Source organism: Embleya sp. NPDC059213 (genome assembly GCF_042754445.1).
Lineage (GTDB): Bacteria > Actinomycetota > Actinomycetes > Streptomycetales > Streptomycetaceae > Embleya.
The window spans coordinates 1-56,965 of the sequence record NZ_JBHZAV010000025.1 but is presented as its reverse complement, the minus strand read 5'-3'; the positions used below and the strand labels follow the sequence as shown (position 1 = coordinate 56,965).

General features: G+C 70.9%; 53 protein-coding genes (1 of these 53 cut by a window edge). 38 read left to right on the top strand and 15 right to left on the bottom strand.

The annotated features are described in order from the left end of the window. Positions 1-800, bottom strand: partial view of a M23 family metallopeptidase gene (locus ACFXMF_RS12850; protein WP_379988780.1) — the 5' portion only. The gene continues 13 nt to the left of window position 1, outside the view; only the first 800 of its 813 coding nucleotides appear in the window; the start codon lies at positions 798-800; its stop codon lies beyond the left edge, outside the window. A 288-nt stretch (positions 801-1,088) separates the two neighbouring features. Here ACFXMF_RS12850 and ACFXMF_RS12845 point away from each other — a divergent pair, with 288 nt between their 5' ends. The 4 genes from ACFXMF_RS12845 to ACFXMF_RS12830 all read left to right on the top strand — a co-directional run bounded on the left by ACFXMF_RS12845 (position 1,089) and on the right by ACFXMF_RS12830 (position 3,815). Beyond that, positions 1,089-1,445, top strand: coding sequence for a BlaI/MecI/CopY family transcriptional regulator (locus tag ACFXMF_RS12845; protein WP_379988779.1), 357 nt, complete (start codon positions 1,089-1,091; stop codon positions 1,443-1,445). Between the two features lie 110 nt (positions 1,446-1,555). Then, on the top strand, positions 1,556-2,479 hold the full coding sequence (locus ACFXMF_RS12840; RefSeq protein WP_379988777.1) for a DUF11 domain-containing protein: 924 nt from the start codon (positions 1,556-1,558) through the stop codon (positions 2,477-2,479). A gap of 254 nt (positions 2,480-2,733) precedes the next feature. Next, positions 2,734-3,243, top strand: coding sequence for an amino-acid N-acetyltransferase (locus ACFXMF_RS12835; protein ID WP_360313086.1), 510 nt, complete (start codon positions 2,734-2,736; stop codon positions 3,241-3,243). Positions 3,244-3,473: 230 nt separating this feature from the next. Further along, a complete protein-coding gene (locus ACFXMF_RS12830; protein WP_355542767.1) occupies positions 3,474-3,815 on the top strand; it encodes an Lsr2 family protein in 342 nt (113 codons plus the stop codon). 112 nt (positions 3,816-3,927) lie between these two features. Here ACFXMF_RS12830 and ACFXMF_RS12825 read toward each other — a convergent pair whose 3' ends face one another. Next, positions 3,928-4,641 carry an SCO3374 family protein gene (locus tag ACFXMF_RS12825; protein WP_360313088.1) on the bottom strand — a complete coding sequence of 238 codons (714 nt, stop codon included), beginning with the start codon at positions 4,639-4,641 and terminating at the stop codon, positions 3,928-3,930. A gap of 460 nt (positions 4,642-5,101) precedes the next feature. Here ACFXMF_RS12825 and ACFXMF_RS12820 point away from each other — a divergent pair, with 460 nt between their 5' ends. Further along, positions 5,102-7,624, top strand: a complete 2,523-nt coding sequence (locus ACFXMF_RS12820) for an ATP-dependent Clp protease ATP-binding subunit (RefSeq protein WP_355542773.1) — start codon at positions 5,102-5,104, stop codon at positions 7,622-7,624. A 108-nt stretch (positions 7,625-7,732) separates the two neighbouring features. On the opposite strand, the gene ACFXMF_RS12815 is transcribed toward ACFXMF_RS12820, so the two are convergent. Beyond that, positions 7,733-9,910 carry an MMPL family transporter gene (locus ACFXMF_RS12815; protein ID WP_379988204.1) on the bottom strand — a complete coding sequence of 726 codons (2,178 nt, stop codon included), beginning with the start codon at positions 9,908-9,910 and terminating at the stop codon, positions 7,733-7,735. Between the two features lie 143 nt (positions 9,911-10,053). On the opposite strand from ACFXMF_RS12815, the gene ACFXMF_RS12810 reads away from it, so the two are divergent. The 4 genes from ACFXMF_RS12810 (at position 10,054) to ACFXMF_RS12795 (ending at position 13,194) form a co-directional block, all read left to right on the top strand. Beyond that, positions 10,054-10,743 carry a TetR/AcrR family transcriptional regulator gene (locus ACFXMF_RS12810; RefSeq protein WP_360313092.1) on the top strand — a complete coding sequence of 230 codons (690 nt, stop codon included), beginning with the start codon at positions 10,054-10,056 and terminating at the stop codon, positions 10,741-10,743. 74 nt (positions 10,744-10,817) lie between these two features. After that, positions 10,818-11,570: an SDR family NAD(P)-dependent oxidoreductase gene (locus tag ACFXMF_RS12805; RefSeq protein WP_379988203.1), complete on the top strand. Its 753-nt coding sequence runs from the start codon at positions 10,818-10,820 to the stop codon at positions 11,568-11,570. A gap of 141 nt (positions 11,571-11,711) precedes the next feature. Next, on the top strand, positions 11,712-12,752 hold the full coding sequence (locus tag ACFXMF_RS12800) for an NAD(P)-dependent alcohol dehydrogenase (RefSeq protein WP_379988202.1): 1,041 nt from the start codon (positions 11,712-11,714) through the stop codon (positions 12,750-12,752). A 91-nt stretch (positions 12,753-12,843) separates the two neighbouring features. Next, positions 12,844-13,194 (top strand): tetratricopeptide repeat protein, encoded by a 351-nt coding sequence (locus tag ACFXMF_RS12795; RefSeq protein WP_360313098.1) that lies wholly within the window; start codon positions 12,844-12,846, stop codon positions 13,192-13,194. Between the two features lie 8 nt (positions 13,195-13,202). Here ACFXMF_RS12795 and ACFXMF_RS12790 read toward each other — a convergent pair whose 3' ends face one another. The 3 genes from ACFXMF_RS12790 to ACFXMF_RS12780 all read right to left on the bottom strand — a co-directional run bounded on the left by ACFXMF_RS12790 (position 13,203) and on the right by ACFXMF_RS12780 (position 16,043). Beyond that, positions 13,203-13,877 (bottom strand): lysoplasmalogenase, encoded by a 675-nt coding sequence (locus ACFXMF_RS12790; RefSeq protein ID WP_379988201.1) that lies wholly within the window; start codon positions 13,875-13,877, stop codon positions 13,203-13,205. After that, positions 13,874-14,734 (bottom strand): sterol desaturase family protein, encoded by an 861-nt coding sequence (locus ACFXMF_RS12785; RefSeq protein WP_360313102.1) that lies wholly within the window; start codon positions 14,732-14,734, stop codon positions 13,874-13,876. The genes ACFXMF_RS12790 and ACFXMF_RS12785 overlap by 4 nt, the downstream gene beginning before the upstream one ends. Positions 14,735-14,912: 178 nt before the next feature. Continuing rightward, positions 14,913-16,043, bottom strand: a complete 1,131-nt coding sequence (locus tag ACFXMF_RS12780; protein ID WP_379988200.1) for a DUF2382 domain-containing protein — start codon at positions 16,041-16,043, stop codon at positions 14,913-14,915. A gap of 341 nt (positions 16,044-16,384) precedes the next feature. On the opposite strand from ACFXMF_RS12780, the gene ACFXMF_RS12775 reads away from it, so the two are divergent. Beyond that, a complete protein-coding gene (locus tag ACFXMF_RS12775) occupies positions 16,385-16,846 on the top strand; it encodes a GNAT family N-acetyltransferase (RefSeq protein WP_360313106.1) in 462 nt (153 codons plus the stop codon). Between the two features lie 4 nt (positions 16,847-16,850). On the opposite strand, the gene ACFXMF_RS12770 is transcribed toward ACFXMF_RS12775, so the two are convergent. Beyond that, positions 16,851-17,087 carry a hypothetical protein gene (locus ACFXMF_RS12770; RefSeq protein ID WP_360313108.1) on the bottom strand — a complete coding sequence of 79 codons (237 nt, stop codon included), beginning with the start codon at positions 17,085-17,087 and terminating at the stop codon, positions 16,851-16,853. Between the two features lie 473 nt (positions 17,088-17,560). Between ACFXMF_RS12770 and ACFXMF_RS12765 the strand changes: the two genes are divergently transcribed. Continuing rightward, positions 17,561-19,333 carry a hypothetical protein gene (locus ACFXMF_RS12765; protein ID WP_360313109.1) on the top strand — a complete coding sequence of 591 codons (1,773 nt, stop codon included), beginning with the start codon at positions 17,561-17,563 and terminating at the stop codon, positions 19,331-19,333. Here ACFXMF_RS12765 and ACFXMF_RS12760 read toward each other — a convergent pair. Then, positions 19,257-20,210, bottom strand: coding sequence for an A/G-specific adenine glycosylase (locus ACFXMF_RS12760; protein WP_360313111.1), 954 nt, complete (start codon positions 20,208-20,210; stop codon positions 19,257-19,259). The two genes, ACFXMF_RS12765 and ACFXMF_RS12760, sit on opposite strands and share 77 nt — an antisense overlap. Positions 20,211-20,391: 181 nt before the next feature. Here ACFXMF_RS12760 and ACFXMF_RS12755 point away from each other — a divergent pair, with 181 nt between their 5' ends. Further along, positions 20,392-21,234 carry a hypothetical protein gene (locus tag ACFXMF_RS12755; RefSeq protein ID WP_360313113.1) on the top strand — a complete coding sequence of 281 codons (843 nt, stop codon included), beginning with the start codon at positions 20,392-20,394 and terminating at the stop codon, positions 21,232-21,234. A gap of 75 nt (positions 21,235-21,309) precedes the next feature. On the opposite strand, the gene disA is transcribed toward ACFXMF_RS12755, so the two are convergent. Together disA and radA are read right to left on the bottom strand one after the other, a co-directional pair. Beyond that, positions 21,310-22,419, bottom strand: coding sequence for a DNA integrity scanning diadenylate cyclase DisA (disA, locus tag ACFXMF_RS12750; RefSeq protein WP_360313115.1), 1,110 nt, complete (start codon positions 22,417-22,419; stop codon positions 21,310-21,312). A gap of 346 nt (positions 22,420-22,765) precedes the next feature. Further along, a complete protein-coding gene (radA, locus tag ACFXMF_RS12745) occupies positions 22,766-24,157 on the bottom strand; it encodes a DNA repair protein RadA (protein ID WP_360313117.1) in 1,392 nt (463 codons plus the stop codon). 133 nt (positions 24,158-24,290) lie between these two features. Here radA and ACFXMF_RS12740 point away from each other — a divergent pair, with 133 nt between their 5' ends. Both ACFXMF_RS12740 and ACFXMF_RS12735 read left to right on the top strand, forming a co-directional pair. Continuing rightward, positions 24,291-25,778, top strand: coding sequence for a hypothetical protein (locus tag ACFXMF_RS12740; protein WP_379988198.1), 1,488 nt, complete (start codon positions 24,291-24,293; stop codon positions 25,776-25,778). Positions 25,779-25,895: 117 nt separating this feature from the next. Continuing rightward, the gene (locus tag ACFXMF_RS12735) at positions 25,896-27,530 is read left to right on the top strand and encodes a hypothetical protein (protein WP_379988197.1); all 1,635 of its coding nucleotides are present in this window, start codon (positions 25,896-25,898) and stop codon (positions 27,528-27,530) included. A gap of 39 nt (positions 27,531-27,569) precedes the next feature. Here ACFXMF_RS12735 and ACFXMF_RS12730 read toward each other — a convergent pair whose 3' ends face one another. Further along, positions 27,570-28,310 (bottom strand): hypothetical protein, encoded by a 741-nt coding sequence (locus tag ACFXMF_RS12730; RefSeq protein WP_379988196.1) that lies wholly within the window; start codon positions 28,308-28,310, stop codon positions 27,570-27,572. Positions 28,311-28,416: 106 nt separating this feature from the next. Between ACFXMF_RS12730 and ACFXMF_RS12725 the strand changes: the two genes are divergently transcribed. From ACFXMF_RS12725 to ACFXMF_RS12655, 15 genes are all read left to right on the top strand, one after another. After that, complete coding sequence (locus tag ACFXMF_RS12725; RefSeq protein ID WP_360313125.1) at positions 28,417-29,343, top strand: Ppx/GppA phosphatase family protein; 927 nt, start codon at positions 28,417-28,419, stop codon at positions 29,341-29,343. A 191-nt stretch (positions 29,344-29,534) separates the two neighbouring features. Continuing rightward, positions 29,535-30,365, top strand: a complete 831-nt coding sequence (locus ACFXMF_RS12720; protein WP_360313216.1) for a sugar phosphate isomerase/epimerase — start codon at positions 29,535-29,537, stop codon at positions 30,363-30,365. After that, the gene (locus ACFXMF_RS12715; protein ID WP_360313127.1) at positions 30,358-30,972 is read left to right on the top strand and encodes a TetR family transcriptional regulator; all 615 of its coding nucleotides are present in this window, start codon (positions 30,358-30,360) and stop codon (positions 30,970-30,972) included. Before ACFXMF_RS12720 ends, ACFXMF_RS12715 begins: the two co-directional genes overlap by 8 nt. A 147-nt stretch (positions 30,973-31,119) precedes the next feature. Continuing rightward, the gene (gene ilvD, locus ACFXMF_RS12710) at positions 31,120-32,973 is read left to right on the top strand and encodes a dihydroxy-acid dehydratase (protein ID WP_360313129.1); all 1,854 of its coding nucleotides are present in this window, start codon (positions 31,120-31,122) and stop codon (positions 32,971-32,973) included. Between the two features lie 268 nt (positions 32,974-33,241). After that, positions 33,242-34,000, top strand: coding sequence for an ABC transporter ATP-binding protein (locus ACFXMF_RS12705; RefSeq protein WP_379988195.1), 759 nt, complete (start codon positions 33,242-33,244; stop codon positions 33,998-34,000). Beyond that, a complete protein-coding gene (locus ACFXMF_RS12700) occupies positions 33,997-34,734 on the top strand; it encodes an ABC transporter permease (protein WP_360313133.1) in 738 nt (245 codons plus the stop codon). The genes ACFXMF_RS12705 and ACFXMF_RS12700 overlap by 4 nt, the downstream gene beginning before the upstream one ends. Positions 34,735-34,818: 84 nt before the next feature. Then, the gene (gene proC / locus ACFXMF_RS12695) at positions 34,819-35,628 is read left to right on the top strand and encodes a pyrroline-5-carboxylate reductase (RefSeq protein ID WP_360313135.1); all 810 of its coding nucleotides are present in this window, start codon (positions 34,819-34,821) and stop codon (positions 35,626-35,628) included. Further along, on the top strand, positions 35,625-36,308 hold the full coding sequence (locus ACFXMF_RS12690; protein ID WP_379988194.1) for an HAD family hydrolase: 684 nt from the start codon (positions 35,625-35,627) through the stop codon (positions 36,306-36,308). The genes proC and ACFXMF_RS12690 overlap by 4 nt, the downstream gene beginning before the upstream one ends. Positions 36,309-36,373: 65 nt before the next feature. Further along, positions 36,374-37,573 carry an MFS transporter gene (locus ACFXMF_RS12685; protein WP_360313139.1) on the top strand — a complete coding sequence of 400 codons (1,200 nt, stop codon included), beginning with the start codon at positions 36,374-36,376 and terminating at the stop codon, positions 37,571-37,573. A 32-nt stretch (positions 37,574-37,605) separates the two neighbouring features. Beyond that, complete coding sequence (locus ACFXMF_RS12680; protein WP_360313141.1) at positions 37,606-38,808, top strand: acetoin utilization protein AcuC; 1,203 nt, start codon at positions 37,606-37,608, stop codon at positions 38,806-38,808. A 54-nt stretch (positions 38,809-38,862) separates the two neighbouring features. After that, the gene (locus ACFXMF_RS12675; protein ID WP_360313143.1) at positions 38,863-39,681 is read left to right on the top strand and encodes a phosphatase; all 819 of its coding nucleotides are present in this window, start codon (positions 38,863-38,865) and stop codon (positions 39,679-39,681) included. A gap of 146 nt (positions 39,682-39,827) precedes the next feature. Then, positions 39,828-40,031, top strand: a complete 204-nt coding sequence (locus ACFXMF_RS12670; protein ID WP_020549639.1) for a helix-turn-helix domain-containing protein — start codon at positions 39,828-39,830, stop codon at positions 40,029-40,031. Between the two features lie 119 nt (positions 40,032-40,150). Further along, positions 40,151-40,249: a 30S ribosomal protein bS22 gene (locus ACFXMF_RS12665; RefSeq protein ID WP_012854759.1), complete on the top strand. Its 99-nt coding sequence runs from the start codon at positions 40,151-40,153 to the stop codon at positions 40,247-40,249. A 287-nt stretch (positions 40,250-40,536) separates the two neighbouring features. Then, positions 40,537-41,571, top strand: a complete 1,035-nt coding sequence (locus ACFXMF_RS12660) for an NAD-dependent epimerase/dehydratase family protein (RefSeq protein WP_360313146.1) — start codon at positions 40,537-40,539, stop codon at positions 41,569-41,571. Then, positions 41,564-42,754, top strand: coding sequence for a lysophospholipid acyltransferase family protein (locus ACFXMF_RS12655; protein WP_379988193.1), 1,191 nt, complete (start codon positions 41,564-41,566; stop codon positions 42,752-42,754). The genes ACFXMF_RS12660 and ACFXMF_RS12655 overlap by 8 nt, the downstream gene beginning before the upstream one ends. 105 nt (positions 42,755-42,859) lie before the next feature. Here ACFXMF_RS12655 and ACFXMF_RS12650 read toward each other — a convergent pair whose 3' ends face one another. The 3 genes from ACFXMF_RS12650 to ACFXMF_RS12640 form a co-directional block, all read right to left on the bottom strand. Beyond that, entirely contained in the window at positions 42,860-44,089 is a 1,230-nt protein-coding gene (locus tag ACFXMF_RS12650; RefSeq protein ID WP_360313150.1) for a DUF5667 domain-containing protein, read from the bottom strand. Between the two features lie 145 nt (positions 44,090-44,234). Then, positions 44,235-44,876 (bottom strand): ECF subfamily RNA polymerase sigma factor, BldN family, encoded by a 642-nt coding sequence (locus ACFXMF_RS12645; protein WP_379988192.1) that lies wholly within the window; start codon positions 44,874-44,876, stop codon positions 44,235-44,237. A gap of 455 nt (positions 44,877-45,331) precedes the next feature. Then, positions 45,332-46,237, bottom strand: coding sequence for an HAD-IB family hydrolase (locus ACFXMF_RS12640; protein ID WP_360313154.1), 906 nt, complete (start codon positions 46,235-46,237; stop codon positions 45,332-45,334). A gap of 163 nt (positions 46,238-46,400) precedes the next feature. Here ACFXMF_RS12640 and ACFXMF_RS12635 point away from each other — a divergent pair, with 163 nt between their 5' ends. The 6 genes from ACFXMF_RS12635 to hemB all read left to right on the top strand — a co-directional run bounded on the left by ACFXMF_RS12635 (position 46,401) and on the right by hemB (position 52,700). Continuing rightward, positions 46,401-46,670: a glutaredoxin family protein gene (locus tag ACFXMF_RS12635; protein WP_360313156.1), complete on the top strand. Its 270-nt coding sequence runs from the start codon at positions 46,401-46,403 to the stop codon at positions 46,668-46,670. A 292-nt stretch (positions 46,671-46,962) separates the two neighbouring features. Continuing rightward, a complete protein-coding gene (locus ACFXMF_RS12630) occupies positions 46,963-47,706 on the top strand; it encodes a redox-sensing transcriptional repressor Rex (RefSeq protein ID WP_355534206.1) in 744 nt (247 codons plus the stop codon). 58 nt (positions 47,707-47,764) lie between these two features. Further along, positions 47,765-49,093: a glutamyl-tRNA reductase gene (locus tag ACFXMF_RS12625; protein ID WP_360313158.1), complete on the top strand. Its 1,329-nt coding sequence runs from the start codon at positions 47,765-47,767 to the stop codon at positions 49,091-49,093. Further along, positions 49,090-50,022: a hydroxymethylbilane synthase gene (hemC, locus tag ACFXMF_RS12620; protein WP_360313160.1), complete on the top strand. Its 933-nt coding sequence runs from the start codon at positions 49,090-49,092 to the stop codon at positions 50,020-50,022. The genes ACFXMF_RS12625 and hemC overlap by 4 nt, the downstream gene beginning before the upstream one ends. Then, a complete protein-coding gene (locus ACFXMF_RS12615) occupies positions 50,019-51,626 on the top strand; it encodes a bifunctional uroporphyrinogen-III C-methyltransferase/uroporphyrinogen-III synthase (RefSeq protein WP_360313162.1) in 1,608 nt (535 codons plus the stop codon). The genes hemC and ACFXMF_RS12615 overlap by 4 nt, the downstream gene beginning before the upstream one ends. A 75-nt stretch (positions 51,627-51,701) precedes the next feature. Further along, on the top strand, positions 51,702-52,700 hold the full coding sequence (gene hemB, locus ACFXMF_RS12610) for a porphobilinogen synthase (RefSeq protein WP_360313164.1): 999 nt from the start codon (positions 51,702-51,704) through the stop codon (positions 52,698-52,700). A gap of 250 nt (positions 52,701-52,950) precedes the next feature. Here hemB and ACFXMF_RS12605 read toward each other — a convergent pair whose 3' ends face one another. Further along, positions 52,951-53,442 carry a helix-turn-helix domain-containing protein gene (locus ACFXMF_RS12605; RefSeq protein WP_360313166.1) on the bottom strand — a complete coding sequence of 164 codons (492 nt, stop codon included), beginning with the start codon at positions 53,440-53,442 and terminating at the stop codon, positions 52,951-52,953. A 145-nt stretch (positions 53,443-53,587) separates the two neighbouring features. Between ACFXMF_RS12605 and ACFXMF_RS12600 the strand changes: the two genes are divergently transcribed. The 3 genes from ACFXMF_RS12600 (at position 53,588) to ACFXMF_RS12590 (ending at position 55,823) form a co-directional block, all read left to right on the top strand. Then, positions 53,588-54,427: an alpha/beta hydrolase gene (locus tag ACFXMF_RS12600; protein ID WP_360313168.1), complete on the top strand. Its 840-nt coding sequence runs from the start codon at positions 53,588-53,590 to the stop codon at positions 54,425-54,427. A 396-nt stretch (positions 54,428-54,823) separates the two neighbouring features. Continuing rightward, a complete protein-coding gene (locus ACFXMF_RS12595) occupies positions 54,824-55,261 on the top strand; it encodes a DUF4260 family protein (protein ID WP_360313170.1) in 438 nt (145 codons plus the stop codon). Further along, on the top strand, positions 55,254-55,823 hold the full coding sequence (locus ACFXMF_RS12590) for a TetR/AcrR family transcriptional regulator (RefSeq protein WP_360313172.1): 570 nt from the start codon (positions 55,254-55,256) through the stop codon (positions 55,821-55,823). Before ACFXMF_RS12595 ends, ACFXMF_RS12590 begins: the two co-directional genes overlap by 8 nt. The last annotated feature ends 1,142 nt before the right edge of the window (positions 55,824-56,965 follow it).

The window sequence follows — 56,965 nt, the reverse complement described above, 5'->3', positions numbered from 1 at the left end:
CCCTTGCCGGACAGCCAGGTCTTCGGGTCCACGGCCGCGCCGCCCTTGGGGTGCACCTCGAAGTGCAGGTGCGGTCCGGTGGAGTTGCCGGTGGTACCGACGTAGCCGATCACCTCGCCGGCGGCCACCGAACCGGAGGTCTTCGCGAACCGGGACTGGTGGCAGTACCAGGTCTGGGTGCCGTCGGGGTGGGTGATCACGATCCGGTTGCCGAACGCGCCCGCGCTGCCCGCGGAGGAGATCTTCCCGGCGGCGGCGGCCTTGATCGGCGTACCGGAGCGGGCCGCGAAGTCCAGGCCGGTGTGCGTGTGCGCCCAGCGCGAGCCGCTGTTGCCGAAGCGACCGGTCAACGTGTAGCCGGATGTCGGCGCCACCCATCCCGAGGCCGCCCGCTCGGCCGCGACCCGGTCGGCCTCGGCCTGACGCTCGGCCTCCGCCGCCCGGTCGGCCTCCGCCTGGCGCTCCGCCTCCGCGACCCGCTCGGCCTCCGCCTGGCGCTCCGCCTCCGCTCGCGCGGCCGTCTCCGCGGCGGCCTGTCGCTCGGCCTCCCGCGCGGCGTCCAACGACGGACGCTCCTGCGAGCGTGCCGCGACGTCCGCGCCGCGATCGGCGAGCCACTGCGCGTTCTCCGGATCGGCGCCGGTCGAGCCGGCCGCGCGCGCATCGCCGGGGTCCGTCCCCGACACCTGCACCCCGGTGGTGACCGCGACGGCCAACAGCGCGAGACCGGCGACCACGATGACCGGACGGCGCGGACGCAACGCCTTCGGCCGCGCGGGGCGGTCGGCGGGCGTGGACATGGACGTGGGCGTGGACGGAGCTTCGGGGGAGTGCGGCACGAACACCTCGGTGAATCGACGACAGGGCCGCGATCAGTGGTAACAATTCACCGCACATCGACCAAGTCGTGACGGAGTGGACACTACGCGGCCACGTAGTAGTGCGTTCCGCGTTCCCGCATCCGCTCGCGCCGGGAAGGGCCGGGTGCGACAAATCCGGACGAAGTCGCGTCTACGATGCTGCGTAGGGGATCGCTCGCCACGCGTGACGCAGCTCACGGTGTGACAAGGTTTCGGGAGGGTCCGACCATGAAGCGACTCGGCGAACTCGAGACCCGGGTGATGCTTCGCATCTGGCGGCTCAATCGCCCGTCCTCGGTGCGTGAAGTGCAGGAGGCGCTGCTGCCGGAGCGCGAGCCCGCCTATACGACGGTGATGACCGTGCTCGACAAACTCTTTCGCAAGGGCCTGTTGCGCCGCAGACTGCACGGCCGGGCCTATCGATACGAGGCCGTGTACTCCCGGGACGCCTATACCGCCGAGTTGATGCGCGCCGACTGGGCGGCCGGCGACAGCCGCGCCGGCGCTCTCGTGTACTTCGTCGAGGGCATGACGCCGGAACAGATCCAGGCGTTGCGCGACGCGTTGCGGGTGGCGCTGCCCTGAGTCGAATCGGCCGTTCGGTGGGGTCCGGCGCCTGGGCCGTACCGGGGGTCTTGTCAATTCGTTCGGCGCAGCCCGCAACGCTCCCGGCGCAACTCTGCGTAATCGTATTAATGATCTACGTAAGAAATGCGACTTCGGTACGGCGGAACGGAAAGTGGGCCGACACGATGCGAGTTAAAACCCGAGTGGGGCATGTCCTCGCGATGGCCGGCGTCCCGGTGGGCGCAACGCCGGCCGCGATCCCGGGCATGGTCGGCCGGGCGGGCGCGGCCCCCCGAGCGGCAGCCGGAACCCGTCGCCACGTCGTACGGGTGGACCACAACGCACGAGTGGAGCGGGTGGTCGTCCTCGCGGGTGTCCGGCACCCCCACGCCCGCCGATGTGTCGGCCGACCCGCGCCGTCGACTCGACCGAATGCGGGCGGAGTTCGGGCGGCGGCTGCAGAGCGCGCTCGCGGACCTGATGAGTGCGCTCGGCACGTCGTCGCCGGGTATCGCATTGCCGGCCTGCCCGGCCCGGCCGACTTCGGGGTGGGCACCGCCGCGGCGAAGCCGCCGAACCGGCCGCCGTTCCCGCCCGCGCCCACCTCGACCGGGCCGCCCGGTCGGCAGGTGGACCCGGCCCCGACGGCCAGGCTGGAATTGCGCCGCACGGCCGACCACGCGCAGGCCGAGCCGGGTGACGCGGTCACCCACACGGTGACGGTGCGAAACTCGGGCAACGGCGAGGCGAAGTCCGCGGTCGTGCGCAACACGTTGCCGGCAGGCGTGAAACCGATGGAATCCAAGCCGTCCCAGGGTGAATTCGACCCGGCCACCGCACTGTGGAAGACCGGCCCGATCAGGGCCGGCTCCGAGGTCGTCCTGATTCTCGTACTCCGGGTCCCGCATGGTGCGGCCGGAACCGAGATGACCGCTCGATCGAGTTTCATCAGCACGCCGGGTGCCGAGCCGGTCATCCGCGACGCGTGCGGCGACGACGCCGAGGCGGCCTGTGCGAGCACGCGCGTGGCCGATTCCGCGACCCGGAAATGACCGGGGGAATCCGGCCATATCCGACCTGATCGCTCGATCCGATCACTGCACCCGATGACTCCGCGGCCGTGCTGCGGGCCTCGGGTATCCGGTGCCGGATGTATCCGGATGTATGAAGAACGCGAGGTCCGGACGGTGCGAAACGCCGTCCGGCCCGCCGTCGTCGGTTGGGGTGTTTCCGCTACCAGCGGGGCAGATCGGTGGTAAACAGGGCGGAGCGGCGACGACTATCGTGATCGCGATAGCGTCACCCCATGGAAGTGACGATCCGACGTGCCAGAACGTCCGATGTGCGGGCCATTCGACGCCTTGTGGATGGGTACGTGGGGCTGCGTATCCTTCTGGACAAACCCACGGTCACCCTCTACGAGGATGTGCAGGAGTTTTGGGTTGCGGAGCGGGACACCGACAGCGAGGTGGTCGCCTGCGGAGCTCTGCACGTGATGTGGGAAGACCTCGCCGAGGTGCGCACTCTCGCGGTGGATCCGGTGTGCCGCGGCCACGGAGTGGGCCACCTCTTGCTCAGCAAACTCCTGGAGACCGCGCGTTGGCTCGGTGTTCGGCGGATATTCTGCTTGACCTTCGAGGTCGACTTCTTCGTGAAGCACGGCTTCGTCGAGATCGAGGAGACGCCGATCGACCGCGATGTCTACAGTGAACTGATGCGTTCGTACGACGAGGGCGTCGCCGAGTTTTTGGATCTGGAACGCGTCAAACCCAACACCCTTGGCAACACGCGGATGCTGCTCCATCTCTGGCAGTGATCTCGATCCGCGTAGACCGCGCGAGTGTGGTGGAGATCGCGTGACCCATGCCGGCGAACCCCTTGACGCTTCTTGCCGATGACGGTGTGGTGTGCGGTGAAGTGGCAACCACAAACCCGGTAACGTATTGCCGGCCGGACGGGTTCCGCGCGGGTGGGTTTGTATTTTCCCGCAGAAAGCGGTTTCCTTTTCTTGAGTTGGTTGAACCCTCCCGATGAAAGGGAATCCTGGTGGCACAGAAGGTCCAGATTCTTCTCGTTGACGACCTCGACGGCGGCAAGGCCGATGAGACGGTGACGTTCGCGCTCGACGGTGTCTCCTACGAGATCGACCTGAGCGCCACGCACGCAGAGCAGCTCCGCGCGGCCCTGACGACCTACGTCGAGGCCGGCCGCAAGACCGGTGGCCGGGTCGCCGCGCGCCGCGGCGTCCGCCAGGTGGTCAAGGGTGGTGCCGCCTCCGGCGACACCGCCAAGATCCGCGCCTGGGCCAAGGAGAACGGCTACGACGTGAGCGAGCGCGGTCGCGTGCCGGGCAACATTCGCGACGCCTACGAGAAGGCCCACGCCTGATCGTCGACGCCATCATCGAGCGGTGCCCTCCCCCGAACGAACCGGGGGAGGGCACCGCTCATGTCGTTTTTCCGGGGCCGGGGCGGGCCCGGAGCGCCGGCCCGGCCGTGCTTCAGGCCGGTACCGGGCGGTGGTGGGTCAGCGGCCTCGGCTCGGTGGCCCGCGGCCGGGGGAACAGCCGCACATGCTGGCACGCGTGCGCCAACGTGCTCAGCAGCCGGGTGACGTCCGGAAAGCGCACATCCACGTGCAGCACGGCGCCGAGGGCGGCGAGGTGCTCGACGGGGCGCACTCGGCCCGCGTCGACCGGCGGGCGCAACCAGCGCGCGTGCTCCCACGACCGGGGCCACGGCGCCCGCCACGTGGCCGGCCACGGCGACGGCGCGGCCACCGTGTCGCCCTCGCCGTACGCGCGCAGGTCCAGGTCCAGGTCGGCCCAGTCCAGCCAGTCCAGCAGGGCGGGCAGATCGTCCGCGACCCCGGGGGCCACGAAGAACTGGATCCGGCCGGTCCCGGTCGCGGCCACCGGCCCGACCGGGACGCCCAGCCGCTCGGCCCGGTCCAGGGCCCGGACGCCCGCCGCCCCGGGAACGTCCAGGACGTCGAACCGCACCCCGGCGGCCAGCCGGACCGACGCCGACGGGTCGGCCGCCCAGTGTCGCGAGAGCACCTGCGGATCGGTGGTCGCCACCGCGAGCCCGCCCTTCGCGTCGGCCGATCCCGGACCCGCCGGCCAGCCCAGGGCACGCGCGTACCAGAGGGCCTCGTCCAACGGGCCCGGCACGACGGGCGCCGAACGGGACGCGAAAACAAGCGTGGCTGCCATAACGTGTTCAACTCCGGGACGACAGCGAGGTTACGAAAGGTGATATGCCAACCGCGATGAGTGACATGTCGGGCGGGCCGGTCGCGCCGGGCCTGCCCGAGTGCCCGTGTGGATGCCCGCACAGCGGTCGTGACCTGCCGGTATACAGCGGGTGTCGTCCTGGGTATGACCCGACCATGGAGGGGACTCGGGGAGGTGTGATCGGTGCCGTCGCCGGGTCGCGACGGGATCGGAAAATACCGCGTTCGCTTCTGGCGTACTCGGAATCGGCCTCAGGACGTGGCCGGCGGGAACACCGACACGCACCATCGGGTTTGACTAGTTGTCCAAAGCGGTCCGCAACACGTGGGTCGCACGTCTTCACGGACGAATCGAGCGGTCCTGCGTGCAGGACTAGCATGCGGAAGGACAGGGAGGGGACCGTCCCCGATCTGCACGACCGCTCTGAGGAGCGATAACGATGTTCGAGAGGTTCACCGACCGCGCGCGGCGGGTTGTCGTCCTGGCTCAGGAGGAGGCCCGGATGCTCAACCACAACTACATCGGTACTGAGCACATCCTCCTCGGCCTCATCCACGAGGGTGAGGGCGTCGCTGCGAAGGCCCTGGAGAGCCTCGGCATCTCGCTTGAGGCAGTGCGTCAGCAGGTTGAGGAGATCATCGGTCAGGGTCAGCAGGCCCCGTCCGGTCACATCCCCTTCACGCCCCGTGCGAAGAAGGTCCTCGAGCTGTCGCTTCGCGAGGCGCTCCAGCTCGGCCACAACTACATCGGCACCGAGCACATCCTGCTCGGCCTGATCCGCGAGGGCGAGGGCGTCGCCGCCCAGGTCCTCGTGAAGCTGGGCGCCGACCTCAACCGGGTCCGCCAGCAGGTCATCCAGTTGCTCTCCGGCTACTCCACCGGCAAGGAATCCGCCGCGCCGGGCGGCAGCGGCCAGGAGGGGACGCCTTCCACGTCCCTCGTGCTCGACCAGTTCGGGCGCAACCTGACCCAGGCGGCGCGCGAAGGCAAGCTCGACCCGGTCATCGGGCGCGAGAAGGAAATCGAGCGGGTCATGCAGGTGCTGTCCCGCCGCACCAAGAACAACCCCGTCCTGATCGGCGAGCCCGGCGTCGGCAAGACCGCCGTCGTCGAGGGCCTGGCCCAGGCGATCGTCAAGGGCGAGGTGCCCGAGACGCTCAAGGACAAGCAGCTCTACACGCTGGACCTCGGCGCGCTGGTGGCGGGTTCCCGCTACCGCGGTGACTTCGAGGAGCGGCTGAAGAAGGTGCTCAAGGAGATCCGCACCCGAGGCGACATCATCCTGTTCATCGACGAGCTGCACACGCTCGTCGGTGCGGGTGCCGCCGAAGGCGCGATCGACGCGGCGAGCATCCTCAAGCCGATGCTGGCGCGAGGCGAGCTGCAGACGATCGGTGCGACCACGCTCGACGAATACCGCAAGCACCTGGAGAAGGACGCGGCGCTCGAGCGCCGGTTCCAGCCGATCCAGGTCGCGGAACCGTCACTGCCGCACACGATCGAGATCCTCAAGGGTCTGCGCGACCGCTACGAGGCGCACCACCGCGTGTCGATCACCGACCAGGCCCTGGTGGCCGCGGCGACGCTCGCGGACCGGTACATCTCCGACCGGTTCCTGCCGGACAAGGCGATCGACCTCATCGACGAGGCCGGCTCGCGGATGCGCATCCGGCGCATGACCGCGCCGCCGGACCTGCGCGAGTTCGACGAGAAGATCGCCAACGTGCGTCGGGACAAGGAGTCCGCGATCGACGCGCAGGACTTCGAGAAGGCCGCGTCCCTGCGCGACAGCGAGAAGAAGCTGCTCGCCGACAAGGCGAAGCGGGAGAAGGAGTGGAAGGCCGGCGACATGGACGTCGTGGCCGAGGTCGACGAGGAACTGATCGCAGAGGTTCTCTCGACCGCCACCGGCATCCCGGTCTTCAAGCTGACCGAGGAGGAGTCGGCCCGTCTGCTCCGCATGGAGGACGAGCTGCACAAGCGGGTCATCGGCCAGAAGGACGCCATCAAGGCGCTCTCCCAGGCCATTCGGCGCACCCGCGCCGGACTCAAGGACCCGAAGCGTCCCGGTGGTTCGTTCATCTTCGCCGGCCCGTCCGGCGTCGGTAAGACCGAGCTGTCCAAGACGCTCGCCGAGTTCCTCTTCGGCGACGAGGACGCGCTCATCCAGCTGGACATGAGCGAGTTCTCCGAGAAGCACACGGTCTCCCGGCTGTTCGGTTCGCCGCCCGGATATGTGGGTTACGAAGAGGGTGGCCAGCTCACCGAGAAGGTCCGTCGCAAGCCTTTCTCGGTGGTTCTGTTCGACGAGGTCGAGAAGGCCCACCCGGACATCTTCAACTCGCTGCTGCAGATTCTGGAGGACGGTCGACTGACCGATTCCCAGGGTCGGGTGGTGGACTTCAAGAACACCGTCATCATCATGACGACCAACCTCGGCACGCGGGACATCTCGAAGGGCTTCGGCCTCGGTTTCTCCGGATCGTCCGACGTCAAGACCGGTTACGACCGGATGAAGGCGAAGGTCAACGAAGAGCTGAAGCAGCACTTCCGTCCCGAGTTCCTCAACCGTGTCGACGACACGATCGTCTTCCACCAGCTTTCCGAGGAAGACATCATCCAGATCGTCGACCTGATGATCGCCAAGGTGGACGAGCGGCTGCGCGACCGGGACATGGGCATCGAGCTGCGTCCCGCCGCCAAGGCACTGCTCGCCAAGCGGGGCTACGACCCGCTGCTGGGTGCCCGTCCGCTCCGGCGGACGATCCAGCGCCAGATCGAGGACAACCTCTCCGAGAAGATCCTCTACGGCGAGCTGCGCTCCGGGTCGATCATCGTGGTCGACACCGAGGGTGAGGGCAAGGACGAGCAGTTCACCTTCGAGGGCATGGAGAAGGCCCCGCTGCCGGACGCACCGCCCATCGAGGCGACCGGCTCGGGCCCGAACCTGACCAAGGAGTAGTCGGGTTCGCGGGAGACCGCGCACGACGACGAAGGGGCCGCCCCCGGGAATCACTTCCCGGGGGCGGCCCCTTCGTCGTGGCGGTTCGGCGCCGGGTGGGGCGCCGGATCAGTGCACGCCGTCGGTGATCTGCTCGTCGGCTCGGCCTGCCGCTTCGGATCGCGCCGGCGGCACCGACTCGGCCGACTCGCGCAGGCCCACCCGGGCGTGCACCCGGCGCAGGAACCGCGGCGCGTACCAGGCGTGCCGGCCCAGCACGCGCATCGCGGCCGGCACCAGGATGCCCCGGACCAGGGTCGCGTCCAGCAGGATCGCCAGGGCCGCACCGAAGCCGAAGAGCTGCAGGAAGCTCACGCTGCTGGTCAGGAACGCCACGAAGGTCACCGCGAGCAGCGCCGCGGCGGTGGTGACAATCCGTCCGGTGCGTCCCAGCCCCTGCCGGACCGCGTCCTCGTCGGACGCCCCGGCGTCGTGCAGTTCCTTGATCCGGCTGGTCACGAACACCTCGTAGTCCATCGACAGCGCGAACGCGATGCAGAACAGCAGCACCGTCATCGAGGTGTCCATGGGCAGCGGGGTGAAGCCGAGCAGGTCGGCGAGATGCCCGTCCTGGAAGACCCACACGGTGATGCCGACCGCGGCCATGATGCTGATCCCGTTCAGGAGCAACGCGCGCAGCGGTTGCAGGATGCTTCCGGTGAACAGGAACAGCAGCACGAACGTACTGAGCACGATCAGCCCGAAGGCGAGCGGCAGCCGGTCGCCGATCGAGGTCTTGGTGTCGACCAGGCGCGCGTCCGTACCGCCGACCAGGGCCTCGGTGCGGTCCGGTGCGGGGACCGCCCGGACGTCGCGGACCAGGTCCTGGGCGGCGTCCGACTTGGCGGGCAGCGTGGTGATCACCGAGAGCAGGCGCGCGTCGGGTCGGATCCGGTCCGGCCCGGCGGTGTCCACCCGGGTCACGCCCGGCAGCGCGGCGAGCCGGCCCGCGTAGGCGTCCACCGGGGCCTGGGCGCCGGTGCCGAGCAGCACCACGTCCAGCGAGCGGGTGTCGTCGAGGCTGTAGTCCGCGCGCAGCGTGTCGCCGACCTGACGGGCCTCGGTGCTCGTCGGCAGGACCCGTTCGTCGGGCGTGCCGAACTTGACCCCGAGCAGCGGCGAGGCGGCCACCAGCAGCACCGCCAGCACCGGCAGCGCGGTGAGCGCGGGCCGCCTGGTGACGAAGCCGGCCAGCCGCGACCACACCGGCGCCTCGCCGCCCTGGACGCCTCGCACGCCCTTGATCCGCATCGACTCCACGCGCGGTCCGAGCACGGTCAGCAGGGCCGGTGCGATGATCAGCGCGGCGAGCGCGGAGATGATCACCACGCCGATCCCCGCGTACGCGAACGAGCGCAGGAAGTACTGCGGGAAGACCAGCAGTACGGCGAGCGCGGCGGCCACCGTCGCGGCGGAGAACAGGATGGTCCGCCCGGCGGTACGCAGTGTGCCCACCACCGCGTCGTGCAGATCGTGCCCCGCGTGCAGCAACTCGCGATGTCGGGCCACGATCAGCAGCGCGTAGTCGATCGCCAGGCCCAGGCCCAGGGCCGTGGTCAGGTTGATCGAGAAGATCGATACGTCGGTCAGGCTGCCGAGAACGAACAACTCGGCGAAGGTGCCCATGATCGCGATGAACCCGATCACGAGCGGGACCAGGGCCGCGATCAGACTGCCGAAGGCGAGCACGAGCAGCAGCATGGTCAGCGGTATCGCGATCGACTCGGCGATCGCCAGGCTCTTGCCGACCTGTCCGTTGACCGCCGGTCCGATCGAGGCTTCACCGCCGATCCGGACCTTGAGCGGGCTGTCCGGGGGCAGTTGCGCGGCCTTGGGCAACTCGCTGACGTCGTCCTCGACCGAATGGGCGACGAGCAGTGCGCCGCGGCCCCCGTCGGCCTTGAGTCCGGGCGCGTTGGTGGTCCAGTAGGAGACCACCTGGTCGAAGCCGGGGGCGGCCGCGAGGGATGCGGTGAGGCGCCGGCCGGCCTCCGCGACGGCCGGTGCGTCGACGTTCGAGCCGTCCTTGGCGCGGACCTCGACCACCAGGTTGGGTCGGCCGCCGAAGGTGTGCTTGATCTCGTCCTGGGCCCGGGTGGAGGCCGAATCCGGTGCGTCGAACCCGCCCGACTGGAGCTTGCCGAAGGCACCGAAGCCGACCCCGGCCGAGACGAGCAACAACAACGTGCCGACCACGAGCACGGCGCGTGCTCGGCGGAATACGAGATCCCCTAGTCGTTCGAGCATGATCATCGACCTTCCATGTGGTCCGTGGGGAGACGGGTGCCGGAGCCGGAGACATCATGTTGACGGCGATAACAATGTTTGCATTGATAACTTGGCATTGAATGTGCGCAGTGTCAACATGGGGCTGGATCGAACGGAGAACCATGGCAAGCGAGCAAGCCGCCGGCACCTCGGGTCGTCGCGGATACCACCACGGCGACCTGCGCAACGCGCTGACCGAGGCCGCGGTGGAACGGGCCCGGGCCGGCGGCCCGCAGGCGATCGTGTTGCGCGAGGCGGCGCGCGCGACGGGGGTGTCCTCCACCGCCGCCTACCGGCACTTCGCCAACCATCACGAGTTGGTCGTGGCGGTCAAGGATCGCGGTCTGGCGATGCTCGCGGCGACGATGCGGGCCGAATTGGCCGCGGGCGAGCCGTGTGCGGATCCGGGCGACGAGGCGCTGCGTCGGCTGCGGGCGGCGGGGCTGGGCTACGTGCGCTTCGCGTTCGCCGAGCCCGGCCTGTTCCGGACCATCTTCCACGGTGCCGCCGAGGGCGAGCCGCTGATCGGCCGTCGGCAGGCGGCCCGCGCGGCGGGCGAGGACGACGGGCATCTGCCCGGCACGCCGGACGAATCGGAGGAGTCCTACTCGCTGATGTCCCAGGCGCTGGACGAACTGGTCGTGCTCGGTCGTCTCCCGGCCGAACGGCGCGAGTACTCCGACGTGGTGATGTGGTCCGCCGTGCACGGGTTGAGCGTGTTGTTGCTGGACACCGAATTGGCCCATCTCCCGGACGAGACCAAGGCGGACATCGTCCGGCGCGGCATCGACGTGGCCCTGAACGGCCTGTGAGACCGGTCGCGGCCGTCCCCCATTAGGTCCCGTCCGACGGGCGCCGGCGCTCGCCCGCTCGCAGGATCGAAGGCATGAGCGCCGACTTCGCGACCAGGACCGCCATCGTCACCGGAGCCGCCTCGGGCATCGGCGCCGCGATCGCCCGCCGACTCGCCGCCGACGGCGCGAACGTCGTGGTCGCCGACCTCGACGACGACGGCGCGGCCCGGGTCGCCGCCGAGATCACCGAGGCCGGCGGCACCGCCCGGGGGATGCGGGTGGACGTGGCCGAACCGCAGTCCTGCGCGGCGCTCGTGCGCGCGGCGGTGGAGGCGTTCGGCGGGCTGCACCTGGCGGTGAACAACGCGGGCATCACCGGCCCGCACGCGCACACCGGCGAGTACCCGACGGACGGGTGGCGCAAGGTGATCGAGATCAACCTGAGCGGTGTCTTCTACGGGATGCGCCACCAGATTCCGGCGATGCTGGAGTCCGGTGGCGGCGCGATCGTCAACATGGCCTCGATCCTGTCCTCGGTCGGCTTCCCGAACGCGGTCGGCTACGTGGCCGCCAAACACGGCGTGCTGGGCCTGACCAAGACCGCCGCGATCGAGTACGCGCAGCAGGGGATCCGGGTCAACGCGGTCGGCCCGGGCTTCATCGAGACCCCGCTGCTGAAGGAATCCGACGCCGAGGCGCACGCCGCGCTGGCCAGGCTGCACCCGATGGGCCGACTCGGCACGGTCGAGGAGGTGACCGAGCCGGTCGCCTTCCTGCTCTCCGATCGGGCCGCCTTCGTGACCGGCAGTTACCACCTGGTGGACGGCGGCTACACCGCGCCGTAGCGCGGGTCCGCGGATACCCCGCCCGGGTAATCCATTCGGTTGGTGAGTAATAGCCTCACCATTGACGTCGCCGGCCCACCGTGCCACCCGGGCATCACTCGTGTATCACACGGGGCCGGTACGCCGGAAAGGGAGAAACCCATGAAGGCCGTCCAATACGTCGAGTTCGGCAAGCCGGTCGAGGTGCGGGAGATCCCCGCGCCCGAACCGGGCCCCGGGCAGGTGCTGCTGAAGGTCACCGCCGGCGGTGTCTGTCACTCCGACATCTTCGTGATGAGTCAACCGACCGGAACCTTCGGTCCCGACGCCCCGCTCACCCTCGGCCACGAGGGCGCCGGCATCGTGGCCGCGCTCGGCGACGGGGTCACCGGCTTCGCGCTCGGCGACGCGGTCGTCGTCTACGGGCCGTGGGGCTGCGGTGCCTGTCACGCTTGTGCGCAGGGCAAGGAGAACTACTGCACGCGCGCCGGCGAGCTGGGCATCCGACCGCCCGGCCTGGGCGCCCCGGGCGCGCTCGCCGACTACGTGCTGATCGACGACGCCCGGCACCTGGTCCCGATCGGTGACCTGGATCCGGTGCAGACCGTGCCGCTCACCGACGCCGGGCTGACGCCGTACCACGCGATCAAGCGCTCGCTGGACAAGCTCTACGCGGGAAGCACCACCGTGGTCCTGGGCGTCGGCGGCCTGGGCCACATCGGCGTGCAGCTCCTGCGCGTGTTGTCCGCGACCCGGGTGATCGCCCTGGACGTGAGCGAGGACAAGCTGGAGCTGGCCCGCGCCTCGGGTGCGCATCTGGCGATCAGGTCCGACGACAAGGCCGCCGGGATCGTCCGCGAGGCCACCGACGGCCTCGGCGCGCAGCTCGTGCTCGACTTCGCCGGTGTGCAGCCCACCGTCGACCTGGCCGCGAAGTGCGCCGCCACGGAGGGCGACCTGACCATCGTCGGCATCGGCGGCGGCACCCTCCCGGTCGGCTTCGGCCTGCTCCCGTACGAGTGCTCGGTCAGCACGCCCTACTGGGGCACCCGCACCGAACTGATCGAGCTGATCGAGCTGGCCCGGCACGGCGGGGTGAGCGCGCACGTGGAGCAGTTCCCGCTCGACCAGGCCGCCGACGTCTACGACCGGCTGCACCACGGCCGGATCAACGGCCGCGCGGTGCTGGTCCCCGGGACCTGACCGGCGCGCGACCGGCTGCGGAATACCTCGACGGGGTATGCGGTTCTGCGAGGTGTCCGACACCGTCACGAGCATCGCGAAGGGAGCCACCGTGACGCTGACCCTGGAGAACTACCGAGTAGCCGAGGAACTGGTCGAGCAACGCGACCCGTTGGGCGCGCTGCGCATCCTGGAGCCGGTGCTGGAGGACGAGCGCGACAACGTGGCCGTGCAGCAACTGGCCGGCCGGGCGTATTTCCTCGCGCTCCGGCTCGGCCGGGCCGAGGCGACGCTGCGGCGGGTGGTCGAACTCGACCCGTGTGACGCATGGGCCACGCACGCACTCGGCCGGACCCTGGAGCGGGCCGGCCGCGGCACCGAGGCCGCGCCGTATCTGCGGCTCGCCGCGGCGATGAACCCGGAGCCGGAGTACACCGCGGCAGCGGCGAGGTACGCCGACTGAGCGAAGACTCAGCCCGAAGAGGCGGCGGAGCGATCCGTCGCCTCTTCGGCGTCCGGGCGCGCGAACGGCCAGGCCGCCCAGGTGAGCGCGAGGAGCAACTGGGCGGCCACGTAGGTGGGCATCACCACCGCGTCCTGACCGGGCACCAGGTCCACGTCGGCGATGCCCAACGCGATCACCGCGTCCGAGAGCAGGAACAACGCGCCGCCGACCCCGGTACGCCGGCCCACTCCCGCCGCGTACACCGCCATCGCGGTGAGCAGCAGGCTGTAGCCGAGCACCGGCACCAGCAGTTCGTCCAGCCCGCGCCACACCAGCGCCATCATCGCGCCCCACGCGAGCAGGTACCCGAGCGCCCGACGCGGCGAAAGCGTGCCGCCCAGGCGCCGAAAGGCCAGGAGATAGCAGACGTGCCCGACCGCGAACCCGGCCATCCCGATCATGAAGGCCGCGTCGTGATCCACGAGCAGCCCGACGTCACCGATGAACCCGCCCGCCAGTGCACCGATCGGCAGCCCCGCGCGCCCCGCATCGGGTCGTGCCGCCACCCACACGAAGGCGATCAGCACCGGCATCAGCAGCGTCTTGCTCACCCAGCGCGGCCCGTCCACGCCACTCGCGGCGAAAACCGTGTCGGCGACGCCCAGGGTCAGGTAGGCCGCGAGCAGCGCGCGTGCCCTCACGCGCCGGCCCGGGCGCCGGCGGGCGGGGCGATCGCCTCGGTCGCGGGCTGCCAGCCCGGCCCGCGCAACACCCGGCCGAACCGCACCCGCCAGGTGCTCGCGGCCCGGACGTCGCGTGCGATGGCCGCGTATTCGTGGAAGGCCACCCGCAGCGGGTTGTAGGTGCCGATGTTCTTGGTGAGCCCGTAGTCCACCGGTTCGCCCTCGGGCTCGAAGCTGCGGAACAGCCGGTCCCACAGGATCAGGATGCCGCCGTAGTTGCGGTCCAGGTACTGCCGGTTCGAACCGTGGTGCACGCGGTGGTGGGAGGGCGTGTTGAAGACGTACTCGATCGGCTTCCAGAGCTTGTCGATCCGCTCGGTGTGGATCCAGAACTGGTACAGCAGGTTGATCGAGAAGGACGTGATCACCATGGCCGGCGGGAAACCGAGCAGCAACATCGGCCCGATGAACACGATGTGGTGCGCCCCGGTCCAGGTCTGGCGCAGTGCGGTGGAGAGGTTGTAGTGCCGGCTGGAGTGGTGCACGACATGACTGGCCCACAACAACCGGATCTCGTGTCCGGCGCGATGTTCCCAGTAGTAGAAGAAGTCCACGCCGAGGATCACCAGGGCCCAGGCCCACCACGTGTACCCCAGCCGCAGCGGGGTCAGCTCGTGCAGCCCGTCCCAGGCAAGCACGGTGAGCAGGCCCCAACCGAGCCCGACCGCCAGGCTGCCGAGACCCATGGTCAGGCTCGTCGCGGTGTCCTTCACCGCGTACCCGCGCTCGTTGTCGTCGGGGGCGAATCGGTACGACACCCACTCGACGACCAGGAGAAGGGTGAAGACCGGAACGGCGAACACCGTGAGGTCCATGCCTCGGACCCTACTGGCGAGTAACGCCGGGCGGAAGGGGTGATTTACCGCTGATTTTCCACCGGTTTCCCGTGGCCGCGCCGATCGTCCGCCCGACACGGGGCGAAGCCCCCGGCCGCCCTCGGAGGGATGAGCCGGGGGCGATCGGGGGCTTCGCGGGAAGCGGAGCGGAGCGGGCCTAGCCGTGCTTGTTCTTGTCCGCTCGCTCGCCCTTGCCGTCGAGGACCTGCACCTTGTCCCCATCGTGCAATTCGATGCGTTCGCGCCGGACCTCCTCGGTCACCCGCTGCTCGCCCTGCACCTTCTTGGCCACCAGTCGGATGCGCTCCACCGCGACGACCTCCTTGCGGACGACGACCCGTTCGGCGTGCAGCACCATCTCGCGCGAGCTGTCGCGCATGTCCGGGGCGTCGAGCGCGGCGCCGCGGTTGGAGCCGTCGATCGGCTCGCGGACGATCTCCCACTCCTCGTGCGTCACGGGGACGACCTTTTCCACCCGCTCGGTCTCGACCACCTTGCGCAGCGCCACGCGCCCGGTCTCGATCGTCTCCACGTGCACGTCGAGTCGCTCCTCGGAGCGGGTCATCACGTTGTCGGTACCGGCCGCGCCGGACGTCGACGTGGTCCGGGCGGTGCCCGTGCCCATGCCGGTGCCCGTGGCGGTGCCGGCCGCGGGCATGCGGGTCGGGGCCGAGGTCGCCATGCCCGCCTTGGAGTCCGGCCCCATCGCCGGCCGATCGTGCGTCGCGGTGCCGGCCATCCCGGCCGCCGCGCTCGCCGCCGGCGGGTCGTTGGTGCGCACCGACGGATCGTGCTTGCCGGTCAGCTCCTCGAAGCCGTCGTCCGAGCCCGCGAGCTGCGACTTGGACATGTCCTCGCGCCGGTGGGTGCCGGCCGCCCCGGCCGCTCCCGCGGTACCGGCGGCTCCGGCAGCCGCGGCGGTGCCGGTGTCGGTCCCGGTGCCTCGGGGGGTCTCGGTGCGGGTCATGCCGCCGGACGGCGTGACGCTGTAGTGGCGGTAGAGGCGAGCCTCTTCCTCCGGCGAGAGGTGCTCGTCGGTGCCCAGGCTCGGCGCCTCCTTGACGAGTTCCTTGTCGAACGGCACCCGGAGGTCGTCGCCCTGCATGTCGGCCGGACCCAGGGGCACGAAGCTCTCGCGTCCGCCGAACATGCCGGTCTTGACGGTGACCCACTCCGGCTCGCCGGTGCGGTCGTCCAGGTACACCTGGCCGATGGTCCCGATCTTGTTGCCTTCGGAATCGACGATCTTGCGGCCGATCAGTTCCTGTGGAGTGACATTCGTCTTCACGAGCCAACGCTCCTGTTCCCGGCGTCGCGGCGAGGGTGTCGCGACATGGCGGTCGTCGTGTGGGAGCTCCGCTCACCAGCAGACGGCGAATCGGCCGAGGGGACAACCGGAGGCGGCCGGGACGGTGTCCGTCCGGTGCCCGTCGCGGCGCTGTCATCAGCGGGAATGCAACCGGCGCCGACCTGCGGCGGGGCCGGCAGGATTCACCCGAGTGGGTGAGTGACGGGCGGCGCTCGACCGGATATCGAGCGCACTGTTCGGGCTGTTCGCGGCAACCTCGCGCAGGGGTCGGGCCGGCGCGTATCCCGGGGTGGGCCGGTCGGGATTTGTAGGCTCTCGGCATGACCATGACGATCCGCCCGGCGACGGCTCGGGACTTGTCCGGGGTGCTCGCGCTCTACGCCGAGTTCCATCCCCGCGATGTGCCACTGCCGATCGAGGACGCACACCTGATCTGGGCGGACATCGCCACGCAGCGCGGTCGTACGGTGCTGGTCGCGGATCTGGACGGGACCGTCGTCGGCACCGCCGACTGCGTGGTGTTGCCCAATCTCACCCGAGGCGGGCACTCGATCATGTTCGTGGAGAACGTCGTGGTGGCGGCGGCGCGTCGCAGGCTGGGGATCGGTCGCCGGTTGTTGGCCGCGGCCGGCACGCTGGCCGCCGACTCGGGGTGCTACAAGCTGCAAATCCTGGCCGCGGACAACGCCGAGGCACACGAGTTCTACCGGGCCTGCGGCTTCGAGAGCCCGGCTCGGGGCTTCCGCCGCTACCTGCGACCCGTCTCGTCGGACAGGGGCTAGCCGGTCACCTGCCGGTGCGCCAGGGGCCGCCGAGGGAGCCTTCCGGTGGGTCGGTGGGGCCGTTGTGCAGCCAGCCGGTGCCTCGGCAGTGCGGGCAGCGGGTGCCGGCCCAGATCGTCGACACCTCGCGATGCCGACTGCGGTACACCCGGCCGGAGGTGTCCAGGCCGGTGCCCTGGCAACCCATGCATCGGATCGCGTCGCCCGCCGCGGACTCGTGATGTCCGACTTCCTCCGTCACCGGGTCCCCCTTCGATCGGTGTGCGCCCGCGATCGAGCCGTATCGCGTTCCGTAGTGGGCGCGTGTACACCCAGTATTCGCGGGCCGTGCGCCCGGCGCCGGGATTCGGGACACAAAGGTTGTCGGGTCGGGTGCGGGAGTGCGCGTGGGGCGGGCACGGCGGAGCGTCGGGGGGCGCGGTGTTCGGGATCGGGGTCGCCGGGGCGCGCATTGCAATGCTTTTGCCCGGTGGTTTCGTTACGTTGGAAAAGAATTATTGCCGAAATGTCACGCGCTGCGCGGCTTGGCGATACAGTTTTCGATCGAATTGTCGAACAACCATGAGGGGCAATTCGATCGACTATTTCAACGATGATATTATTGCGGCCGATCGGTGTGCGGGACGACAACAGCTCGGGAGCAGGGCGATGGGCGTAGAAAGCGCCTTGGTCGAAAATAATGCGACCGAGGTCACGGGGAATGCCGATCCCGAAATGTCGCGAAAAAGACCGTGGTATCGGCCGGACGCGCGGACCGGATGGGCCCTGGCCGTCGTGCTGGTTCCGGCGCTGTTGCTCGGACTGGCCGCCTTCCGGCGCCGCTGGATCGGTGACGACGGACTGATCTTCGTGCGGGTCTCGCAGCAGATCCTGGACGGGAACGGGCCCAACTTCAATGTCGGCGAGCGGGCCGAGGCGGCCACGTCCACGTTGTGGCCGTGGTTGCTCGCGCTGGTCGGCGGGGTGACCGGGATCGATCTGGTCGCCGTCGCGGTCTACGGCTCACTGCTGTGCGCGGTGGTCGGTCTGGCGATCGCCACGATGGGCACCCGGCGGCTGTACCGCGATCTCCCGGGTGGCGGGTGGCCGCTGCCCGCCGGGGCGTTGGTGATCGCCGCGCTGCCGCCGTTCTGGGACTTCGCCACGTCCGGTCTGGAGATGGGGCTGATCTTCGTCTGGCTGGGCACGAGTTGGACGCTGTTGGCCCGGCTGGACCGGGACAGCTCCCTCGCCCGCCAGGCGTGGACCTCGTTCGCGCTCGGCATGGGCGTACTGGTGCGGCCCGACCTCGCGTTGGGCACGATCGTGTTCGCCGTTGCGGCGTGGTTGCTGCTGCGGCCGACCCCGAAGCGGCTGGCCCTGCTCGCGTTGTGCGGCGGCCTGCTCCCGGTGCTCTACCAGATCTTCCGGATGGGCTACTACGGCGTCCTGTTGCCCAATACGGCGATAGCCAAGGAGGGCACCAAGACCGACATCGGTCGCGGCTGGACCTACTTCGAGGACTACGCGAGCCCGTACAACATCTGGGCGCCGCTGCTGCTCACCGTGGTGGCGGTCGGTCTGTTGGTCACCGTGGGCCGTTCGGTCGGCGACTTCGAGCGCTACCGGATCCGGGTGCTGACCGCGACCGCGCTGGTCGTGGGCAGCGTGTTGCTCGGCTATGTGATCGTGGTCGGCGGCGACTTCATGCACGCCCGGCTGCTGCTGCCCGGCACGTTCGCGTTCCTGCTGCCGGTGCTGGTGTTGCCGTTGCAGCGGCTGTACGCGAGCACCGCGGCGGGGCTGGCCGTGTGGTCGGTGGTCTGCGCGGCCTCGATGCGGGTGCCGTACCAGGGCTTCGGTCCGCAGAACATCGAGGACACCCGCTCGTGGTACGTGACCTGGACCGGCGAGCGGAACCCGGTCACCGCGAAGTCCTATCGGGACGCGTTCGTGAAGCGGCTGGAGGGCGTGGGCGTCGAGTGGAAGAAGGACGCCGCGACGCCCGGTGCGCAGTTCGTCTACCTGACCTACTACCACGAGCCCGACAAGTTCTGGATGTTGAACTTCGACTTCCGCTCCGCGCCGCTCAAGTACCACGTCCCGATCACCGACTCGGTGGTCTACGGCGCGCTCGGGCAACCCGCGGTGCTGGTGCCGACCTCGGGTCTGGCGATCGACATCTTCGGCCTGGCGAATCCGCTCGGCGCACACCTGGACCTCGACTATCGGACCCGGTCCGGGCACGACAAGCTGACCTACATCGAATGGATTCTGGCCGACTTCACCCAGCCGGGTACCCCACTGGACCTGCGCAATGTCGATCCGGCCAAGGTCGAGGCGGCCCGGCGGGCATTGAACTGCGGCGGTATTCGCGAACTTCAGGAAGCGACCCGCGAGCCCATGTCGGTATCGCGATTCTGGAAGAACCTCATCGGGTCGCCGGAACGGAACTCGATGCGGATTCCGACGAATCCGATCGAGGCGGAGAAGAAGTACTGCCGCTGAGCGGGCCGGCGGGCAACCGGTACACGCCCGCCGCCAACGGCTCGACCAGCCCGTCCGCGACCAGCCCGTCCAGTGCCCGTGCGCGTTGGACGGGCTCGTCCCATACCGCGTCCAACGCGGCCTGGGACACCGGTTCGGCACTTTCCCGCAGCACCGCGAGCAGGCGACCGCGGACCTGGCGGTCGGTACCCGCGTAGGTCTGGCCGCGTCGGGGCGGGCCCTCGTACGCGGGCTTGCCCGCCAGCCGCCAGGCGCACAGTGCGGCGATCGGACAACCCACGCACTTGGGCGACTTCGCGGTGCACACCAGCGCGCCGAGTTCCATGATCGCCACTGCCCAGGTCGCGGCGCGTTCCGTGTCGGCGGGCAGCAGCGTGGTCGCGGTGCGCCGCTCGGCCGGCGTGGTGGCCTGCGGCGGGTACTCGACGCCGGTGACCGCCCGCCCGATCACTCGGCGCACGTTGGTGTCCAGCACGATGTGCCGTTGCCGGAACGCGAACGAGGCGACGGCCGCGGCGGTGTACTCGCCGACGCCCGGCAGGGCCAGCAGATCGGCGTGTGCGGACGGGACATCGCCGGCGTGGCGCTCGACCATCGCGACGGCCGCGCCGTGCAGCCGCAGCGCGCGGCGTGGGTAGCCGAGTCGGCCCCACATCCGCACCGCCTCGCCCGGCTCGTCGGCGGCCAGCGCGGCCGGCGTGGGCCAGCGCGTCAACCAGGCCCGGTAGACCGGCAACACCCGCGCCACGGGGGTCTGTTGCAGCATGAACTCGCTGACCACCACCGCCCACGCGGATGCGTCGGGGGTGCGCCAGGGCAGATCGCGTTGATTGGCCGAGTACCAGTCGAGGATCGGCTCGTGCAGTGCGTGTGACATCTCTCCCCGATCCTCGCACGTTACGGCGGATCACTCGGGCGAGTGACGGTGGCTTCTGCCCGCAAATGCCGGAATAAGCCTGCGACCAGGGCTTCTTCGGTCGCGACACGCCACGAAATTCCAACGCTTCGGACGGTGTGGCTACACCGGACGGCGTAACGATCTCCCCTAGAGTTTGCCCGTGGACTCGATGCGCCGTCCCGTGGGTCACCTGCCGTCAACCGTGTATTGGCGACGGCGGGTCTTCGTGCTGCTCGCCCTCGCGCTGTTGATCGCGCTGGTGGCCTGGGCATGCACTGCCGGTGGGGACTCCGACGACAAGAAGAACGCCTCGGACAAGAAGCCGATCGCGACCGGAACGGCCTCGCCCGATCCGAGCGCCATCACGCCGGGGCCCAACCCGACCAACGGCGCCAATCCGCCGATCCCGGGCGGTGGTTCCGGCACGCCCGGGGCGGGCACCTCCGGTGCGTCGGCGGGCACGTCCGGCCAGACCGGCGGGCAGGCGGGCCAGAGCGCCGGACAGCCCGGCGGCACGGCCGGCAGCGGCGGCACCACGCCCGGAGGCGGCAAGGCCGCGCCGGCCGGTGGCACCTGGTGCACGCCGAGCATGATCCGGGTGCAGATCCAGCCGGTGGAGTCGGGCAAGAGCGCGTACAACGCCTCGCAGAACGTGGCGCTCAAGCTGATCGTCACCAACCAGACCGGCCCCACCTGCTTCGTCGACCTCGCGCCGGGCCACGCCTACATCGAGGTGCTCTCCGGCAACGACCGGCTGTGGAGCTCGGCCGACTGCGCCGCCGGTGCGGCCACCGACGTGCGCCAGTTGCAGCAGGGCGACGCGCAGGCCGTCTCGATCACCCGCGACTGGTCCTGGACCCGCTCCAACGCCGGACAGTGCGCCACCAACGGCGGGCAGACCAAGGCCGCCCCCGCGGACAAGGCCGCCTACCGCGCCAAGGGCACGCTGGCGGGCCTGGAGCCGTCCGGCGAGTTCGTGTTCACCGCGACGGTGGGCAAGTAGCGGGACGACCCGCGTTCGACCACGAGAAGGGCCCCGGCGCACGCGCCGGGGCCCTTCTCGTGTCGTGCGACCGCTCTACACGTAGCGCTCCAGGATCGAGGACTCGGCGAGTCGGGACAGGCCCTCACGCACGCTGCGCGCCCGCGCCTCGCCGACGCCGTCCACGGCCTGGAGGTCGTCGACGCTGGCCGCGAGCAGCTTCTGCAGGCCGCCGAAGTGCTCCACGAGCCGCTCGATCACCACGGGTGGCAGCCGGGGGACCTTGGCGAGCAGTCGGTAGCCGCGCGGGCTGACCGCGGAGTCGAGCACCTCGTGGCCCGACGTGAAGCCGAGCGCGCGGGCCACCGTCTGCAGGTCGAGCAGATCCGCGTGCGCGAGACCGTCGAGTTCGGCGAGCACGTCGGCCTCGGTGCGGCCACGCTTGATCGCCCGCTCGGGCACGTAGTCGCGGGCGACCAGCTTGCGGTCGTCCTCGACGCCCGCGATCAACTCTTCGAGTTGCAGCGAGAGCAGCCGGCCGTCGACGCCCAACTCGGTGACGTAGCCGTCGATCTCGCGGGCGATCAGGCGCACCATCTCCAGCCGCTGGGACACCGCGCACACGTCCCGCACGGTGACCAGGTCCTCGATCTCCAGCGCGGACAGCGTGCCGGACACCTCGTCGAGCCGGAGCTTGTACCGCTCCAGGGTGGCCAACGCCTGGTTGGCCCGGGACAGGATCGCCGCCGAGTCCTCCAGCACGTGTCGCCTGCCGTTGACGTAGAGCGCGATCAGGCGCATGGACTGGCTCACCGAGACCACCGGGAAGCCGGTCTGTTTGTTGACCCGCTCGGCGGTGCGGTGTCGGGTGCCGGTCTCCTCCGTCGGGATCGACGGGTCCGGGACGAGTTGCACGCCCGCCCGGACGATCTTCGTGCACTCGCGGTCGACCACGACCCCGCCGTCGAGCTTGCACAGCTCGCGCAGTCGGGTCGCGGAGAACTCGACGTCGAGCACGAAGCCGCCCGTGGACAGCGCCTCCACCGTCTTGTCGAAACCAAGCACGATCAGGCCGCCCGTGTTGCCCCGGAGAATGCGCTCCAGGCCGTCGCGCAGGGCGGTGCCCGGGGCCACGGATTGCAGCGCGGCCCTCACGAGGGCCGCGTCGGCACTCGTGCCCTTGTCGGTCCGGTCATTCGTAGCCACAGAACTCCCCGTGGTCGTTGCCATCCTCGGCCGGCCATCGGCCGTCACCCGGGCATTTGCTCCGGTATGCACGGCCGGGAGCGCCTCAGGACCTGCGGTCGACACAGGTCGGCCGCTACGTCGGAAGATCGGTGGAAAAGTCTAGTGCCTCCCGGCCGCCGACCGGTCGCCTTATCCGGCCCGAAGCCGTGTTTCGGCACAGGTCGCGCATGCCGTTCCGCTTGTCGAGTATCTCCGAGGCGACGCTTGGTCACTCCTCGGGGCACGGAAAGTTGTCGGACGGTGCGGAAACCGTCCCGCCGGTGTCCCCTGGACGTCCGCTCCGGGCGGGCCGCGGCGGGCTCGTTCACTCGCGGTCGGACTTGCGCTCGCGCTGCGAGACCAGGTTGAACGCGCGCAACGCCTCGCGGATATCGGCCACCTCGATCACCTTCATGCCCTTGGGGATCTTGCCCGGGTCCGGCGGCACCAGCGCGTGGGTGAAGCCGAGCCGGAACGCCTCGGCGAGTCGGCGCTGCACGCCGGTGGCCCGGCGGATCTCGCCGGCGAGGCCGACCTCGCCGATGGCGACCAGCTTGGACGGCAGCGGGTGGTCGGCGGCGGCGCCCGCGAGTGCGAGGGCCGCGGCCAGGTCGGCGGCCGGCTCGGTGAGCTTCACGCCGCCGACGGTGGCGGTGTAGATCTCGGTCTTCTCCAGGCGCACCCCGCCGCGCCGCTCCAGGACCGCGAGCACCATGCCCATCCGGGCCGAGTCGAGCCCCGAGGTGGCCCGGCGCGGAGTGGGGATCTGGGACGGTGCCACCAACGCCTGCACCTCGACCACGAGCGGGCGCTTGCCCTCCAGGGTCACCGTGACGCACGTGCCGGAGACCGGCTCCTGGCGCTGGGTCAGGAACAGGCCGCTGGGGTCGGTCAGGCCGGTGATGCCCTCGTCGTGCAGCTCGAAGCAGCCGACCTCGTCCGCCGTGCCGTAGCGGTTCTTGATCGCGCGGACCAGGCGCAGTCGGGCGTGTCGGTCGCCCTCGAAGTGCAGCACGACGTCGACCAGGTGCTCCAGCAGGCGCGGGCCGGCGATCGAGCCGTCCTTGGTGACGTGGCCGACCAGGACGGTGGCGATGTTGCGTTCCTTGGCGATGCGGATCAGCGCGCCCGTGACCTCGCGGATCTGGGACACGCCGCCGGGTGCGCCGTCGATCGCGGGCGAGGCGATGGTCTGCACCGAGTCGACCACGAGCAGCGCGGGTTTGACCGCGTCGACATGGCCGATCAGCGCGGCGAGGTCGGTTTCGGCGGCGAGGTAGAGCTCTTCGTTGAGTGCGCCGATCCGGCCCGCGCGCAGGCGGACCTGGGCGGCGGACTCCTCGCCGGTGATGTAGAGCGTGCGCCCGGCGGGCGAGGCGGACTTGCTGGCCACGTCCAGCAGCAGGGTGGACTTGCCGACGCCGGGCTCGCCCGCGAGCAGCACGACCGCGCCCGGGACCAGGCCGCCGCCGAGCACGCGGTCCAGCTCCTCGACGCCGGTGGAGCGGAACTTGGCCGTCTGGACGTCGATCCGGCCGATCGGCAGCGCGGCGGTGGTGACCGGGCCGGCGACGATCGAACGGGCCTTGGGCGCGCCGAACTCCTCGACCGTGCCCCAGGCGTGGCACTCGTTGCAGCGGCCCAGCCATTTCGGCCCGGTCCAGCCGCATTCGGTGCAGCGGTACGACGGGCGATCCTTCGTGGTGGTCCTGGCCATGCCAGGAACGTTAACGGCCCGCGCCGACATCGATCGCCGGCCGCCGATCGATCATGGTCGGAATGTCTTGATCCTGTCACCGAGCCGGCAAAGAGATGGTGACCATGGGGCGTTCTCCCTACCGTGAGGCGGCATGGCGGGTGGGGACGTTGCGGGTCAGGGATCCGGTACGACGGACGTGACGGGCGCGGTGCCCGACGCCGTCGCGTTGTACGACGTGCACGGCGACGCCCTGTTCGGGTTCTGCGTGGCGCTGGGCTACGGGCCGGGGGTCGCGGCGCGGGCGGTGCGCGCGACGCTGGCGGCGGCGCCCGAGCGCATCCGGGTGCTGCGCGAGCCGGGCCGGGCCCGGGCGCTGCTGTACGCACTGGCCCGGGCCGAGTGTGCCCGTACGGCGGCCGACCGGCCCGGCCCGGGCGTGGTCCGGCAGGTGTTGGCCGCGGGCGGCGCGTCCTGGAGCGTGCCCGATCGGGAACGACTGGTGCCGCTGGTGCCGTACGCGCTGTGGGCGGTGGACGAGGTCGAGCGCATCGTGCTGGACCTGTCCGTGCGGCATCGTCTGCGGGATCGGGAACTGGCCGATGTGCTGGCGCTGTCCGAGCGGCGGGTGGAACGCGTGCCGGCCCGTGCCCGGGAGCAGTTCGAGCACGCGCTCGCGGTCTACGCGGTGGCCACCCACGCGCGCCGGGACTGCCCCGAACTCGCGCTGCTGCTGCCGGACGCGGGTGCGGCGGTGGACGCGTCGCTGCGCTTGCCCCTGTACCTGCACGTCGACTCGTGCCCGGACTGCCTGGTGTTGCGACCGGGGGAGGTGGACGCGCGGGCGGTGTTGGCCGCCGCGCTCCCGGCCGCGGCGCCGTACTCGATTCGGACCGAGTTGCTCGCGGCCGGGCCGGCGGGTGCGGGTGGCTGGGACGGCGCGGAGCCGGTCGATCGGAGCGGCTTCCCCAAGGGGATGGGCCGGCCGCGTTCGCGGGTGCCGGTCGTGCTGGCGGGTGCGGTGGCCGTGGCGCTGGCGCTCGGCCTGGCCGTGGTGGTGCGACCGGGCGACGGGGACGCGGGCTCGCCGGTCGCGCGGGGCCCGGCCCAGTTGCCGGAACAGCCGGTGGTCGTGCATCCGTCCACGGCTGCCTCGCACCTGCCCGGTGTCGCCACGTCGAGGCCGACCTCGGCGGCGCCGAGTACGCGTGTGGGCAGCGCGAGGCCGACCACCCGCGGCACCAGGAGCGCCAAGCCCACGGCGGCCGGCCCCGTGTCGGCGGCCGCGGTGCCGGTGACCCGGCCGCGGTCGGTGGAGGGGACACAGGGCAATCCGGCGCCGCGGGGCACGCTCGCGTGGTCTCTCGCCTCGGTGGACCTCGACGCGGCCGGTGCCACGCGGACCGTCCGGCTCACCGCCACCGGTGGACCGGTGACGTGGACCGTGGCCATGTCGGAAAATGATTGGCTCACGGTGAGTCCGAAATCGGGGACGCTGGCCAATGGCCAGTCGATATCGATCACGATCTCGGCGAATTCCGACAAGGCACCGGCTGCCACGAGCGCGGTAACCCTCACGGCGAATCCGACGGGTGCTTCGCTCGTGGTGCGTTGGGCCGTCGATCGCGTGGATGTTCGATGAACGAATTCGGCCAAAGGTGACGGACATTCACTCGAAAGTATGATTGTCGACCTCGAAAGGCGTATGAAAGTGCAAATCGCCTGAGTCGACGGGTCTCGGACACCTACGTTCACGAGCGTGACGGATTCGGTAACCGGCCCGGCAACCGCCCCCGGAGGGGCTCCTCGCTTCGCGTCCCCCACCGCGGTGCTCTCGTGGGGACGCGCCGCCTACGACGCCTACGCCGAAGGGCTCTACACCTACTGCCTCTCGGTGCTTCGCGATCACCAGGCGGCGGCGGAGTCGCTGCGCAGCACCTTCGTGCTGGCCGATCGTCACATCGGCCGGCTCCCCGACCTGGATCTGCTCAAACCGTGGTTGTACGCGCTCGCCCGGTACGAGTGCCTGGTCCGGCTGGACGCACACGTGCGGGTGGGCACCGGGCCCGCGCGGCCCGAGGACGTGCGGGTGGTGTGGGCGCACGAGCGCAGCCTGCCGCCGCTGGCCGCGGACGCCGACCTGTTCCCCGGCACCGAGGCGGGGCGGACTCCGGCCCGGCGCGGCGACCTGGACGAACTGGCCTGGCCGGACGCGGTGGGGCTGGTGCCGGAGCAGCGCGAGGCGCTCGAACTGTCCGTCCGGCACGGGCTCGACCCGCGCGGCCTGGCCGCCGTCCTCGGTTGCGACGAACAGCACGCGCGCAGCCTGCTCCTGGCGGCCGGCCGGGAGGTGGACCGGACCCGGGCGGCGATCGCGGGCGCGGAGACCTCGGCCGACTGCCCCGAGGGCCAGGAGCTGGCCACCGGGCGGCTCACCTCCATGCTGCGCGAGCGCCTGATCGGGCACGTCGAGACGTGTCGGCGGTGCGGACCGCAGGTGCGCCGCGCGGTGACCTACCTGGCGCCGACCACGGGCGCGGCGGCGGTGCCGGTCGGGCTCGCGCTGATCGCGCCGCCGGCGGCACTGCGGATCGAGGTGCTGGGCGAGGTCGGCAAGGGGCGCTCGGCCCAGCGGCCGCCGGAGATCGCCCGGCGGGTCGCCGAGTTCGACCGGGCCGGCTTCCCGGTCTTTCGGGCCGGCGTGGTCGAGCGGGGCAATCGCCGCCGGGCCACGGTGATCGCGGCGGTCGTGGTGGCCGCGGTGGTCGCCGCGCCCGCGCTGGCCTTGTGGCAGGCATCGGGCGGATCCGCCGGCGAGTCGGACATCAGGGTGGTCACCATCGCCTCCGCGCGGGTGGAGAGCCCGAGCGGTCGCGCGGTCGCCTCGCCTCCCATCGAGCCGGCCAGGTCGCCGACCACGACGGGCAGCCCCGCCGCCTCGGGAGCACCACACGCCCACGGCTTCGCCCCGCCCCCCTCCGCGGCGGCCCCCGCCTCGCGCGCGTCCGAGGTCGTCGCGCCCGGCATCATCCCGCTGCCGCCGCCCACACCCCAGCCCCTACTGGTCACCGCCACCCACACCGGCGACCACACCCTCATCACACTGCGCAACATCGACTCCACCCCGGTCGACTGGCAGGTCCACCCGTCAGCGCCCTGGCTACGAACAACCCCCACCCACGGCACGCTGGCCCCGGGCCAACAGGACACCATCACCGTCTCGGTCGATCCGAAACGAGCCCCACACGGCTCCTGGACAGCCAAGGTCCTGATCGCCCCCGGCGCCACGGTAATCACCATCGACGGCACCACGGGCACCACAGGCACCCCAACCCCCTCCACCCCACCCACGACCCCGCCCCCGACCCGTCCCACCCAGAAACCAACGGGATGAGTCCGACGGGCCGAGCCCCCAGCCGCCCCCCCAACACCCTCAGCCCGGATCCGCCGGATGCGGTGCAACCACCCGCCCACCCGCCAACCTGGCCTCACAAGCCGTGACCAAGACCGCATAAGCCGCCGCGCCCATCAATTCGCGAAGTTCGGGCCCATAGGACTCGTACACCGGCTCGCCCGCCCCGTGGGCCTCGGTGCTCCCGGTGCACCACCAGTGCAGGTCGTGGCCGCCGGGGCCCCAGCCTCGGCGGTCGTACTCGCCGATCGTCACCATCAGCACGCGGGTCTCGTCCGGGCGGTCGATCCAGTCGTACGTCCGGCGCACCGGCAACTGCCAGCACACGTCCGGCTTGGTCTCCAGCGGGTGCACACCCTCGCGCAGCGCGAGGGCGTGCAGCGAACAGCCGGCGCCGCCGGCGAACCCGGGCCGGTTCAGGAACACGCACGCCCCGTCGACCAGGCGCGTGCGCTTGTCGCCGTCCTCGAACTCGCTGACGCCCTGCTCCATGGCCAGGTCGTGGAACTGCCAGGTCTGCGGCGTCAGCCGTTCGGCCCACGTCAGCACCCGCGTCTCGTCGTCCTCGTCCGACCAGTGCGCGCCCAGCGAGCAGCACCCGTCCGGCGCGCGGCCGGCCACGACGCCGTGGCAACCGGCGCCGAAGATGCACTGCCAACGCGAGGTCAGCCAGGTCAGGTCGCAGCGAAAGAGCTGATCGGCGTCATCGGGGTCGGAGAACTCGAACCAAGCACGCGGAAAATCCAGGTCTACCTCAGGCACGGGACAAGGGTAGGGCTCGGCGCCGGGTGATCCGTCGGGCAAAGGTGTGGCAACCGAGGGAACGCCCCCGCTCGCGCGCCGGGGGCGACGGATTACCTTCGTGACCATGCGACTCGGTGTTCTCGACGTGGGCTCCAATACGGTCCACCTGCTCGTGGTCGACGCCCATCAGGGTGCTCGGCCCCTTCCTGCCTACTCGCACAAGCGCGAACTGCGCCTGGCGGAGCTCTTGGAGCCGGACGGCAGCATCGCCCCACAGGGGGTCGATCTGCTGGTCCGGACGATGGCCGCCGCCTTGGAGGTGGCCGAGGACAAGGGCGTCGAGGACCTGCTGCCGTTCGCCACGTCCGCGGTGCGCGAGGCGGCCAACTCCGAGGCGGTGCTCGATCGGGTGCGCCGCGAGACCGGCGTGGACCTCCAGGTGCTCACCGGCGCCGACGAGGCCCGGCTGACCTTCCTGGCGGTGCGCCGCTGGTTCGGCTGGTCCTCCGGACGCCTGCTGGTGCTCGACATCGGCGGCGGCTCGCTGGAGATCGCGGCCGGCGTGGACGAGGAGCCGGACGCGGCGGCCTCGCTGCCGCTGGGCGCGGGTCGGCTGACCCGGTCCTGGCTGCACACCGACCCGCCCTCGCCGGACGAGATGCGGGTGCTGCGCAAGCACGTACGCGCGGAGATCGCCCGCACGGTCGCCGAGTTCAGCCGGCTCGGTCGGCCCGACCACGTGGTGGCCACGTCCAAGACGTTCAAGCAATTGGCCCGGATCGCAGGCGCGCCGTCCTCGGGCGAGGGCCCCTACGTCAAGCGCTCGCTCAGCCGGGCCGGCCTGGCCGACTGGCTGCCCCGGCTCGCGGCGATGACCGCGAGCGAGCGGGCCGCCCTGCCGGGGGTGTCCGTGGGCCGGGCCCCGCAACTGGTCGCGGGCGCGATAGTGGCCGACGCGGCGTTGGACCTGTTCAACGTGAACGCGCTGGAAGTGTGCCCGTGGGCGCTGCGCGAGGGGATCATCCTGCGTCGGCTGGACTGGATGGACTAGGCCCGGTCCGGCCCGGGTCGTGCGTTCACCCGGATGCCTCGGCCGCCGCCGGGATCACCCGCACCGATGTGTGGGATACCGCCGGGTCGGCGGCCGATGGTTCTACTCTGGGCGACGTGGACGACCACGACATACTCAACGGTACGGGGGCCGACACGTCCGAGGCGCGGGTGCCGGACGCGGTTCCGCGCGTGCCCGACGCGGTGTTGCGCGTGCCGGACGCGAAGATCGCCCTGTCCACCGCGTCCGTCTACCCGGAGTCCACCGCCGACGGTTTCGAGATCGCGGCCCGGCTGGGCTACGACGGGATCGAGGTCATGGTCTCGACCGACCCGGTGAGCCAGGACGTCGAGGCGCTGCGCCGGTTGTCCGATCACCACGGCGTGCCGATCGTGTCCGTGCACGCGCCCTGCCTGCTGATCACCCAGCGGGTGTGGGGGACGGACCCGTGGACCAAGCTGGTGCGCGCGCGGGACGCGGCCGAGCGGCTCGGCGCGAAGACCGTCGTGGTGCATCCGCCGTTTCGTTGGCAGCGCAGCTATGCCCGCGACTTCGTGCGCGGCATCGATCGCATGGCGGGGGAGACCGACGTGCTGTTCGCGGTGGAGAACATGTTCCCGCTGCGCTACCGGGACAAGGAGGTCGCGGCGTACGCGCCGGACTGGGATCCCTCCGACGAGGACTACCGGCACTTCACCCTCGACCTGTCGCACACCGCGACCTCGCGCTCGGACGCGCTGGACATGCTGGCCCGGATGGGCGACCGGCTCGGGCACGTGCACCTGGCCGACGGCAGCGGATCGCTCAAGGACGAACACCTGGTGCCCGGCCGCGGCACCCAACCGTGCGCGGAACTGCTCGAACACCTCGCGCGCACCTCGTTCGCCGGGGCCATCGTGCTGGAGGTCAACACCCGCCGAGCCGCTTCGCGCGCCGAACGCGAGGCGGATCTGGCCGAGGCGCTCGCGTACACCCGGCTGCACCTGGCGGCCGAGGCCGGGGTGGAGCGGCGGCATGGCTGAGGCACGAACCGCCGGCTCGCGGCGTGGTCCGGGCCGACCGCCCGGCCGGCGCGGCGACGCCTCGGCGACGCGCGAGGGCATCCTGGGCGCGGCCCGGGTCGAGTTCGCCGCGCGCGGCTACGCCGGTGCCTCGGTGCGCGCGATCGCCCGTGCCGCAGGGGTGGATCCGGCGCTCGTGCACCACTACTTCGGCCCCAAGGACCGGGTCTTCATCGCCGCGATGGACCTGCCGCTGGAGCCCGAGGCGCTGGTCGCCCGGGTGTTCGCGGCGGGCGTCGAGCAGGCCGGCGAGCGGCTGGCCGAGTCGTTCGTGACGCTGTGGGACCACCCGGACACCGGTCCGCGGCTGCTGGCCATCCTGCGCACCGCGGTCTCCGACGGGGGCAGCCCGGCGTTTCGCGAGTTCGTCGGCGCCGAACTGACCACACGTCTGGCCGAGGGGATCGGCGGCGACGACGGGGCACTGCGGGCGAATCTGTGCGCGAGTCAACTCCTGGGCGTCGCGCTCACCCGCTACGTGCTGGGGCTGGAGCCGATCGCCTCGACGTCGTCGGCCGAGCTGATCGACCGGCTCGCGCCGATCCTCCAGCGCCACCTGAGCGGCTGAGCGCGGCCGGGTCGGGTGGCCTTGGGGCGGATCCGAACAGGCCGGCGACGGGTCGCATGGTGGACGTCCGCGCCGCCCGTCGCGGTCGCGGACGTAAGCTCGAAAGCACCCCGGATCCACCGGTGAATTGCTGAGAGGGTGTGTGCAGTGCCGCAACTCAGGTCTCGGACGGTCACCCACGGTCGCGAAATGGCGGGCGCTCGCGCGCTCCTGATGGCCGCAGGCGTCAAGCGTGAGGACTTCGGCAAGCCGATCATCGCGGTTGCCAACAGCTTCACCGAGTTCGTACCGGGGCACACCCACCTCCAGCCGGTCGGCCGGATCGTGTCCGAGGCGATCTCCGCCGCAGGCGGCATCCCGCGCGAGTTCAACACGATCGCCGTCGACGACGGCATCGCGATGGGCCACTCCGGGATGCTCTACTCGCTGCCCTCGCGCGAGCTGATCGCCGACGCGGTGGAGTACATGGTCAACGCGCACCAGGCGGACGCCATGGTGTGCGTGTCCAACTGCGACAAGATCACCCCCGGCATGCTGATGGCCGCGCTGCGGCTGAACATCCCGGCCGTGTTCGTCTCCGGCGGTCCGATGGAGGCCGGTACCGCGGTCATGGTCGACGGCCGGGTGCGCCCGCACCTGGACCTGATCACCGCGATCGCCGACTCCGCGTCCGACCAGGTCTCCGACGAGGACCTGGAGCGGATCGAGAACGCCGCGTGTCCCACCTGCGGTTCGTGCGCGGGCATGTTCACCGCCAACTCGATGAACTTCCTGGTCGAGGCGATGGGCCTGGCACTGCCGGGCAACGGCTCGGTGCTGGCCACGCACACCGCGCGCAAGGCGCTGTACGAGGACGCGGGCCGCACGGCGGTGGAGATCACCAAGCGCTACTACGAGCAGGACGACGAGAGCGTGCTGCCGCGCAACGTGGCGACCCGGGAGGCGTTCGAGAACGCGATGTCGATGGACATCGCCATGGGCGGCTCGACCAACACCATCCTGCACCTGCTCGCGGCGGCGCAGGAGGCGGAGATGGACTTCACCATGGCCGACATCGACGCGCTCTCGCGGCGCGTGCCGTGTCTGGCCAAGGTGGCGCCGAACAACGCGCCGTACCACGTGGAGGACGTGCACCGCGCGGGCGGTGTGCCCGCGCTGCTCGGCGAGTTGTACCGCGCCGGGCTGCTGCACGAGGACGTGCGCTCGGTGCACACCGACTCGCTGGCCGAGTGGCTCAAGACCTGGGACGTGCGCGGCGGTTCGCCCTCCGCCGAGGCGGTCGAGCTGTTCCACGCCGGGCCCGGCTGCGTGCGCTCGGCCACCGCGTTCAGCCAGTCCGAGCGCTGGGACTCGCTCGACCTGGACGTCGCGGCGGGCTGCATCCGCGACGTCGAGCACGCGTACAGCAAGGACGGCGGCCTGGGCATCCTGTACGGCAACCTCGCCGAGGCGGGCTGCGTGGTCAAGACCGCGGGCGTGGACGAGTCGATCTGGACCTTCTCCGGCCCGGCCGTGGTGGTCGAGTCGCAGGAGGCGGCCGTCGACGCGATCCTGACCAAGCGGGTCAAGGAGGGCGACGTCGTGGTGGTGCGCTACGAGGGTCCCAAGGGCGGTCCGGGCATGCAGGAGATGCTCTACCCGACGTCCTTCCTCAAGGGTCGCGGGCTCGGCGCCAAGTGTGCGCTGATCACCGACGGGCGCTTCTCCGGCGGCACCTCGGGCCTGTCCATCGGGCACGTCTCGCCGGAGGCGGCGGCCGGCGGCACGATCGCGCTGGTCCGGGATGGCGACATCATCACCATCGACATCCCGAACCGGCGGATCGAGCTGGAGGTCTCCTTCGAGGAGCTGGCCGAGCGCCGCGAGCGGCTGCTGCACGACCTGGGCAAGTACCGCCCGGTCGACCGCGACCGCCAGGTCAGCACCGCCCTGAAGGCATACGCGGCGATGGCCACCAGCGCGGACAAGGGCGCCGTGCGCGACGTCTCGATGTTCGACTGACCCCTCACGCCGCACCGATCAACCGCGTTTCACAGGGCGCCCCGGCCACGGCCGGGGCGCCCTGACGCGTTATCGGCCCACCGTCGCGGTGAACACGGACTCGCCGGACGGCTCCGGGCCCGGGAGACCTCGCCCGTTCCGCCCCCGCCGAGCCGTTCGAGCACCTCGCGCGGTCCGCTGCGCGTCAGGTGGGGTGCCCTCGTCGCCGACCGGGGGAAAACGTGGGCGATCGCTTGACGAGGGGAGGCGGGAAGCGCATATTCAACACATGATGAATTACGTCGGGGGCGACGCGATCCGGGCCGAGGGGCTGCGGGTCGTGCGTGGTGGGCGCGTGGTGCTCGACGACGTCTCGTTCGGGGTGCCGCGCGGGAGCGTCACCGGGTTGCTCGGGCCGAGTGGGTGCGGCAAGAGCACGCTGATGCGGGCGATCGTCGGGGTGCAGGCACAGGTGAGCGGGCGGCTGGAGGTGTTGGGCCGGCCGGCCGGGCATCGGAGGTTGCGCAGCGCGATCGGGTACGTGACGCAGGCGCCGTCGGTCTACGCGGACCTGACCGTGCGGGAGAACCTGCGCTACTTCGGCTCGATCCTGGGCGCCGGCGCGGGCGAGGTGGACCGGGTGCTCGGCGAGGTGGACCTGACCGATCGCCAGGACGCGGCCGTGGCCCGGCTCTCCGGCGGGCAGCGGGCCCGGGTCTCGCTGGCCGCCGCGCTGCTGGGCGCGCCGGAGCTGCTGGTGCTGGACGAACCCACGGTCGGCCTCGACCCGGTGTTGCGGCGCGATCTGTGGGGGCTGTTCCATCGGCTCGCCGCCGGTGGCGTCACGCTGCTGGTGTCCAGCCACGTGATGGACGAGGCCGAGCGCTGCGAGCGGTTGTTGTTGCTGCGCGACGGTGTGCTGCTCGCCGACGACACCCCGGCCGCGCTGCTGGAGCGCACCCGGACGCGGGACGCGGAGTCGGCCTTCCTCGCGCTGGTCGACGCCGCCCCCTCGACCGCCCCCTCGGCCTCCGGGAGCGCGTCATGACCACCGCCGCCACCGCCGCCACCGCACGCCGCGTGCTCGCCCAGTTGCGGCACGATCCGCGCACCATCGCGCTGATGCTGCTCGTGCCGTGCGTGCTGCTCACCCTGCTGTACTGGCTCTACGACGACCGACCGCAGCAGTTCGACCGGATCGGCGGGCCGCTGCTGGGGATCTTCCCGTTCGTGGTGATGTTCCTGGTCACCTCGGTGGCCACGCTGCGCGAGCGGTCCACCGGCACGCTGGAGCGGCTGCTCACGATGCCGATCGGCAAGCTGCAGCTGATCGGCGGCTACGCGCTCGCCTTCGGTCTGGTCGCCGTGGTCCAGGCGGTCGTGGCCACCGGTCTGGCGATCGGGCTGCTCGACCTGGACGTGGCCGGGCCGACCTGGCTGATCCTGTGCGTCGCGGTGCTGGACGCGCTGCTCGGGCTCGCCCTCGGGCTGCTGGTGAGCGCCTTCGCCAACACCGAGTTCCAGGCCGTGCAGTTCCTGCCCGCGGTGATCCTGCCGCAGTTCCTGCTGTGCGGGCTGTTCGTGCCCCGGGACGAGATGCAGCCGGTGCTCGAAGCGATCTCCGCCGTGTTCCCGCTGTCCTACGCGGTGGACGCGATGCTCCGGCTGACCACCGAAAGCGAGGTCTCCGGCCTGCTGCTTCGCGATGTCGCGGTGATCGCCGGCTGCGTGCTCGCGGCCCTCGCGCTCGGTGCGCTGACCCTGCGCCGGCGCACCCCATAGGACACGTGTACGTACCGTACGGTGGCCACTGGAGGCACCGGGCGTGCCTTCGGTGGAGCAACGAACGCGAGAAAGTGTGGGGCCATGGCTCAGCGGGTCGCCGTCGTCGGCACCGGGAAAATCGGTGAAGCGCTCTTGTCCGGGATGATCCGGGCGGGCAAGAGCCCAAGCGACCTCCTGGTCACCACGCGCCGGGCCGAGCGAGCCGAGGATCTGCGCCGCCGCTACGGCGTGGAGGCGGTCGGCAACGCCGAGGCCGCCAAGGCGGCCGACATCCTGATCCTGACGGTCAAGCCGCAGGACATGGCCGCGCTGATGGACGAGTTGGCCCCGCACGTACCCGCCGACCGGCTGGTCGTCAGCGGTGCGGCGGGCATCACCACCTCCTTCCTGGAGGCGCGCCTGGCCGCCGGCACCCCTGTGGTGCGGGTCATGTCGAACACGCCGGTGCTGGTCGACGAGGGGATGAGCGCGATCTCCGGCGGCGCGCACGCCGGCGAGGAACACCTGGCGCGGGTCGAGGAGATCTTCGGTTCGGTCGGCAAGACCATCCGTGTTCCGGAGAAGCAGCAGGACGCGGTCACCGCGTTGTCCGGCTCCGGCCCGGCCTACTTCTACTTCCTGGTCGAGGCGATGACCGACGCCGGCATCCTGCTCGGGCTGCCGCGTGCCGCCGCGCACGACCTGATCGTGCAGGCCGCGATCGGCGCGTCGGTGATGCTGCGCGACTCGGGCGAGCACCCCACGCTGCTGCGCGAGGCGGTCACCTCGCCGGCCGGCACCACGATCGCCGCGATCCGCGAGCTGGAGAACCACGGCGTGCGGGCCGCGCTGCTGGCCGCGCTGGAAGCCGCGAGCAACCGGTCGCAGGAGATCGCCGAGGGCCTCAAGTGAAGCCCGACCTGGTGCTGTTCGACAACGACGGCGTGCTGGTGGACAGCGAACCGATCGCCAATCGGGCGCTGGCCGGCCTGCTCACCGAGCTGGGCGTGCCCACCGGTTACGAGGACTCGCTGCGCGACTACCTCGGCGGCACCATGGCCCGCGTGCACACGATCGTCCGCGAACGGGACGGCGTCACGTTGCCGGACGACTTCGATCACGTCTACCACGAGCGGGTGTTCGCCGGGTTCCGGGCCGAGCTGGAGGCCGTGGTCGGGGTCGCCGACGTGCTCGCCGCCCTCGACCTCGCGGGTGTCCCGTACTGCCTGGCCTCCTCCGGCACGCACGAGCGCATCCGGCTCGCGCTGACCCGGACCGCGTTGATCGGGCATTTCCCCGACCCGGTGCGCTTCAGCAGCCAGGACGTCGCGCAGGGCAAGCCGGCGCCCGATCTGTTCCTGCACGCGGCGGCCACGATGGGCGTCGACCCGGCGCGCTGTGTGGTGATCGAGGACAGTCCGCTGGGGGTCGAGGCCGCGCGGGCGGCGGGGATGACCGTGTACGGCTATGCCGCGATGACTCCGGCGGAGCGGTTGGCGGACGCCGACTCGTTGTTCAAGGACATGGCTGACCTGCCGGAACTGCTGGATATTCGACCATTTTCGAACGGTTCGTCCGCTCACCGAATCTGACGATTCATCAAAAGATCTTCCCGGCCTCTGTCCGTCGAAGTGACCCGTCGGTAGCGTGCACGCCCATGCAGGTGACCGAACCGGCGGCGGAGCCGTTCAAGGACGAGATGTTGCGCCGGGCGCGGTTCAGCCTGCTCGCGTGCTTTTTGATCCAGGGCGCGTCCTTCGCCCTCCTGGTGACCCGGATCCCGGCGATCCAGCGCCGCTACGACATGGGCGACGGCACGCTGACCGCGGTCCTGTCGGTGGTGCCGATCGTTGCGGGTGTGGGCAGCGTGATCGCCGGCGCGCTGGCCAAGCGCTTCGGCAGCCGGTTGGTGCTTCGGGTCTCCCAGCCGATCGTCTGCGCGATCCTGATCGGCGTCGGCGCGGGCGATCGACTGTGGCAACTGGCCCTCGTGCTCTTCGTGTTCGGGCTCTCGCTGGGCGCGGTGGACGCCACGATGAACATGCAGGGCGTGGCGATCCAGGCCCGGGCCGGTCGCAGCATCATGCTCGGTTTCCACGCCTCGTACAGCCTCGGCGGCCTGGCCGGCGCCGGGGTCGCCGGACTGTGCGCGTGGGGCGACGTCCCACTGGGGTGGATGTACGCGGGAGCCGCCGTGCTCACCGTGCCGGCCCTGCTCGTGATCGGCCCCGGCTACCTGGGCACGGACGCCGCGATGCCGGTCGCCGACCCCGACCGCGCCGCCCGCAAGCTGCCCTGGCGCCCGCTGATCCCGCTGTGCCTGGTGATGACGTTCGCCTACATCGGCGACTCGACGGTGGCCAACTGGAGCGCGGTCTACCTGGAGAAGGTGCTGGACAGCTCCGAGGCGTTCGCGGTGGTCCCCTACATCGCGTACATGGTCACCACCTTGATCGGCCGCAGCGTGGGCGACCTCGGCGTGCGCCGCTGGGGCATGGTCAACGTGGTCCGCGGCGGAGCCGTCGTCGCCGCCGCCGGCTTCGCGGTGGTGCTGGCCGCCCCGCACGCCGCGGTGGGCCTGCTCGGCTTCGTGATCCTGGGCGTGGGCCTGTGCGTCCTGGTCCCGCAGACGTTCGCCGCGGGCGGCCGACAGTCGCCGCAGGACGCGGACGAGGCGGTGGCCCGGCTCAACATCTTCAACTACGTCGGCTTCCTGGTCGGCACCCCGCTCGTGGGCGGGATCGCCGACCTCGCCTCGTTCCGCGTCGCGATGCTGGTGCCGCTGTTCCTGGTGCTCGCGGTGGTGCCCCTGGCCCGCGCCTTCGCCCCGCACGGTGAACCCGCTCACGACCGATGATCGCGGGCCGGCCCGGGCGGTAGCGTGACCGCATGAGTCGAGCGGTGCAGGTGATGTGGGACGACCGGATGACCGGTTACGACTTCGGCTCATGGCACCCGATGAAGCCGCTACGCCTGCGCCTGACCATCGACCTGATCCGCGCCTTCGGCCTGCACGAGCTGCCGCAAGTGCGGGTGTGCGCACCGCCGATCGCCACCGACGGACAACTGGCCACGGTGCATGCCGACGCCTACGTCGCCGCCGTGCGGGCCGCCTCGCACGATCCCCGAAAGGCCGATCCGGCGTTCGGGATCGGCACCGAGGACACCCCCGCGTTCGCCGACATGCACGAGGTGTCCGCGCTGATCGCCGGCGCCTCGATTGCCGCCGCCGACGCGGTGTGGCTGGGACCGGAACACCCGGACGGCGCCGACCACGCGATCAACTTCGCGGGCGGGCTGCACCACGCGATGCCCGCCGCCGCGGCCGGATTCTGCGTCTACAACGACCCCGCGCTGGCGATCGCGCGGCTGCTCGAACTCGGCGCCGAGCGGGTCGCCTACGTGGACGTCGACGTGCACCACGGCGACGGTGTGCAGCAGGCGTTCTGGAACGACCCGCGCGTGCTCACCATCAGCCTGCACGAGAGCCCGCGTTTCCTGTTCCCGGGCACCGGCTTCCCGGACGAGGTCGGCGGCCCGGACGCCGAGGGCTTCGCGGTCAACGTCGCGCTCCCGCCCGGGATCGCCGACGCGGCCTGGCTGCGCACGTTCGACGCGGTGGTGCCGCCCCTGCTCGCGGCCTTTCGCCCGGACGTGTTGGTCACCCAGCACGGCGCGGACACCCACGTGGAGGACCCGCTCGCCCATCTCGCGCTGAGCCTGGACGCGCAGCGCACGGCGCACGCCGCACTGCACGCGCTCGCGCACGAACACGCCGGCGGGCGCTGGATCGCCACCGGCGGCGGTGGCTACGCGGCCGTGGACGTGGTCCCGCGCACCTGGACGCACCTGGTGGCCGAGGCGGCCGGAGCGCCGATCGAGCCCACCCTGGAGGTGCCGCTCGACTGGCGCGAGGAGGTGCGGATGTTGACCCGCGAAACCGGACCACAACGCATGACCGACGGCGGGACCGGCGATTTTCGGCCATTCTCTGCGGGCTACGACCCGGCGGACCGGACCGACCAATCAATTCTGGCCACCCGACGGGCGGTCTTCCCGGCGCACGGTCTCGACCCGATGTTCGACCTGTGACCCGGCGCCCCCGACGCCTGCCGTGACCTCGACCCGTGACCCAAGGAGCTGTGCGTGACCGTTGCGGTTCCCACCCCCGCGGAGCTTCGCTCCCACCTCGTGCGCGGCCGGATCGCCGGCGACGTGGCGACCACGAGGGAGAACAACCTCCGGCACTACCGACTGATGAGCGAGCGGCACCCCGGCCATTTGTTCGGCCTCGAACCGGACGGCCGGTGGAACCCGGACGAGGTGTTGGCACTGATGGTGCGCCGGTGCGGAGTGGTCGCCGACCCGGCCCACCGCAGCGGCCAGGACACCATCGACCCGGATCTGACCATCGCCGCCCTGGACGCGTACGCGGACCGAGTGGCACTGGCCGCCAAGCGCCGCGAGCGGGTGATCCTGGCCACCGGTCACCCGAACGGACTACAGGATTGGTACCGCACCCTGGCCCGGGTGCTGCGCGAGGCCGGCTGTACGATCCTGCGCCCCGCCGCCGGATGGACCTATCGCACCCCGACCGCCGAGGGCGGGCAGAGCCGCACGGTCCGGTATCGGGGCGACGTCGCGATGGTCGTCGACGACGAGGGAGACTTCCGGCACACCCATTCCGCACGTGGCGTCCGGGCGATGCTGGCCGAGTTCGCCGCCGCCCGCGAACCGCTGCCGGATCTGCTGATCGGTGACCACGGCTGGGCCGGAGGTGCAGGTCAGGCGGGTGTTCCCGCGATCGGCTTCGCGGACTGCAACGATCCCGCGTTGTTCGTGGCGGCCGAGGAGGGCCGGGTCGAGGTGGTCGTCCCGCTCGACGACAACGTCGCGCCGCACCTGTACAAGCCGCTCATGGCCTACGTCCTCGATCGGTCCGGACTGTCCGGAATCAATCCATAAAACGGCCTGATGGGCGATTCAGGTGGGATAACTACTCCTCTTCCCCACTGGTACCACACGCCACTACTCTGGAGGGACGCACGTGCGTGTGGCAGTCGCCGGAGGGGAAGCCGGCGCCCGACGCGTGCTGAATGGTTCGGTGCGTCATGGCTTCTGGAGAGAGGCCTCTCAACGAGGTCAACTTCTTGACTGTGGCCGAGGTGGCCGCGGTGATGCGGGTGTCCAAGATGACGGTGTATCGCCTGGTCCACAGTGGCGAGATGCCGGCCATCAGGGTTGGTCGGTCCTTCCGAGTTCCGGAACAGGCCGTCCACGACTACCTGCGAGACTCCTACGTGGAAACAGCGTAGGGGGGCATTACGGACCGCCTCGTTTAGAGGTGGGCCGGGGCGGCGAGTAGGCTGGCCCCCAGTTGTGCGGGCTGATCCGGCTCCGCGCGGTAGGAACGTCACGTGAGCGAGGGTTGTCGGTGGGCTCTGTCATCAAGAAGCGTCGCAAGCGCATGGCGAAGAAGAAGCACCGCAAGCTTCTCAAGAAGACGCGTGTGCAGCGTCGCAACAAGAAGTAGGCATCCCACCGGCGTATGCCGCTGAAGCCTTGGGCGACCGCCCGACGTGTTCCCTTCGGGGGACGCGTCGGGCGGTCGTCGTGCGTTTCGGGGTGTTGCGCGCGGATGTCCCGGGCACGCGGATGGGCGGAACGCGTGTGAACGCCTCGTAAACCCGCGCCCGGCGGGTAGTCGGTACGGATACGTTGGAACTTGTCGTCTCGCGTATGCGTTCCGTAACCATTCGGCTGCATGCCGATCACCCGGCGATCACCTGGCGAGCAAACATGGGCGGGGGGAGGCACGACATGGGACGTGTCGTCATGGTCACCGGCGTGGCCGGCGACCCGGGCGCCGATTTCGTGCGGATGATCCGCGACGAACCCGGCGTCGATCGCGTGATCGGGGTCGACCTGGTCGAACCCGCGTCCGCCCCCGACGGGGTGGACTTCGTGCTCGCCGACATCCGCAACCCGATGATCGCCAAGGTGGTCGCGTCGGCCGCGGTGGACACCGTGGTGCACCTGAGCCCCAGCGAGGTGCCGCCGACCCACGGCGGCGCGGTCTCGATCAAGGAGACCAACGTCATCGGCACCATGCAGCTCCTCGCGGCCTGCCAGAAGGCCCCGTCGATCCGCCGCCTGGTGGTGCGCTCGACCACCGCCGTCTACGGCGGTTCGCCGCGCGACCCCGCGCTGTTCGCCGAGGACACCGAACCGCGCGTGCAGCCCACCGGGGGCTGGGCCAAGGACGCCGTCGAGATCGAGGGCTACGTGCGCGGCTTCGCCCGGCGCCGGCCGGATGTCGCGGTCACGGTGCTGCGGTTCGCGCCGCAGCTCGGGCCGCGGACCGATTCGCCGATGGGCTCCTACTTCGGGCTCCCGGTGTTGCCGACGGTGCTCGGCTACGACCCGCGCCTGCAGTTCGTGCACGAGGACGACCTGTTGGAGGCGCTGCGGATCGCCGTATCGGCCGATCGGCCCGGCACCTACAACATCGCCGCCGAGGGGGTGCTGTTCCTGTCCCAGGCCGCGCGTCGGCTGGGTCGACCGGTGTTGCCCTTCCCGGCCGCCGCGGTCGGGCTGGTCAATCAGGGTTTGCGCCGCGCGGGTTCGGTGCACCTGTCCGCCGAGCAGGTGCGGCTGCTCACCCACGGGCGTGTGGTCGACCCCACGCGTGCCCGGGAGAAATTGGGCTTCGTCGCGGCCAGGACCACGGCCGAGACGTTCGCCGACTATGCCGGGGGTCGACATTCGGCCGGCCTGCTCGACCCCAGGCGCCTGGCACAGGTGCCCGATCGACTCGCCACGTTGCTGCTCACCAGGAGGAGCCCCGATGGGTGACGCCCGGATCATTCCCTTCGACGGTGCCACCTCCGGCGCGCGTACCCCCGCGCCCCGGTCGGGGCGACGGCCCACCCGACCCGCTCGGGCGGTCCGGGTGCCCGAGCCGGTCGAGGGTGAGGTGCCGGTGCGGTCGATCGAGGCGCGCCCGACGCGGGAGCGGCCGGCCGGCCGGGGCGAGGAGAGCACGGGCGAGGAGAGGGCGGACGCCGGTGCGGGGCCCAGGCGGGCACCGGCGGGCGGACGGGAACCGGGGACCGGGCGTTCGTTGCTCGGGTCGCTCGCCGGCGCGGTCGGCGGGGTCGTGGGCGGTGCCGCCGCCGGGTTGTTGGACGGGGTGGCCGGGCCGGGCTGGGAGGACAAGGCCGCGGACGGGCTCGCCTTCCTCCGCCGGCGGATCACCGGCGACTACGAGGTGGACGAGTTCGGTTTCGACCCCGAGCTCAACGACAAGCTGATGGCCGCGCTGCGGGTGGTGTACGAGCAGTACTTCCGGGTCGAGGTCAGCGGCCTGGAGAACATCCCGGCCAAGGGCGGCGCGCTGATCGTCGCGAACCACTCCGGCACGCTGCCCGTGGACGCGTTGATGACCCAGGTGGCGGTGCACGACCACCACCCCGACCAGCGCAATCTGCGACTGCTCGCCGCCGACCTGGTCTTCCAGCTACCGCTGGTGGGGTCGGTGGCGCGCAAGAGCGGGCACACCCTCGCCTGCCACGCGGACGCCGAACGCCTGCTCGCGAAGGGTGAATTGGTCGGCGTGTGGCCCGAGGGCTACAAGGGTCTGGGCAAGCCGTTCAGCGAGCGGTACAAGCTGCAACGCTTCGGCCGCGGCGGTTTCGTCTCGGCGGCGCTGCGCACCGGGGTGCCGATCGTGCCGTGCTCGATCGTGGGCGCCGAGGAGATCTTCCCGATGGTGGGCAACGTGCGCACGCTCGCCCGCCTGCTGAACCTGCCCTACTTCCCGGTCACCCCGACGTTCCCGCTGCTGGGCCCGCTCGGTCTGGTGCCGCTGCCGACCCGCTGGCGGATCGAGTTCGGCGAGCCGATTCGCACCGACGCGTACGCGCAGGAGGCGGCGGACGACCCGATGGTGGTGTTCAACCTCACCGACGAGGTGCGCGAGACGATCCAGCACACCATCTACCGGCTGCTGATGCAGCGTCGGTCGGTCTTTTTCTAGGCGCGTCCCGCACGGTCGGGAGCGTTCCGCGGTACAACGCGAGTGGCTTGTGGACGTCGTCCACGAGCCACTCGCGTTGTCGCCGGGGCGAGCCGGGGTGCCGACTCAGCCGGGCGGATCCTCCTCGGCGGGACCGAGCAGGTTGAGCCCGATGCCGGGCAGGCCGGGCAACAGCGGCGGGAGGATCTGACCCTTGGGCGTCTTCGCCGGGGTCGGGGTGGTGCCCGCGCCGCCGGATTGGGCGGCGGGACTCTCCGCCGGTGCGCCGCCCAGGAGCGGGATGTTCAGCCCCGGCAGCAGGCCGCCGTCCTGCTGCGGTTGTGGCCGGGGGGCGGAACCGCCCGGCGCCGCCGAGCTGTTCGGATGCGGTGCGTCGTTCGCCGCGGTGCCGCCCGGGGGCTGCTGGGCGAGCGGTTGGGATCCGGTGCCGGGTGCGCCGCCCGGGTTCGCGCCGGGAGCGGCCGGCGATCCGTCGGTGCGCCCACCGTCGGCGGGCTCGGCCGAGGTCTTGCCGGCGGTGCCCGCGATCGGGGCGACCTGCTCGTTGATCGCGGTGAGCAGGGTGCGGACCCGGTCGCGCTCGGAGGACAACTCCGGCGGGAGCCGGTCGCCGATCCGATCCATGCGCTCGTGGCCGGCGCGGGCGAAGTCGGCCAGATTGCGCATCGAGCCGTCGCTGCCGCTCTTGCGGAAGTGGTCGGTGAGCAGCGCACGACCCTTGTCGGCCTCGTCGCGCCAGTCGTCGAGCACCTGCCGCAGGTGTCGCACCGTCGCCTTGTCGGCGGGCGTGTGGCCGGCTCGCCGGAGCAACTGTTCGGCCTCGCCCATGCGGGTCTCGGCCTGCTGGAGATAGCGCTCGCCGCGCTCGTGATCGTTGTCGGCGAGCGAGATCTTGAAGTCTTCGACCGTGCGCTTGACGCCGTACGTCATGTCGCCGGGCAACGCGTCGGAGCTGGCATAGGCCACCCCGCCGAGGCCGCCGCCGGTGACCACCACGAACGCGCCCGCGATGGCCGCGCGCCGACGCCAGCGCACGGTGCGCGGCGGGGCGGTCGGCTCCTTGCGGCGATGGGCGCCGCGGGGAGCGGGCACGGTGGCCATGCCCTCGGTCGCGGGCAGTGCCGCGGCCTCGTCCAGCAGACGTTGCCGTAGCGCGGCTCGAAAGTCCGTGCTCGGCACCGGCGCCGACTCCGACCGATCACGCAGCAGCTCGGCGGTCCGCAACAGCGGAACCAACGCGGGCAGAGGATCTGCCGATCGGTTGTTGCGGTCGTTCTCGTCGAGGGCCCGCGCGAAGGCGTTCGCGGGTCGCCGATCCAGGGCCGCAATGCTCACTGGCCGCACCTCCTCCCCCCGGATGTCCGTCCAGGGAAGTCTCCGGGTCGGGGGCCACAGGGCGGCTCCCCGCCGCAACGATCCCCGAAGGGGGTCGCTATCCGGGAGAACGAGCCGACGGCCCCGAAGGTTACGGAAGTGTGATTCACCGCACGTCCTCGGGCAGCAGCCTGGCGAGCGTCCGTACGGCGCGGTATTGCAACGTCTTGATCGCCCCCTCGTTCTTACCCATGATCTGTGCGGTCTCCGCGACCGAGAGTCCCTGCAGGAAGCGCAGGGTCACGCACTCCTGCTGTTGGGGGTTGAGCTTGTGCACGGCGTCCAGGAGGGCCGCGTTGGACAACGATTCCAGGACGCAGTCCTCGGGGCTGGACTCGACCTCGTTGGCGTCGAGCATCTCCCCAGTGGTGACTTCGAGGCGGAATCGGCTGGACTTGAAGTGGTCGGCGACCAGGTTGCGCGCGATGGTCACCAACCACGCGCCGAAGTCGCGGCCCTGCCAGGTGAAGGTGCCGATCCGGCGCAGCGCGCGCAGGAAGGTCTCGCTGGTCAGATCCTCGGCGACGGCACGGCCGCCGACCCGGTAGTAGATGTACCGGTAGACGGTGTCGAAGTAGTTGTCGTAAAGCTGGGCGAAGGCATCGCCGTCGCCGTCCTGGGCGAGTTCGACGAGGGCCATGATGCGGCGGGCCTCGCCGTCCGGACCCGGTCCCCGGGTGTATCCGGAGCCTCGGGTCGGACGGGTCGGTTCGGTGGTGCCGGCGCGCGCCGCGAGGGCGAAGCCCACGGGCCGACCCGAGGTCGCGCAACAGACCCCGGCTCCGTAACCGGCGGTGGCGGCGAAGCCTACGGACGGAGGGGCAAAGCTCGCGCACACCGCCGCACGCAGTGTCGCCAGCCCGGACACGTCAACCCGGACGATTCGGTGCACGGGACTCCCTGTTGCTTCAGCGGTAATTACGTTCGGTGCGGAATCGATCACCCATAGTAGGGAAGTTGGATACCGCTGTGCGCCGATCGAGAATAACGCTTAGTAAAGGAAGGGATACCAAGTGTGCCCATCGGCGTTGTGAAGCTACCGGGATCGACCGCTGTTGTGTGCTCTTTGCGTGTTTGCCGGGTTGTCCCGGGTCAGGTGTGCTATATGCGGACAACTCGCCGCCGTTCGGGCGTCCCCGGGCAGCCCGAAACAACCCCCTCGTCGCAGGTCGCAGGGGGTGCGCGGGGGTTTCGGTGGGCAGCTCAGACGCGGCCGGGCACCCGACGTCGTACGGCGGTGCCGGCGACCAGCGCGCCGGCGACCGCACCCACGCCGGCGGCGGCCGGCAGCCCGATGCGGGCCGCCTTGCGACCGGTGCGGTAGTCCTTCACGCGCCACCCGTACGCCCGGGCGTGGCGGCGCAACCGCAGATCCGGATTGACCGCGCACGGATCGCCCACCAGGGTCAACATCGGGATGTCGTTGGCCGAGTCGCTGTAGGCCGAACAGTCGGTCAGGTCCAGGCCCTCGCGGTCCGCGAGCGCGCGCACGGCCTCCGCCTTGGCCTCGCCGTGCAGCAGTTCGCCGACCAGCCGACCGGTGTACACGCCGTCACTGGTCTCCGAGACGGTGCCCAGCGCGCCGGTCAGGCCCAGTCGGCCGGCGATCGTGGTGGCGATCTCGATCGGTGCGGCGGTGACCAGCCAGACCTGTCGGCCCGCGTCCAGGTGCATCTGGGCCAGCCCCCGGGTGCCCGGCCAGATCTTGTCCGCCATGCACTCGTCGAAGATCTCCTCGCCGATCACCCGGATCTCCTCGACCGTATGGCCCTTCGCGAACGACAGCGCGGCCTCCTGGGCGTCACCCACGTGGCCCATGTGCTCGCCGCCGAGCCGGAACCGGGCCTGCTGCCAGCCGAACCGGGCGATGTCGCGGGCGCCGAGGAACCGGCGGGCGTACAGCCCCCGGGCCAGGTGGAAGATCGACGCGCCGCGCATCACGGTGTTGTCCAGGTCGAAGAACGCGGCGCCGATCGGGGTGGGCAGGCCGTCCTCGCCGGGGGCGCGTGGCGGGGCGCTCGCGTGCGCGGCGGCGGCAGCGGCCTCGCCCGCCCGCACGGCGCTGTCGTTGGTGTTCTTGGTCGTCGATCGCCGGCGCAAGAGAACCATGTGGTCGAGCGTAGTAGGCGTGTATTGCGACTGTGTGGCGGTTGTCGTGCCGCGCCGCGCCGCGTCGGTGAAACCGGGACCGCGCCGACTCGCCCGCGCCGTCGGCGCCCCGGAGCGTGGGCGGCCTTCTGGCCGGCGCCCCCGACGGGTGACAATCGAGGACGTGAATCTCTTCCGCCGCCGCGCCGACGCCGCGACCCACACCGTGACGCTGCTCAGCAAGCCCGGTTGTCACCTGTGTGACGACGCCCGTGTCGTCATCGAACGGGTGGCCGGGGAACTGGGCGTGACCTGGACGGAGGTCGACATCACCGGGGACCCGGAGCTTCAGCACAAGTACTGGGAGCAGATCCCGGTGACGTTGGTGGACGACCGGCAGCACGATTTCTGGCGAGTGGACGAGCGGCGGTTGCGCCGGGCCCTGGGGGGCTGACCGTCCGCGCGCCCCCATCGTTCGGCCCGACGCCGGCGGCGGGGTCGACGCAGGGGGCCGCCGGAGGGAAATTTTGCCGACACGTACGGTAAGGGGTCGTGCACGATCGGCCACCACGACTACGCATGGACCACGCGGACGTCACCTCGTGTGACCGAGTTCACGCTCCGATTCGGAACCAAGGCGTGATGAGCATCACGACAGGCGCTCAAATCGGACACCTACTTTGTGCGTACGTTCACAAAAGCCTAACCTGGCAATCGAAATCCCAGGTCCCACCCACAGGAGCAGCGTGGCTACAGGGCGTACCGAGCGACCGGCGCAACGGGGACGTGGCATCCCCGAGGCGACGGTGGCGCGGCTTCCGCTGTACCTCCGGGCGCTCAGTGCGCTGTCGGAGCGGGGTGTTCCCACGGTCTCGTCCGAGGAACTCGCCGCTGCCGCCGGGGTGAATTCAGCGAAGCTGCGCAAGGACCTGTCGTATCTCGGCTCCTACGGCACCCGTGGGGTCGGTTACGACGTCGAGTATCTCGTGTACCAAATCTCGCGTGAACTCGGGCTCACCCAAGACTGGCCGGTCGCCATCATCGGCATAGGAAATCTGGGTCACGCCCTGGCCAACTACGGTGGATTCGCCTCGCGCGGGTTCCGCGTGGCGGCGCTCCTGGACGCCGATCGGGCGGTCACCGGTCAGCGGATCGCGGGCATGGCGGTGCGGCACATGGACGACCTCGAGCAGATCGTGCGCGAGGACCACGTGTCGATCGGCGTGATCACCACGCCCGCGCCGGCCGCGCAGGAGGTGTGCGACCGACTGGTCGCCGCCGGGATCACGAGCATCCTGAACTTCGCGCCGACCGTGCTCTCGGTTCCCGAGGGGGTGGACGTGCGCAAGGTGGATCTGTCCATCGAACTGCAGATCCTGGCCTTCCACGAACAGCGCAAGTCCGGTCTCGATCCCGTCGCGGGACCGGTTCCGGCGCGACCCTCGAAGCCGGGGGAACGCGGCGATCTCCCCGAGGTGATGCCCGCGTGACCGGCTGTCGCGTGGGTGTCGCGCCCGCGAACACGGCGAACAACGGTAGGAAGACACCATGAGTGTCCTGGCGGTCGGTCTGAGTCACCGCACGGCCGAGGTCGGTCTCCTGGAGCGCGTCTCGGTCTCCGGGACGGCCCAGGAGGCGCTGCTGCACGACCTGATCGCGGCCGAACCGGTGGGTGAGGCCGTGCTGCTGTCGACCTGCAACCGGGTCGAGGTCTACGCGGACGTGGATCGCTTCCACGGCGGTGTCACCGAGCTGGGCAACCTGTTGTCGCGGCACACCGGCGTGCCGGTGTCCGAGCTGACCCCGTGCCTGTACGTGCACTACGAGGACCGCGCCGTCCAGCACCTGTTCTCGGTCGCCTGCGGACTCGACTCGATGGTCGTCGGCGAGGGACAGATCCTCGGCCAGATAAAGGCCGCGCTGGCGCTCGCGCAGACCCACGGCACCGCCGGTCGGGTGCTCAACGAACTCACCCAGCAGGCGCTGCGGGTGGGCAAGCGGGCGCACACCGAGACCGGCATCGACCAGGCCGGTCGCTCGCTGATGACGGTGGGGCTGACCCAGGCCGAGCGCTCGATGGGCCCGGTCGAGGGTTGCCGGGCACTCGTGGTGGGCGCGGGATCGATGAGCGCGCTGGCCGCCAAGACGCTGCACCGCGAGGGCGTCGGGCACATCGTGGTGGCGAACCGCACCTACGAGCGGGCCGAACACCTGGCCGAGTCGGTGGCCGGCCGGGCCGTGCCGATGTCCGCACTGCCGGACGCGCTGTCCTCGGTCGACCTGGTGGTCTCCTGCACCGGCGCGGCCGGTCTGGTGATCGGCCGGGACGAGATCGAGGCGGTGCTCGCGGTGCGCCGCGAGCGCGGCGTCGAGCAGCCGCTCGTGTTGATCGACCTGGCGCTGCCGCGCGACATCGACCCGAGCGTGCGCGAGCTGGACGGCGTCGTACTGATCGACCTGGAACGGCTCGCCGAGGTCTCCGCCGGCACGGCCGGCGAGGCCGACGTGGACCTGGTGCGCAAGATCGTCTGCGAGGAGGTCGCGGCGTTCGCGACCGCCCAGCAGGCACAGCAGGTCGCGCCGACCGTGGTCGCACTGCGCAGCATGGGCTCGGACGTGGTCAGGGCCGAGCTGGACCGGCTGGTCGGTCGGGTTCCGGAGATGGACGACCGGGTGCGCGCCGAGGTCGAGCAGACCGTGCGGCGCGTGGTGGACAAGCTGCTGCACGCGCCGACGGTGCGGGTCAAGCAGTTGGCCGGCGAGCCCGCCGGCTCGTCGTACGCCGAAGCGCTGCGGATGTTGTTCGACCTCGACCCCGGCACCCCCGAGGTGGTCCGCCGGGCGGACGCCCCCGACGCAGTGGAAGGTGTGGCGTGACCGAAGCACCGTTGCGGCTGGGCACCCGGCGCAGCAAGCTGGCGATGGCCCAGTCGGGGCACGTCGCCGACGCCGTCACGCGGCTGACCGGCCGAGCCGTGGAGTTGGTGGAGATCACCACCCACGGCGACACCTCGCGCGAGCAGCTCACCCAGATCGGCGGCACCGGCGTCTTCGTCAACGCCCTGCGTGACGCGCTGCTGGCCGGCGAGGTCGACTTCGTCGTGCACTCGCTCAAGGACCTGCCGACCGGCGACGCCGAAGGGGTCGCCCTGGTGGCGATCCCGCCGCGGCACGATCCGCGCGACGCGCTGGTGGCCCGGGACGGGCTCGCGCTCGCCGAGTTGCCGGCCGGCTCCCGGATCGGAACCGGCTCGCCGCGCCGCGCCGCGCAGTTGTTGCTGCTCGGGCTCGGCCACGAGATCGTGCCGATCCGCGGCAACGTCGACACCCGGATCGGCTTCGTGACGTCCGGCGAACTCGACGCCGTCGTCCTGGCCAAGGCCGGCCTCGGCCGCCTGGGCCGTGCGGAGGAGGTCACCGAGACCTTCGATCCGCTCCACATGCTGCCTGCCCCCGGTCAAGGGGCATTGGCCGTCGAGTGTGCGGCACACGATGTCGCCCTCGTCGAACTGCTCGCCGGTTTGGACGACTCGGACACCCGAGCCGCCGTACTGGCCGAGCGCACGCTGCTCGCCGTGTTGGAAGCCGGATGTTCGGCTCCGGTCGGCGCCCTCTGTGAGGTCGCCGAGGGCGAGCAGGTCACCGAGCTGTACCTGCGGGCCGTAGTCGCGAATGTCGACGGCACCGAAAGCGTACGGTTGTCCGCCACCGGAACCCTCGACGAGGCGGAGAAGATCGGGCGCGAACTCGCGGCCGAACTCCTCGCCCGAGGGGCCTCCGGTTTGATGGGGGAGCGCGTCCCTTGAGCCCCAGAGCGAAGAAGAAGCCCAGCGGCATCGTGACCTTTGTGGGTGCCGGTCCCGGCGACCCACGACTGCTCACACTGCGGGCCATCGAGGTGCTGGCCGAGGCCGATGTGGTGGTCGCCGACGAGGCGACGCTGCGCCAGGTCCTGTTCCACTGCAAGAGCGGCGTCGAGGTCCTCGACCCGGTGACCGGTGACGACGGGGAACTCCTGTCCGCCGTTGCCCGGGCCAAGGTCGTCGTGGCCGCCGCGCGGTCGGGCAGGCAGGTCGTCCGGGCCGTGGCGGGTGACCCGTGCGTGGACCAGTCGGTCACCGACGAGGTCACGGCGGTGGCGAAGGCGAAGATCGTCTTCGAGGTCGTGCCGGGCGTCCCGGTCAGCACGGCCGTGCCCACCTACGCGGGCATCCCGCTGCACGCGGCCAAGGGCAGCGGTGGCGTGCGTGTCCTCGACATGGCCGAGGCATCGATCGACTGGGCCACGGTCGGCTCCGTCGACGGCACGCTCGTGCTGCGCGGTGGACTCGACTCGATCGCCGAGATCGCCCAGGAACTGGTCGCCGGCGGTCGCAAGCCGGCCACGCCGGTGGCGGTCACCGTCAATGGCACCACCACCGAGCAGCGCACCCTGGTGAGCACGCTCGCCCAGGTGGCCTCCGACGTGCGGTCCGCGAAGATCACGCTGCCGGCCGTCGTGGTCGTCGGCGAGGTGGTCGCCCAGCGCGACACCCTGTCGTGGTTCGAGACCAAGCCCCTGTTCGGCTGGAAGGTGCTGGTTCCGCGCACCAAGGAGCAGGCGGTCACGCTCTCCGAGCAACTGCGCTCGTACGGCGCGGTGCCGCACGAGGTGCCGACCATCGCGGTCGAGCCCCCGCGCACGCCGCAGCAGATGGAGCGGGCGATCAAGGGCCTGGTCACCGGCCGCTACGAGTGGATCGCGTTCACGTCGGTCAACGCCGTGCGCGCGGTGCGCGAGCGGTTCGAGGACTACGGCCTGGACGCGCGTGCCTTCGCGGGCATCAAGGTCGCGGCGGTGGGTGAGGCGACCGCGCGGGCGCTGGTCGAGTTCGGCGTCAAGCCGGACCTGGTGCCCTCGGGCGAGCAGTCCGCCGCCGGGTTGCTGGAGGACTGGCCGCCGTACGACCCGGTCTTCGACCCGATCGACCGGGTGTTCCTGCCGCGCGCCGACATCGCCACCGAGACGCTGGTGGCCGGGCTGGTCGAGCTGGGCTGGGAGGTCGACGACGTCACCGCGTACCGCACGGTGCGCGCGGCGCCGCCGCCGGCGGACACCCGCGAGGCGATCAAGGGCGGCGGCTTCGACGCGGTCCTGTTCACGTCGTCCTCGACGGTGCGCAACCTGGTCGGCATCGCGGGCAAGCCGCACGCGGTGACGGTGATCGCGTGTATCGGCTCGGCGACCGCGAAGACCGCCGAGGAGCACGGTCTACGCGTGGACGTGATGGCTCCCGAGCCGTCGGTCTCCGCGCTGGCCGAGGCACTCGCGGAATTCGGTACGGCGCGTCGCGCGGCTATGGTCGAGGCAGGCGACCCGGTGACTCGGCCGAGCGAACGGCGGCCCGGGTCGCGGCGGAAGGCCAAATAGGTTTGCTGGAGTGGCGGGCGCGACGCTTGGTCGATTGGGTGTCGGGCCGCCCATGAGGAAGGCCGAGTAGTTCTGATGTCGTACCAGGCTGACGCATCGTCAGGGTTTCCCACGCAGCGCCCCCGGCGGTTGCGTACGTCCCCGGCGGTGCGCCGCCTGGTCGCGGAGACCCGGCTGCATCCCGCCGAGTTGATCCTGCCGCTGTTCGTGCGCGAGGGCGCGAGCGAACCGGTGCCGATCTCCTCGATGCCGGGCGTCGTGCAGCACACCCGTGACTCGCTGCGCAAGGCCGCGCACGACGCGGTCGCGGCGGGGGTCGGCGGGCTGATGTTGTTCGGCATCCCGACGGTCAAGGACGCGCTCGGCTCGGCGGGTTTCGACCCCGAGGGCGTGCTCCAGGTCGCCATCCGCGACGTGGTGGCCGAGGTGGGCGCCGACGCGGTGGTGATGTCCGACCTGTGTCTGGACGAGTTCACCGACCACGGGCACTGCGGCGTGCTGGCCGCGGACGGCTCGGTCGACAACGACGCGACGTTGGCCGCGTATGCGCGGATGGCCGTGGTGCAGGCCGACGCGGGCGTACACATGGTCGGGCCCAGCGGGATGATGGACGGTCAGGTCGGGGCGATCCGGCGGGCGTTGGACGATGCCGGGTATCTGGACGTGTCGATCCTGGCGTACAGCGCGAAGTACGCGTCGGGCTTCTTCGGTCCGTTCCGCGAGGCGGTCGAATCCACGCTCCAGGGCGACCGGACGACCTACCAGCAGGACCCGGCCAACGCCGAGGAGTCGGTGCGCGAGGTCCTGTTGGACGTGGCCGAGGGCGCGGATCTGGTGATGGTCAAGCCCGCGATGTCGTACCTGGACATCATTCGGCGGATTGCCGACGAGGTGCATGTGCCGGTGGCGGCCTACCAGGTCAGCGGCGAGTACGCGATGGTCGAGGCGGCGGCGGCGAACGGCTGGATCGACCGGGACCGGGTGGTGCTGGAGACGCTCACCTCGATCCGGCGCGCGGGGGCGTCGTCGATTCTGACGTATTGGGCGACCGAAGTGGCGCGGAAGTTGCGGTAGTGGATCACTCGTTCCGGTGATGGGCGGTCGAGTCGGATCGGCTCGACCGGGGGCGGCATGCGGTCGTCGGGAACGGCTTCGACGGCTTCGACGGCTTTGCGACGGTGACCGTGCTTGCGGATCCCGAGCCCGCCAAAGGTGACTACACGTCCGAGACGCGGGTTGCTCGGGGAACGCCCGTTTCCATGCACGTGGGACCGCTCAAGGGCTTTCACGATCGAGCCGGAGATCACCGCTCGCTGATTGGGCGTCAGGACCCGAGTCGCGCCACGGCTGTGGGTGGTAGGTGTCGGGCGAGCAGGGCCAGTGCTTCGGTGACCCGGGTGACCACCTGCTCGTCGGTGGTGGCCAGCACGCGTGCCAATACGTCCTCGATGCCGGCGGCGCGGACCTCGGTGACCCTTGGGGACGGGTCGGCGGCCGGGCGGACCAGTAGCCGGCGGCGGTCGGTGGGGTCCTGGGTGGTTTCGATCGAGCCGGTCTCCTTGAGCCGGGCCACGGCGGTGGAGACCTGACTCTGGGGCAGGCCGGTACGGCGGGCGATCTCGCCGACGGCGCTGTCGGGGTGGGCGACGATGTCGCTCAGGGCGATCAGCACGGAACGTGTGCCGCCGGGGTGGCGGTCGGTGCCGTCCGTGGGCGCTTGGGGGGCCGGGAGGGCTTCCTCGCCGATCTTCATGAGGGTGCGGCCCAGGAGGAAGAGGTCGACCGGGGTCAGGGGTGGCTGCGGTGGGGTCGTCATGGGCGGATAGTACATCGAGATGGATGCATCTCTGCTGATGCATCAGTTTTGATGCATCGTTATTGATGTATCGGATTTGATGAATTACGGTTGTGGTTGTCGGACCGGCCCGGGACGACACGGAACGACTTCTTGGGGGAGCGTCATGGCCGCGAGTCTTGCCGCAGGTGCTGTGTTGTCCGTGCCGGGTGCCGAGTTGTACTACGAAGTGCGGGGCTCCGGGCCGCTGTTGCTGATCGGGGAGAGCGGGGAGGGCGACGCGGGGCGCAGCGCCGACCTGGTCGGGCGGCTGGTTGCGGACTACACGGTGGTGACGTACGACCGGCGCGGGCTCTCCCGGAGTACGTTGACCGACCCGGCCGCGCCGGTGACGATCGAGGACCACGCGGACGATGTGGCGCGACTGTTGGCCGAACTCGGCGATCGGCCCGCGGCGATGCTCGGGATGAGCATGGGGGCGTTGATCGGGCTGCATGTGGCCGCGGCCCACCCGGGGGCGTTGCGGACGTTGATCGCGCACGAGCCGGTGGCGCCGTGGCTGCTGACCGCTGCCGAAGGCGACGCGCATCGTGCCGAGTTGATGGCGATTCGGGGGATCCACGCGCGGGAGGGAATGGCGGCCGCGTTTCCCGCGATCGCGGCTCACCTGGGCATCGAGCCGGGGAGCGAGGATCGTGAGCCGGGGCTGACGGCGCAGCCGATGAACGGGCGACGGATGGCCAACTTCGACTTCTTTATCGGGCGGGAGTTCCCTGCGGTGGTCGGTGACGTGTTGCCGCTGGAGGCGCTGCGGGCCACGGAGACGCGCGTCATTCCCGGGCGGGGGGTCGCCACGCTGCATCGTGTGTTCACTCGCCGGTGCGCGGTGGCGCTGGAGGCGTTGGTGGGGGTCGATGCGGCGGAATTTCCCGGGGGGCACAACGGCAATCTGTCCCATCCTCGGGCGTTCGCGCGGCGGCTTCGTGAGGTGCTGGGGGGCGCGTGACGGGGGCGGGCGATGGGGTGGGGGTCGGGGGAGCGGGGTTCGGGTGGCGAGGTGCGGGTGGGGGCGCGGGTCACTCGAAGGTGGGGATTCCGGGGGTTCTTTCGGGGCGAGTCGTGGGGCGGCGTCAACCTTGCGCCATGGTCGGCTCTCGATTTGCGGTGCGGTGTTCGATGGGTGGGTGTGCTGGGAAGCCGCCGACCAAGCCGGTCAATCCGCGACCGCCTCGGCCGCCGACGACGAAGCCGCCCAAGCCGCCGGTGCCCAAGCCCCCGGTGTTGGGTCGACCTTGCGATCGGCTCGGGGGTGGGGCCGCGGGGGTTGACGGCTAACGGTGTTAGCCGGATGATGGACGCAGGCGGCTAACATGGTTAGCCACAGGCGGACGGGGGCGGCGGCATGAGCACTTTCGCGCAGACGGGAATCGGCGGTGCCGGCTCGGCGGCGGTCCGGTGGATGCGACGTGCGGCGTGGATCGTTTTGACGTTGTTCCTGGCGGCTTTCGCGGTGTTCGAGAGCGTCAAGTACGGCTTCGCGACGTCGGTGGCGGCGTTGTTGTTTTTTGTCCTGCCCGATCTGACGATGTTCGTCGGGGCCAAGGACGCGCTGCGGGATGGTTCGCATCAGCCGGGGCGGCTTCAGCCGCGGGCGGTGCCGTTCTACAACGCGCTGCATCGGGCCTGGGTCCCGTTGCTCGTCCTGGTCGGATACACCGTCTCGCCCGTCGTGTGGCCGCCGCTGTTCACCGCCGGCCTCGGCTGGCTCACCCACATCGCGATGGACCGTGCCGCGGGGTACGGACTGCGCACTCCGGAAGGATTTCGCAAGCATGTCTGACGTGTCGTCACCTCCCCCGATCAGTGCCCGGGCCCGTGAAATCGTCGCTGCGGCACGGGACTTGCTGGAGGGGGAGGGGCCGGAAGCGGTGTCGATGCGGAGGATCGCGGATCGGATCGGGATCAAGGCGCCGTCGTTGTACAAGCACTTTCCGGACAAGTCGGCGGTGGAGAACGCGCTGATCGCGGAGGGGATGGCCGAGTTGGCGGCGGCGTTGGAGGCGGCTGAGGCGGGGCGTGCGGAGGGCGAGGGGCGCGCGGGGGGTGTTGCGGTGTTGGCGGGGGCTTATCGGGCTTATGCGTTGGCGCATCCGGACCTGTATCGGCTGATGAGTGGGCAGCCCTTGGATCGGGCGGCGCTGCCGGCGGGGCTGGAGGACCGGGCGGCGGGGCCGCTGGTGCGGGCCGTGGGCGGGGATGCGGATGCGGCGCGGGCCGTGTGGGGGTTCGCACACGGCATGGTCGTGTTGGAGTTGGCCGGGCGGTTTCCGCCGGGGGCGGATCTGTCGGGGGCGTGGGCCAAGGGGTGCGGGGCCTTCTCGGCGGAGCCGGCTCTGGACTGAGCCGTGGCGTGGCTCAAGCGCGGGGGCGGGCCGGGTGCGTTCATGCGCCGGATGGAACGAGGGCGACTGAACACGGATCGACCCGAGAGCCCCGCCCGGCGCGGGTCGGCCGGGCGGGGCCGGGCGGGCCCGGGCGGGAGCGCGTGAACGTGTCCGGGGGCGGCGAGTCGACCTCGGCGTGGGGCCGGGCTGGGCTGGGCTGGGCCGGGGCGACGGTGGGGGTGCGGGCAGCTTGATGGTCACTGCCGACCTTGCATGGCGGAAGTCCTGGGCTTCCCGGCGAGACGCGGGTGTTGCTCGGCTGGAAGGGCGCCGGCAACGGCGGTGTGGGTGGGTGCTTTCGTTGGGTTCGCCGGGGAGCGTTTCCGGGTGGGTCGGGTGTTCGCGGCCGGCGGTTGGGTTTTGGTCGGCAGCGGGTGGCTTTGTGCTAAACGGTCGGCGTGGGCCGGCGGAGGTGGGCCTGGTCCCACGGTCACCGGCGGCCGGGAGCCTTGGGTTTCCCGGCGAGACCCGGGTGTTGCTCGGCGGGAAAGGCGCTGGCAACGGCGGAGCGGGAGGGTGCTTTCGTCGGGTCCGCCGGGGAGCCTTTCCGAGTGGGTCGGGCGCTTGCGGCGGGCAGTCGCGGCTTGGTCGGGTTGGGTGCGGGTGGCTCAGTGCTAAACGGTCGACGTGGACCGGCGGAGATGGGCCCGGTCCCAAGGTCACCGGCGGCCGGGAGCCCTGAGTTCCCCGGCGAGACGCGGGCATTGCTCGCCCGGAAAGGCGCCGGCAACGGCGGAGCGGGTGGGTGCTTTCGTCGGGTCCGCCGGGGAGCCTTCCCGAGTGGGCCGGGTGTTCGCGGCGTGCGGTCGCGCCTTGGTCGGCAGCGGGTGGCTCAGTGCTAAACGGTCGACGTGGACCGGCGGAGATCAGCCCGGTCCCACCGTCACCGGCGGCCGGGAACCCTGGACTCCCCGGCGAGACCCGGGCGTTGCTCGCCGGAAAGGCGCTGGCAACGGCGGAGCGGGTGGGTGCTTTCGTCGGGTCCGCCGGGGAGCCTTTCCGAGTGGGCCGGGCGTTCGCGGCGGGCGGTTGCGTCTTGGTCGGCGGCGGGTGGCTCAGTGCTAAACGGTCGGCGTGGACCGGCGGAGATGGGCCTGGTC

Coding starts and splice junctions, on each gene's coding strand:
- ACFXMF_RS12845 (WP_379988779.1), top strand. CDS start 1,089: ATGAAGCGACTCGGCGAACTCGAGACCCGGGTGATGCTTCGCATCTGG.
- ACFXMF_RS12840 (WP_379988777.1), top strand. CDS start 1,556: ATGATCTACGTAAGAAATGCGACTTCGGTACGGCGGAACGGAAAGTGG.
- ACFXMF_RS12835 (WP_360313086.1), top strand. CDS start 2,734: ATGGAAGTGACGATCCGACGTGCCAGAACGTCCGATGTGCGGGCCATT.
- ACFXMF_RS12825 (WP_360313088.1), bottom strand. CDS start 4,641: ATGGCAGCCACGCTTGTTTTCGCGTCCCGTTCGGCGCCCGTCGTGCCG.
- ACFXMF_RS12820 (WP_355542773.1), top strand. CDS start 5,102: ATGTTCGAGAGGTTCACCGACCGCGCGCGGCGGGTTGTCGTCCTGGCT.
- ACFXMF_RS12815 (WP_379988204.1), bottom strand. CDS start 9,910: ATGCTCGAACGACTAGGGGATCTCGTATTCCGCCGAGCACGCGCCGTG.
- ACFXMF_RS12810 (WP_360313092.1), top strand. CDS start 10,054: ATGGCAAGCGAGCAAGCCGCCGGCACCTCGGGTCGTCGCGGATACCAC.
- ACFXMF_RS12805 (WP_379988203.1), top strand. CDS start 10,818: ATGAGCGCCGACTTCGCGACCAGGACCGCCATCGTCACCGGAGCCGCC.
- ACFXMF_RS12800 (WP_379988202.1), top strand. CDS start 11,712: ATGAAGGCCGTCCAATACGTCGAGTTCGGCAAGCCGGTCGAGGTGCGG.
- ACFXMF_RS12785 (WP_360313102.1), bottom strand. CDS start 14,734: ATGGACCTCACGGTGTTCGCCGTTCCGGTCTTCACCCTTCTCCTGGTC.
- ACFXMF_RS12775 (WP_360313106.1), top strand. CDS start 16,385: ATGACCATGACGATCCGCCCGGCGACGGCTCGGGACTTGTCCGGGGTG.
- ACFXMF_RS12765 (WP_360313109.1), top strand. CDS start 17,561: ATGTCGCGAAAAAGACCGTGGTATCGGCCGGACGCGCGGACCGGATGG.
- ACFXMF_RS12760 (WP_360313111.1), bottom strand. CDS start 20,210: ATGTCACACGCACTGCACGAGCCGATCCTCGACTGGTACTCGGCCAAT.
- radA (WP_360313117.1), bottom strand. CDS start 24,157: ATGGCCAGGACCACCACGAAGGATCGCCCGTCGTACCGCTGCACCGAA.
- ACFXMF_RS12740 (WP_379988198.1), top strand. CDS start 24,291: ATGGCGGGTGGGGACGTTGCGGGTCAGGGATCCGGTACGACGGACGTG.
- ACFXMF_RS12725 (WP_360313125.1), top strand. CDS start 28,417: ATGCGACTCGGTGTTCTCGACGTGGGCTCCAATACGGTCCACCTGCTC.
- ACFXMF_RS12715 (WP_360313127.1), top strand. CDS start 30,358: ATGGCTGAGGCACGAACCGCCGGCTCGCGGCGTGGTCCGGGCCGACCG.
- ACFXMF_RS12705 (WP_379988195.1), top strand. CDS start 33,242: ATGATGAATTACGTCGGGGGCGACGCGATCCGGGCCGAGGGGCTGCGG.
- ACFXMF_RS12700 (WP_360313133.1), top strand. CDS start 33,997: ATGACCACCGCCGCCACCGCCGCCACCGCACGCCGCGTGCTCGCCCAG.
- proC (WP_360313135.1), top strand. CDS start 34,819: ATGGCTCAGCGGGTCGCCGTCGTCGGCACCGGGAAAATCGGTGAAGCG.
- ACFXMF_RS12685 (WP_360313139.1), top strand. CDS start 36,374: ATGCAGGTGACCGAACCGGCGGCGGAGCCGTTCAAGGACGAGATGTTG.
- ACFXMF_RS12680 (WP_360313141.1), top strand. CDS start 37,606: ATGAGTCGAGCGGTGCAGGTGATGTGGGACGACCGGATGACCGGTTAC.
- ACFXMF_RS12670 (WP_020549639.1), top strand. CDS start 39,828: ATGGCTTCTGGAGAGAGGCCTCTCAACGAGGTCAACTTCTTGACTGTG.
- ACFXMF_RS12660 (WP_360313146.1), top strand. CDS start 40,537: ATGGGACGTGTCGTCATGGTCACCGGCGTGGCCGGCGACCCGGGCGCC.
- ACFXMF_RS12655 (WP_379988193.1), top strand. CDS start 41,564: ATGGGTGACGCCCGGATCATTCCCTTCGACGGTGCCACCTCCGGCGCG.
- ACFXMF_RS12640 (WP_360313154.1), bottom strand. CDS start 46,237: ATGGTTCTCTTGCGCCGGCGATCGACGACCAAGAACACCAACGACAGC.
- ACFXMF_RS12625 (WP_360313158.1), top strand. CDS start 47,765: ATGAGTGTCCTGGCGGTCGGTCTGAGTCACCGCACGGCCGAGGTCGGT.
- hemB (WP_360313164.1), top strand. CDS start 51,702: ATGTCGTACCAGGCTGACGCATCGTCAGGGTTTCCCACGCAGCGCCCC.
- ACFXMF_RS12605 (WP_360313166.1), bottom strand. CDS start 53,442: ATGACGACCCCACCGCAGCCACCCCTGACCCCGGTCGACCTCTTCCTC.
- ACFXMF_RS12600 (WP_360313168.1), top strand. CDS start 53,588: ATGGCCGCGAGTCTTGCCGCAGGTGCTGTGTTGTCCGTGCCGGGTGCC.
- ACFXMF_RS12595 (WP_360313170.1), top strand. CDS start 54,824: ATGAGCACTTTCGCGCAGACGGGAATCGGCGGTGCCGGCTCGGCGGCG.
- ACFXMF_RS12590 (WP_360313172.1), top strand. CDS start 55,254: ATGTCTGACGTGTCGTCACCTCCCCCGATCAGTGCCCGGGCCCGTGAA.